This window comes from Amycolatopsis sp. NPDC005961, from assembly GCF_040629235.1.
Lineage (GTDB): Bacteria > Actinomycetota > Actinomycetes > Mycobacteriales > Pseudonocardiaceae > Amycolatopsis > Amycolatopsis camponoti.
On sequence record NZ_JBEXVF010000029.1, the window covers coordinates 57,672 to 103,162 of the forward strand.

30 protein-coding genes (1 of these 30 only partly in view) are annotated in these 45,491 nt (G+C 73.6%); 20 read left to right on the plus strand and 10 right to left on the minus strand.

Annotation, left to right across the window (positions count from 1 at the left end):
* From mug to ABZ342_RS25220, 4 genes are all read right to left on the minus strand, one after another.
* Positions 1–303, minus strand: partial view of a G/U mismatch-specific DNA glycosylase gene (mug, locus tag ABZ342_RS25205; RefSeq protein ID WP_360477463.1) — the 5' portion only. The gene continues 273 nt to the left of window position 1, outside the view; only the first 303 of its 576 coding nucleotides appear in the window; the start codon lies at positions 301–303; its stop codon lies beyond the left edge, outside the window.
* A 22-nt stretch (positions 304–325) separates the two neighbouring features.
* A complete protein-coding gene (locus ABZ342_RS25210; RefSeq protein WP_360477466.1) occupies positions 326–5,590 on the minus strand; it encodes an RHS repeat-associated core domain-containing protein in 5,265 nt (1,754 codons plus the stop codon).
* A 150-nt stretch (positions 5,591–5,740) separates the two neighbouring features.
* Entirely contained in the window at positions 5,741–6,424 is a 684-nt protein-coding gene (locus tag ABZ342_RS25215) for a GntR family transcriptional regulator (protein ID WP_360477469.1), read from the minus strand.
* Positions 6,425–6,469: 45 nt separating this feature from the next.
* Positions 6,470–7,327 carry an EamA family transporter gene (locus tag ABZ342_RS25220; protein WP_360477472.1) on the minus strand — a complete coding sequence of 286 codons (858 nt, stop codon included), beginning with the start codon at positions 7,325–7,327 and terminating at the stop codon, positions 6,470–6,472.
* Between the two features lie 67 nt (positions 7,328–7,394).
* Between ABZ342_RS25220 and ABZ342_RS25225 the strand changes: the two genes are divergently transcribed.
* Positions 7,395–8,285, plus strand: coding sequence for a LysR family transcriptional regulator (locus ABZ342_RS25225; RefSeq protein WP_155546965.1), 891 nt, complete (start codon positions 7,395–7,397; stop codon positions 8,283–8,285).
* Between the two features lie 60 nt (positions 8,286–8,345).
* Here ABZ342_RS25225 and ABZ342_RS25230 read toward each other — a convergent pair whose 3' ends face one another.
* Together ABZ342_RS25230 and ABZ342_RS25235 are read right to left on the minus strand one after the other, a co-directional pair.
* A complete protein-coding gene (locus tag ABZ342_RS25230; protein WP_360477476.1) occupies positions 8,346–9,014 on the minus strand; it encodes an RraA family protein in 669 nt (222 codons plus the stop codon).
* A 50-nt stretch (positions 9,015–9,064) separates the two neighbouring features.
* Positions 9,065–9,439 carry a zinc-binding dehydrogenase gene (locus ABZ342_RS25235; RefSeq protein ID WP_360477528.1) on the minus strand — a complete coding sequence of 125 codons (375 nt, stop codon included), beginning with the start codon at positions 9,437–9,439 and terminating at the stop codon, positions 9,065–9,067.
* Between ABZ342_RS25235 and ABZ342_RS25240 the strand changes: the two genes are divergently transcribed.
* The 3 genes from ABZ342_RS25240 (at position 9,349) to ABZ342_RS25250 (ending at position 13,121) form a co-directional block, all read left to right on the plus strand.
* Complete coding sequence (locus ABZ342_RS25240; RefSeq protein ID WP_360477479.1) at positions 9,349–9,675, plus strand: hypothetical protein; 327 nt, start codon at positions 9,349–9,351, stop codon at positions 9,673–9,675. The genes ABZ342_RS25235 and ABZ342_RS25240 overlap by 91 nt on opposite strands.
* A gap of 270 nt (positions 9,676–9,945) precedes the next feature.
* Positions 9,946–12,657 carry a BTAD domain-containing putative transcriptional regulator gene (locus ABZ342_RS25245; RefSeq protein WP_360477482.1) on the plus strand — a complete coding sequence of 904 codons (2,712 nt, stop codon included), beginning with the start codon at positions 9,946–9,948 and terminating at the stop codon, positions 12,655–12,657.
* Positions 12,654–13,121: a cupin domain-containing protein gene (locus ABZ342_RS25250; protein WP_155546994.1), complete on the plus strand. Its 468-nt coding sequence runs from the start codon at positions 12,654–12,656 to the stop codon at positions 13,119–13,121. The genes ABZ342_RS25245 and ABZ342_RS25250 overlap by 4 nt, the downstream gene beginning before the upstream one ends.
* Before the next feature lies 1 nt (position 13,122).
* On the opposite strand, the gene ABZ342_RS25255 is transcribed toward ABZ342_RS25250, so the two are convergent.
* Positions 13,123–15,402 (minus strand): non-ribosomal peptide synthetase, encoded by a 2,280-nt coding sequence (locus ABZ342_RS25255; RefSeq protein WP_360477485.1) that lies wholly within the window; start codon positions 15,400–15,402, stop codon positions 13,123–13,125.
* Positions 15,399–16,112, minus strand: coding sequence for an alpha/beta fold hydrolase (locus ABZ342_RS25260; RefSeq protein ID WP_360477531.1), 714 nt, complete (start codon positions 16,110–16,112; stop codon positions 15,399–15,401). Before ABZ342_RS25260 ends, ABZ342_RS25255 begins: the two co-directional genes overlap by 4 nt.
* A gap of 219 nt (positions 16,113–16,331) precedes the next feature.
* On the opposite strand from ABZ342_RS25260, the gene ABZ342_RS25265 reads away from it, so the two are divergent.
* The 3 genes from ABZ342_RS25265 (at position 16,332) to ABZ342_RS25275 (ending at position 20,053) form a co-directional block, all read left to right on the plus strand.
* Positions 16,332–17,732 (plus strand): lysine 2,3-aminomutase, encoded by a 1,401-nt coding sequence (locus tag ABZ342_RS25265; protein WP_360477488.1) that lies wholly within the window; start codon positions 16,332–16,334, stop codon positions 17,730–17,732.
* Positions 17,729–18,988, plus strand: coding sequence for a pyridoxal phosphate-dependent aminotransferase (locus ABZ342_RS25270; RefSeq protein ID WP_360477491.1), 1,260 nt, complete (start codon positions 17,729–17,731; stop codon positions 18,986–18,988). Before ABZ342_RS25265 ends, ABZ342_RS25270 begins: the two co-directional genes overlap by 4 nt.
* Before the next feature lie 339 nt (positions 18,989–19,327).
* Positions 19,328–20,053: a LuxR C-terminal-related transcriptional regulator gene (locus ABZ342_RS25275; RefSeq protein ID WP_155546997.1), complete on the plus strand. Its 726-nt coding sequence runs from the start codon at positions 19,328–19,330 to the stop codon at positions 20,051–20,053.
* Between the two features lie 34 nt (positions 20,054–20,087).
* On the opposite strand, the gene ABZ342_RS25280 is transcribed toward ABZ342_RS25275, so the two are convergent.
* Positions 20,088–20,882 carry an ABC transporter permease gene (locus ABZ342_RS25280; RefSeq protein ID WP_155546998.1) on the minus strand — a complete coding sequence of 265 codons (795 nt, stop codon included), beginning with the start codon at positions 20,880–20,882 and terminating at the stop codon, positions 20,088–20,090.
* Positions 20,879–21,814, minus strand: coding sequence for an ATP-binding cassette domain-containing protein (locus ABZ342_RS25285; protein ID WP_360477495.1), 936 nt, complete (start codon positions 21,812–21,814; stop codon positions 20,879–20,881). Before ABZ342_RS25285 ends, ABZ342_RS25280 begins: the two co-directional genes overlap by 4 nt.
* Positions 21,815–21,977: 163 nt before the next feature.
* Between ABZ342_RS25285 and sbnB the strand changes: the two genes are divergently transcribed.
* The 13 genes from sbnB to ABZ342_RS25350 form a co-directional block, all read left to right on the plus strand.
* Positions 21,978–23,024: a 2,3-diaminopropionate biosynthesis protein SbnB gene (sbnB, locus tag ABZ342_RS25290; RefSeq protein WP_360477498.1), complete on the plus strand. Its 1,047-nt coding sequence runs from the start codon at positions 21,978–21,980 to the stop codon at positions 23,022–23,024.
* A gap of 57 nt (positions 23,025–23,081) precedes the next feature.
* Positions 23,082–24,077: a 2,3-diaminopropionate biosynthesis protein SbnA gene (gene sbnA / locus ABZ342_RS25295; RefSeq protein ID WP_360477501.1), complete on the plus strand. Its 996-nt coding sequence runs from the start codon at positions 23,082–23,084 to the stop codon at positions 24,075–24,077.
* A 16-nt stretch (positions 24,078–24,093) separates the two neighbouring features.
* Positions 24,094–36,228 carry an amino acid adenylation domain-containing protein gene (locus ABZ342_RS25300; protein ID WP_360477504.1) on the plus strand — a complete coding sequence of 4,045 codons (12,135 nt, stop codon included), beginning with the start codon at positions 24,094–24,096 and terminating at the stop codon, positions 36,226–36,228.
* The gene (locus ABZ342_RS25305) at positions 36,225–36,434 is read left to right on the plus strand and encodes an MbtH family protein (RefSeq protein ID WP_155547003.1); all 210 of its coding nucleotides are present in this window, start codon (positions 36,225–36,227) and stop codon (positions 36,432–36,434) included. Before ABZ342_RS25300 ends, ABZ342_RS25305 begins: the two co-directional genes overlap by 4 nt.
* 31 nt (positions 36,435–36,465) lie before the next feature.
* Positions 36,466–36,720: a phosphopantetheine-binding protein gene (locus ABZ342_RS25310; RefSeq protein WP_155547004.1), complete on the plus strand. Its 255-nt coding sequence runs from the start codon at positions 36,466–36,468 to the stop codon at positions 36,718–36,720.
* The gene (locus tag ABZ342_RS25315; protein ID WP_360477510.1) at positions 36,717–37,955 is read left to right on the plus strand and encodes a beta-ketoacyl-[acyl-carrier-protein] synthase family protein; all 1,239 of its coding nucleotides are present in this window, start codon (positions 36,717–36,719) and stop codon (positions 37,953–37,955) included. Before ABZ342_RS25310 ends, ABZ342_RS25315 begins: the two co-directional genes overlap by 4 nt.
* Positions 37,956–37,970: 15 nt before the next feature.
* Positions 37,971–39,026, plus strand: a complete 1,056-nt coding sequence (locus ABZ342_RS25320; RefSeq protein WP_360477513.1) for a beta-ketoacyl synthase N-terminal-like domain-containing protein — start codon at positions 37,971–37,973, stop codon at positions 39,024–39,026.
* Positions 39,023–39,421, plus strand: a complete 399-nt coding sequence (locus ABZ342_RS25325; RefSeq protein ID WP_360477516.1) for a hypothetical protein — start codon at positions 39,023–39,025, stop codon at positions 39,419–39,421. The genes ABZ342_RS25320 and ABZ342_RS25325 overlap by 4 nt, the downstream gene beginning before the upstream one ends.
* Positions 39,418–39,906: a 3-hydroxyacyl-ACP dehydratase FabZ family protein gene (locus ABZ342_RS25330; protein ID WP_360477519.1), complete on the plus strand. Its 489-nt coding sequence runs from the start codon at positions 39,418–39,420 to the stop codon at positions 39,904–39,906. The genes ABZ342_RS25325 and ABZ342_RS25330 overlap by 4 nt, the downstream gene beginning before the upstream one ends.
* Entirely contained in the window at positions 39,903–40,658 is a 756-nt protein-coding gene (fabG, locus tag ABZ342_RS25335) for a 3-oxoacyl-[acyl-carrier-protein] reductase (protein ID WP_155547008.1), read from the plus strand. Before ABZ342_RS25330 ends, fabG begins: the two co-directional genes overlap by 4 nt.
* A gap of 18 nt (positions 40,659–40,676) precedes the next feature.
* A complete protein-coding gene (locus ABZ342_RS25340; protein ID WP_155547009.1) occupies positions 40,677–41,408 on the plus strand; it encodes a DsbA family protein in 732 nt (243 codons plus the stop codon).
* Between the two features lie 370 nt (positions 41,409–41,778).
* Positions 41,779–44,562 carry an AAA family ATPase gene (locus ABZ342_RS25345; protein WP_360477522.1) on the plus strand — a complete coding sequence of 928 codons (2,784 nt, stop codon included), beginning with the start codon at positions 41,779–41,781 and terminating at the stop codon, positions 44,560–44,562.
* 112 nt (positions 44,563–44,674) lie between these two features.
* The coding region (locus tag ABZ342_RS25350) for an ATP-binding protein (protein WP_360477525.1) at positions 44,675–45,491 on the plus strand (817 nt) is incomplete at its 3' end.

Sequence of the window (45,491 nt, forward strand, 5' to 3'; positions counted from 1 at the left end):
TTCGGCCAGGTCCCGGCCGCCCGCGACGAGCTCGTCGCGCGACAGCTGCGCGGCGCGGGCCGTCGGGCGGCGCACGATGCTGGTGATGCCCAGCCCCCAGCCCAGCAGGAGCCGTTCCTCCTCCGCGCGCAGCTGCCGGGGCGTGAACCCCGCGCGGTGCAGCGCGGGCCAGAACCGGTTGCCCGGCGTGTGGAAGCTGTGCCCGGCCGCCGCCGACGTCAAGCCGGGGTTGATGCCGACGAACACCACGCGCAGGTCTTCGTCGAGCACGTCCGGCAGGACGGCGGCGTCCGGAGCGGTCACCGGCCGGTGCCCGGCGCGGCGCTCACGGGGTGAGGTCCATCATGTCGTCGTCCTTGATGTTCTTGAGCGACGGCGGGTCGAGGTCGCCGCGCTCGAGGGCCGCCCAGTCTTCGGCGGTCGGGTTCTTGTAGAAGCCGCCGTAGCCCGGCCATTCGCCGGTGCGCGCCGCGTCGCGCGCGCCGTGCATCTCGGCCGCGTCCCACTTGTCGATCGGCTTGGTGGTCACGTGGTCGGTGCCGGGCACCGTGTGGCCGCCCGCCGGCGTGGCCGCGCCGGCCTGCGGGTTGTACCGCATGCCCTCGCCGCTGGAGTGCATGTCGTCGACCATCTTGTGGTACGAGTCGTCGGCGATGTCCAGCCGCTTCTGCTCGTCGTCGTAGGCCTTCCGGTCCGGGTGGTTCGGGTCGGCCTTGATGGCATCGCGCCGGTCCTGTTCGGCCTTCGCCGCGTCCGCGGTGTCCTTGTCGTACAGCGGGTGGTCCTCGTGGTGGACGTGGTTCTTGTCGTTCCCGTGGTAGACCTGGTCCGAGAAGCTGTGGGTGGCGTCGGTCCCGTCCACGTTCTTGTGGAAGCCCTGCTGGTGCCCGTAACCGAGCTGGTTGAGCTGGACCGCGGTGCTCGGGTCGTTGGCCTCGATGGCGTTGCGCTGCGCGTTCCGGTACGAGCCGAGGCGGTCGTTGTAACCGAGGCTGTCGTCGTCCTTCGTCTTGGGCGCGTCCCGGACGTCGCCCTTGGTGAAGCCGGATTCGTGGTTGGCGCCGCCCTTGCCCGTGCCCGGGTGGTACCGGTGGTTGGCGTAGTCCTCGTAGTACGCGTTGGCGTTGTTCTCCAGCGGTTTGCTGTCCTTGTCCTTGCGCGAGCCCTTGGCGGCGCCGTTGTCGGCCAGGATGTCGTAACCGGCGGCGTGCTCGGACTGGTGCGTCTTGTCCCCGTCGATCTTGTAGTCGTGCTTGTCGTCGAGGCGCTTGCGCTCGGCGTTCCGGTCGCCGTAGGTGCCCTCCGGGTACTTGCGCTTGCTCGTCGACGGCCCGGAGTTCCCCCGGGCGTAGGGGTGGGCCTGGGCCTTGGCGGCCGCGGCCGCACAGGGCGTGGTCCGCGTCGGGCCCAGGCCGAGCGGGTCGGTCATCGCGGTCGGGTTGCCGACGTAGGCCAGCGAGTCCGGCGACGGGGTCAGGCCCAGCGGGTCGTGGGTGAGGAACCGCCCGGTCTCGGGATCGTAGTAGCGGTACCGGTTGTAGTGCAGCCCGGTCTCGGGGTCGTGGTACTGGCCCGGGAACCGCAGCGGGGTGCTCGCCGTGCCACCGGCCGAGACCCGCGGGCCCCACAACGCCGTGTGCAGGTGACCGGCCAGGGCCCCGGTGTCGTCGACCAGCTCCGCGGGCGCCCCGACCAGGTCGGGGACGATCGCGTGGAACCGGTCCCCGCCGCCCGCGCCGAGGACGCGTTCGGTCTGCGTGAGCGCCAGCGGTGAGCCGGGCGCGTACTCCCACACCGTGGCGACCGGCGGCCGTCCCGGTCCACTGTGGACCTGCTCGGCCGGTACCTGCCCGTCCCAGGCGAACTCGACCTGCTCGGCGACTCCGCCGGTGGCGTCCAGGCGCTGCTTGGCGACCCGGCGGCCGAACGGGTCGTAGCGGTAGCGCCACACCGCGCCGTCCGGCGTGCGCACGCCGAGCAGCCGGTTTTCCGCGCTCCACTCGTAGGTCCAGCGCTGCCCGCCGCGCTCGCGCGCGACGACGCGGCCTTCCCCGTCGTGGCGGTAGGCGGTGGGGCCCGCGGCGGTGAGCAGGGTGCCGGTGTAGGTGCGGGGCCCGCCGGCCTGGGGCGCGCCGGACCAGCCGGCCCCGGTGACGGCGCCGGTCACGTCGTAGTCGTAGTTCTCCTGCCACCGCGGACCGCGCACGGCACGGACCCGTCCGGCGGCGTCGACGTCGAGGGTGCGCTGCCCGGAGATCAGGTCGGTGACGCCGGCGAGGTAGCCGTCGGGCAGGTAGCCGTATTCGCGCCGCTGCACGGTTTCCGCGCCGCGGAGCACCGTCTGCGCCGACAGCTGCCCGGTGGGCGTCCAGTCCTGGCGCAGCTCGGCCACCGGCCCGGCGCCGCCCTGCAGGCTGCGCACGGTTTCCCGGCCCGCGGCGTCGTAGCCGAACCGCAGCGTGCGCCCGGCGGTGGCCAGCACGGTCGGGCGGGCGGCGACGTCGTAGCCGACCACCGACTCCGCGCCCGAGGGCGTCCGGCGGCCGACGCGGCGGCCGAGCGCGTCGTACCGGGAGTGCACGACCCGGCCGTTGATCGACTCGGACAGCACGCGGCCGAGCGCGTCGTAGGTGAACCGGACCTCGGTGTGCGCGTTGGCCGCCGTGAGCATCCGGTCGGCCTCGTCGTAGGTGAACACGACGACCTCGTCGGCGCTGCTGCGCCGCACGACCCGGCCCACGCTGTCCCGTTCGAAGGTGATGGTCTGCCCGGCGCCGTTGGTGCGGCGCACCAGCCGCCCCGCGGCGTCGTAGCCGTAGCGCAGGACGCGCCCGTTGTAGTCGGTCTCGCCGATCTTCCGGCCCGCCGCGTCGTACTCGTAGCGCCAGACCAGGCCGCGCTCGTTGGTGACCGAGGTGAGCCGCAGTTCGGTGTCGTAGCCGTACTTCAGCGTGCCGCCGTCCGGCGCCCGCTCGCTGACCGGCACGTCGAACTGGGCGTACTCGATGCGGCTGACGCCGCCGCGCGCGTCCGTGCGCTCCTCGAAGCTGCCGCGCGCCGTCGACGCGAACCGCTCGACCGCGCCGTCGGCGTCGCGCGTCTGCACGGGGTTGCCGGCGGCGTCGCGGACCACGGTGCTGGTGTTGCCCGCCGGGTCGGTCTCGCTGGTGATGTTGCCGAGCGCGTCGTAGCCGTAGCGCCACACGGCGCCGTCCGGCTCGGTGACGAGCAGGGGGAGCCCGGCGGCGTTGGACTGGATCCGGGTGACTCCGCCGAGGGCGTCGGTCACCGAGTCCACGGTGCCGGTGAAGGGATCGTAGGTGTAAGAGGTCGCCGCGCCGGCCGGGTCGACGGTGCGGGCGAGGCTGCCGCGCCGGTCGTATTCGTACCGCCACACGCCGCCGTCCGGACCGGTGACCGCGATGGGCCGGTGCCGCTCGTCGTAGGCGTACACCACGCGGCCGCCGTCGGGCCGCGTCACCGCGACGAGGTTGCCGATCTCGTCGTAGTCCCAGCGCGTGACGTGGCCGAGCTCGTCGGTCTCGGCGACGACGCGCCCGAAGCGGTCCCGCTCGGCGCTGGTGCTGTTGCCCAGCGCGTCGGTCTGCCCGATCACCCGCATCCGCTCGTCCAGCCGGTAGCGGGTGACGGCGCCGAGCGAGTCGGTGACGGTCGTGACGCCGGGCTCGTAGGCCAGCGCGGTGTTCAGGTAGCCGCCGGTGCCCTGGGCGCGCACGCAGCGCCCCTGGGAGTCGTAGCCGTAGCCGTACCAGCGGCCGTTGACGTCGTCCCAGCGCGTCAGCCTGCCGTCGGCGTCGTAGGTGAACTTCTGCGGGGTGCCGACGGCGTCGACGAACTCGACCAGCCGGCGCGCGGAGTCGTAGCTGTATTCGGCCAGCGGGACCGGCGCACCCGCGGTGCGCAACGCCGTGACCAGGCCGTCAGCGCTGTCGATCTCGACGCGGTAGCCGCCGGAGTGCTCGATCGCCACCGGGACGCCGTCGCGGTGGCGCAGCACGATCCGGTTGCCCGCGCCGTCCACGACCGCGCGCAGCGGCAGCGTGGTTTCGCCGCGCGGGGCGGCGAAGTAGCGCATGCGGTCGGACTGCGGGTCGGCGACGATGAAGCCGTGGCGGACCCGGCGCAGCGCCAGGTACGGGCCGCTCTCCGGCACCACGGCCTCGACCCCGCGCGGGACCGGGTAGCGCAGCAGCGTGCCGTCGGACAGGGCCAGGTGCAGCCCGTCCGGCTCCACCTCGAGCCGCTCGTCCAGGGTCGAGGCCCACGTCGGGCCGAACAGCCGGCCCGCCCGGTAGGTCGACAGGTGCGTCCGCTCGATGACGAGCGGCAGCGCGCCGGGCAGCGAGACGTCCTCCTGCACCAGCATCACGGCGCCGGTCGCGACGTCGATCGGGTCGCCGCAGTCGGTCTTGTCCTTCGTCTGGGTGGTGTGCTCGTCGGGTTTGGCGTTGTTGTCCTTGATCCGGGACCCGTCGCCCTTGGGGTCGCCCTTCGGCGTGCTCGAGGGCGTGGTGTTCCCGTCCGGGCCCTTCGACGCCGGTGGGGGCGTGGGGTCGGGGCTCTTCGGCGTGTCGTCCGGGCCCTTCGACGCGGGGGGCGGGTCGGTCTTCGGCGGCGCGTCCGCACCCGACGAGTGGGTGCCGTCGCCATCGCCCTTGGCTCCCGACGGCGTGGTGTTCCCGTCGCCGCCCTTCGGCGTCGGCGGCGGGTCGGTCTTCGGCGGCGGCGCGTCCGGCCCGCCCTTGCCCTTGGGGCCGCCCAGGTCCTTGGGGTTGCCCTTGATGTCGGCGTGCTTGGGCGGCGGCGCGGCCTTGCCCGGCTTGATGTTCTTCAACGCCTTGGCCGCGTCGCCGAAGAGGTCGCCGGCGCGCTTGAGCAGCGGGACGAGTGCCTTCAACGCGGTGACCAGCCGCTTGACCAGGTCGGCGATCTTCGACGCGGTCTTCGCGACGGCGCCGATGACCTGCGGGACGACCCAGGTGAGGCCGATGCCGAGGGTGAAGATCACCTGCAGTGCCCAGCTGATGAGGTGCCCGATCAGCTCGGCGATGATGTCGCGCACCAGTGCCCGGACCGCGGCGACGACTTCACCGGCGGTCTTCACACCGCTGGAGGCGCCTTCGCAGCCTTTCTGCGCGGTTTCGAGCAAGGTGACGGTGTCTTGGGCGCGCTGGCGGTAGGTGTCGCCGGCGTTCCCGGTCCAGGACGCGGTGTCGGCCTTGACCATCGCGGCCAGGTCTTCCCCGACACTGCCCAGTTCGGTGGCGACGTTCTTCCACGTCTCGGATTGGGCGGCGATCTCGTCGGCGTTGCCGGTCAGGCCGTTGAGCGCTTCCTTCAAGGGGCCGACGTGCTCCATCAGCCAGGCGACCCCGGCGGCGAGGATCGCCCCGAACGGGTCCATGGCCATGGAGAGGGCGTCCAGGGCGGTGCCGACCGCGCCCATCGCCACCGAGGCCCAGTCACCGCTCTCGATCGCGGACTTCAGATCGGCCGCGGACTCCAGCAGGGAGATCCCCGAGTACGCCGTCGTCGAATCCTTCGTCTCCGCGACCAACGGGTTGCTCACGTGCCGACCGTCCCCTCCACCTGCTGCGTGCCCACGTCTGAAGTTAACAAGCGGTGTCCACGAGGTGCTCGCGAACCCCGGGGAATGCCTTTTCAACCAGCCGATCGTGCCCTCGGGCCGGCGACGTCACAGTGGCCAGGACCGGCTTCGTCAGCGGCCGAGCAGGCGGGCGCTTTCCTCGGCGCGCCGCAGCGCGGCCAGCAACGCGGCCCGGCCCGTGTGGTCGATGTCCTCGGTGAGCGCGCCGGCCGCGGCTTCCCCGCCCCGCTGGAGCTTCTCGACCAGGTCGCGGTGGACCGCGGCCAGGCGCGCGGCGTCGAAGTCCGGCCGGACGAAGGTGAGCAGCAGCCGGACCTCGTCCTCGCACCGCTCGTAGCCGTCCAGGAGGTGCCGGTTGCCCGCGGCCGCGACGATCGACCGGTGGATGGCGCTGTGCGCGCCGGTCAGCTCGCGCCACGGCGGGCTCGGTGCCTGCCGGGCCAGTGCCTCGAGCCGCTCCACCTCGGTCAGCACGGGGCCGAGGTCGGCGCCCGCGGCCAAGGCCATGCGCAGGGCGCCGAGCTCCAGGACCTTGCGGTAGTCGAAGACCTCGTCGATGCGCCGCCTGCTCAGGGGCGCGACGACCGCACCCCGGTGGCGCTCGTGGGTCACCAGGCCGCGTTCGACGAGCAACCGCAGCCCCGAACGGATCGTGTGCCGGCCGACGTCGAAGCGCTCCGCCAGGTCCTCTTCGCGGAACCGGGTGCCGACCGGGTGGACGCCGTCCAGCAGCTCGTCCCGCAGCGCCCTCGCGACCCGCTCCGGCGCGGTCTGCGCACCGGCCGGGTCGGTCACGGTTCCCCTCGCTTCACCGGCCGGACGATACAGGGAGAGATTGTGCTACAAAACGACCTGCCCGGCCGGCTGCCGCGCGCCGGTCCGCTCCGCGCCGACCCCGGCCGCCACGACGAACAGCACGCCGGCCGCCGCGCCGGGGTTCGGGACCTGGTGGAGCACGACGAACCCGATCGTCAGGGCGATGGCCGGTTCCAGGCTCATCAGCGTCCCGAACGCCGAGGTGTTCAGCCGTCGCAGCGCGAGCATCTCCAGGCTGAACGGGACCACCGGCAGCAGGATCGCGAGCCCGAGGCCGACGAGCAGCAGCTCCCCGGTCAGGTGCCCGAACACGTCGGGCCCGTAGGCGAGCGTCGCCACGATCCCGGCCACCGGCATCGACACGGCGAGCCCGCGCACGCCCGCCACCTCGTCGCCCACCCGTTGCGTCAGCAGGATGTACGCCGCCCAGCACACCGCGGACGCGAGTGCGTAGCCGACGCCGAGCAGGTCGGCGCCCCCTCGCCACGGTTCGGTCAGCAGGACGACGCCGAGCGCGGCGAGCACGGGCCACAGCCGCTTGCCGCCGCGGCCCCGCGTCACGGCGACGGTGAGCGGGCCGAGGAACTCCAGCGCGCTGGCCGTGCCGAGCGGCAGGCGGGCGACGGCCTCCATGAACAGCATGGTCATCCCCGCGGTGACCACGCCCAGCCCGCAGCAGGCCAGGAAGGTGGCCCGCCGGAACGACGACGGCCGGGGCCGGACGACGACGAGCAGCAGCACGCCGGCCCACGCCAGCCGCAGCCACGCCGCGCCCTCGGGACCGATGCGGTCGAACAGGCCGACGGACACGGCGAGCCCGAGCTGGACGCAGAGCATGGCGGCGACCGCGAAGGCCGCGCCGGTTCGGGTGGAGGAGAGCACGGACCCAGCAAACCGACCCAGACCGTTCGTGTCCACGTGCCAATCGTGGATGTACTGTTCACGAATCATGGACACTCGCCGGTTGCGGTTCCTCCTGGAGCTGTCCCGTCACGGCTCGATGCGCGCGGTGGCCGACGTGCTCGGCACCACGACGTCGACGGTCTCGCAGCAGATCGCCGTGCTGGCGAAGGAAACCGGTGCGCCGCTGCTCGAGCCGGACGGCCGCCGCGTGCGGCTCACCCCCGCCGGGCGGCGCCTGGCCGAGCACGCCGTGACGATCCTCGCCGCCGTGGAGGCCGCTCGCGCCGACCTCGACCCCGGCGCCGAACCGGCCGGCACGGTGCGCGTCGCCGGGTTCGCCACGGCCGTGCGGCGCTCCCTGCTCCCGGCGGCCACCGCGCTCGCCGACCACCACCCGCGGGTGGACCTGCGGATCAGCGAGTACGAACCGCACGAGGCCTTCGCCGCGCTGCTGGCCGACGACATCGACCTCGCCCTGACCTACGACTACGACCTCGCCCCGGCCGTCACGGACCCCGCGATCACCGTGAGTCCACTGTGGACGGCGCGGTGGGGCCTCGCCGTCCCGGCGGCCGACGCGGCCCGTGCGCGGGGCGAGAACACCGGCGCGGTCTTCGAGGCGTTCCGCGACCACGACTGGATCGTCAACTCCCGCAACAGCGCCGACGAGGACGTGATCCGCAGGCTGGCCTCGACAGCGCGCTTCACCCCGCGCATCACGCACCGCGCGGACAGCCTGGAGCTGGTCGAGGACCTCATCGCGACCGGCCCGGCACCCGCCGTCGGCCTGCTGCCGTCCGGCCGCGCCCTGCGCTCCGGGGTCGCGCTGCTCCCGCTGGCGGGCCCGGACGTGCGGCAGCGCGCCTTCGCGTGCACCCGTCGCGGGCGCGAGGTGTGGCCGCCGCTCGCGCTGGTTCTCGGGCTTCTGGCTCGCTGAACCGCGGCCGGATGGTCCGGCATCTGAAGGGATCCGGGTGCGTAGCGTCGGTGACCGCGGTCAGTCCTGACGCCGGGGCCGCAGCGCGGAGGGCTCGCCCCGTTCGAGCGCGGCGACGTGCTCGGCAAGGGTGAACGTGTCGCCGAGGGTTGCTCCGGCGTCGAGCCGTGCGATGACCGCGTTTTCGGCCTGCTTGATCGCGAGCGCTCCGTCGAGGAGATCGCCGATCCGGTCCGGGGCCACGACGATGAGACCTTCGCCGTCGGCGAGGACGAGGTCGCCGGGGTTCACCGTGACGCCGCCGCAGGTGACCGGCACCTGCAGTTCGCCGAGCTTCGCCGACGTTCCGGACAGCGGAGTCACGAAACGGCTGTACAGCGGGAGTTCGCAGCGGCCGACGTAGGCCATGTCCCGGTAGCCGCCGTCCACGACGATGCCGCCGAGGGACCGGGCCAGGGCGCTGCGGGCGAACAGCTCTCCGCCGAGGGCGATCTCGCGCGCGCCACCGTCGACGACGATCACGTCGCCGGCCGAGGCCGATTCGACGGCTTGGAGCACGCCGAGGAAGTCGTCGCGGCACCGGACCGTGAAGGCGGGCCCGAAGATCCGCGAGCGGGCGGACCGGGCGCGGATCGCGCTGTGCACCACCCTGGTCGTCTTGTCGACATCGCAGAGGGCGGTCGTGTCCACCGCGAGGAACTTCTGGGCGAGCTCGTCGTTCACCGGCATTTTCGCGATGCTACTGGCGATCACGCCTTGAGGTCCGCGCGCGGCTTCGCCTACCCGGGAAGGAGAACCGCCCGGCCGCCGACCTGTCCGGCTCGAAGCCGCGCGAAGGCTTCGACCGCCGCGCCGAGCGGGAACTGCTCCGTCTCCACCCGGACGCTGCCCGCTCGGGCCAGGGCGATCACCTCGCGCAGCTCGCGGCCGCTGCCCCAGAACGGGAGCGAGACCGACGCGCCCTGGGGGAGGGGACCCGGCTTGGTGACGGTGAGCTTCCCGCCGCCGCTGCCGACGATCGCCAGCACACCGCCGGGACGCAGGACTCCCGCGGCGAGGGACAATGTCGGGTCGCTGCCGACGAAGTCGAGCACCGCGTCGGCGCCGCCGGTTTCGCGCCGCAGGACGGTCGCGGTGTCGGTCCTCGTCAGCAGGGTCCGGTGGCCTCCGCCTGCGCAGCACGTACGAGCGCGGGTTCCGCGAGCTCATCGAGCGAGGGCTGGCGGAGGGCGTCTTCACGGTCCGGTCGGCGCGGCTCGCGTCGTACTCGATCCTCGACATGGGCATGGGGGTCGCGAACTGGTTCCACGACAGCGGCGAGTTCTCGGTCGATCAGCTGGCGTACCAGTACGGCGACTTGGCCCTGCGCATCGTCGGCCGGGCCGGCTAGGCGTCGCGGGGGAGCCGCCGAGAACGGGCGGTGGGCGGCTTCCTCACGCCGCCCGCCCGGAGGCCGAAGCACCCGCGGCGGTCCCGGTGGTGGGCGCGACCCCCAACGACGCGCCCGCCACCGGGTCGCCCCGGCATTCCCCCTCTTTCGCCGTGCCCCTAGGGTTCCCGATGCCGTCCTCGTTTCGTCCTCGCGCCGGCATCCACGGCTTCACCTGCGCGTTCCGGAGCCCGGCGGGGGGCGCTAGCCTGGGATACGAGGGGGGATGCGATGAGGTTCCGGATTCTCGGGACGCTGGAAGTGCGGGCGTACGGGGACCGGGTCACCCTCGCGAGCCCGCGCCAGCAGCGCGCGCTCGCCGCCCTGCTGCTCAACCCCAACTCCGTCGTGCCGGTCGAGCGCATGATCGACGCGCTCTGGGAAGACGAGCCGCCGGCGACGGCCGTGAAGCAGGTGCGCAACTGCGTTTCCGCTCTGCGGAGCCGGCTCGGCGAGACCGGCGGGATGATCGTCACCGACGGTCCCGGGTATCGCCTGCAGGCCGACGGCGACGACCTCGACTCGCTCCGGTTCCGCCGGCACGTCGCGGCCGCGCGGGGACTCGCCGGGCAGGCGAAGCTCGTCGACGCCGTCGAAGAGATCCGCGCCGCGCTCGCCCTCTGGCGCGGCCCCGCGCTCGACGGCCTGCGGACGACCACCCTGGCCGGCCGGGCCGCGGTGCTCGACGAGCAGCGCGCCGACGCCGTGGAGCTCTGTGCCGAATGGCGGCTGCGGCTCGGCGAAACGGGTGAGGTCGTCCGTGAGCTGACCGAGTTCTGCGGTGAGCACCCGATGCGCGAGCTGTCCCACCTGCTCCTGATGCGCGCTCTCGCGAAAGAAGGCCGCTACGCCGAGGCCTCGACGGTGTTCCACGGCCTGCGCCGGCGGCTGGCCGACGAGCTCGGCGTCGACCCGAACCCCGACCTGCGCCGGCTCCACGAGCAGATCCTCGCCGAGGCCACCCCGAGCGACCTCGACCCCGAGCCGGCGGAGCCGTCGCCGGAGCGTCACCACCTCGACCGCGCGGTCACCGAGCTGGCCGAAGCCGTCACGTGGCAGTGGCGCGCCGAAGCCGAGCTGCGGTCGCTGCACCGGCCGCAGCCGATCGTCCTGCGCTGGTCGGCGGTCGCGCGGCCGGGAAGGCCGGCGGCGCGCGGCGTCCTCGACGACATCGCCGAGACGTTCGCCGCGCTGCCCGTGCGGCAGCTGGTCGTGCTCGGCGACCCCGGCTCCGGCAAGTCGGTGCTCGCCCTGATGCTGACGCTGGAGCTGCTGCGCACCCGAGCCCCGGGCACCCCGGTCCCGGTCCTGCTTTCGCTGGCCTCCTGGGATCCGCGCCGCGAGCACCTCGACCGGTGGCTGGCGAACCGGCTCGCCGACAACCACCCGGCGCTGCTCAACGCCCGGGAGTACGGGCCCGGCGCACCCACCCGGCTCGTCCTCGGCGGCCACGTCGTCCCGGTCCTCGACGGCCTCGACGAGATGCCGACCGACCTGCGCGCCGCGGCGCTCGACGCACTGGACCAGACCATGGCGGTCGGCCGCTCGCTGGTGCTGACCTCCCGGTCGGCCGAGTACGAGCAGGTCACCCGCGAAGCCGGCCCGGTGCTGGGCGCCGCCACCGTGGTGCGGCTCGAACCCGTCGCCCGGCAGGAGGCGATCACCTACCTCTCCGCGCGGGGCAGCGATCGCTGGCTCCCCGTGGCCGAGCGGCTGCGCCGGGAGCCGGACACGGCCCTGGGCCAGGTGCTGCGGACGCCGTTGATGGTCGACCTCGCGCGGATCGGCTACGGCCGTCCGGGCGCGGATCCCGCGGAGCTGCTCGCGGCCGGAGACGCGGGAGCCCTCGAAGGGCAGCTGCTCGACTCGTTCGTCCCCAACGCCTACGCACAGGTGCCGCAGCCGCCGGGGCGGAACCCGAAGACCAGCCCGACCGGGCGGTACACGGCCGAGCAGGCGACCCGCTGGCTGGGCTTCCTGGCCCGGCACCTCGAGCGGGCGCGCAGCCGCGACCTGGCCTGGTGGCAGCTCTACCGGGCGGTGCCCGCCGGGACCCGGTCGGCGCTGATCGGCACGCTGATCGCGCTGTTCTTCGTCGTCACCGGCTGGGTGGACGACGGACCGGCGCTGGCCGCGATCTACGGCCTCTCGTTCGGCGGCGCCGGCTACCTGACCCACCGCTTCGGGCGCGCGCCCGAGCCGCTGCGCACCGAACTGCGCTTCGCCGGCGCCACCGGGAAGTTCGCCGGCCGCTTCGCGATCGGTGCCGTCGTGGGCGGCCTGCTCGGCCTGGGCTGGTCGCTGGCCGCCGGCCTGGTCGTGGTCCTGGCCGTCGTGTTCGGGTGCGTGTTCGCGGTGCACGTGTGGCTCGCGAAACCGGTCGACGCCAGCCGCGTGTCGAGCCCCGCGACGATCCTGCGCAACGAACGGACCGGGGCGATCGCGCTGTCCGTCTCGTTCCTGGTGTCGCTGGGGCTGTTCGACGGGATGGCGTTCGCGTTCACCGCGAACACGCGGTTCCTGCCGGTGCTGGACGGCCGGTACGACGTGGCGCTGGGCATCGCCGGCGGGGTGGCGGGCGCGGCGTTCGGGTGGTTCATGGCCCGCGGCGTCGCCGCCGTCTGCTACGGCCTCGCGGGCGTGATCGCCGGCGGCCAGGTGTTCCCACCGGCACCGAACTCCCTGCTGCCGATCGTGGTCGGGGTGTGCTTCGGCGGCGGCATCGGCCTGGCGGTCCTCGTGACGCGCGCGTGGGGCAACTACTTCGTCCACCACGTCTGGCTCGCCGCGACCGGCCGCCTTCCCTGGCGGCTCATGCACTTCCTCGACGACGCCCACCGCCGCGGCGTCCTCCGCCAGGCCGGCGGCGTCTACCAGTTCCGCCACGCCCGCGTCCAGGAGCGGCTGGCCGAGATCAGCCACGACGAGCAGGAGGTTCGATGACCGGCGAGGAGATCGTGCTGGGTCCGCTGCCGAAGGGGATCACGCCGGCGGGGGAAGGGAAGGTGTGGAACGTACTCGGCCACACCTACTCCCTCAAAGCGGCGAGCGAGTCGAGCTTCGCGTTCGAGACGCTCGACCCGCCCGGCACCGGCGTCCCGCCGCACGTGCACCCGACCCAGGACGAGCACATCCACATCCTCGAGGGCGTGTTCACCCTCTACCTCGACGGCGAGTGGACGACCGCCGGCCCCGGCGACACCGTGCGGATGCCGCGGGGCCTCCCGCACGCCTACTACAACCGCAGCGAAGGCATCACCCGCGGGCTGTTCTGGGTGAGCCCGGCCGGGCGGCTCGCGCAGCTCTTCGACAAGCTGCACGACCTCGAGGACCCGGCGGAGGTCGTCCGGCTGTCGGCGCTGCACGACGTCGACTTCCTGCCGCCCGGCGCGGTCGAAGGCGCCTGACCTACCCGGCCGCCGCGGGGGAGAGGCCCGCCAGGATCCCCGCCACCCCGCGGACCGTGCGGGTGCGGTAGAGGTCGGCCACCGCCAGGTCGCCGAGGCCGGCCTTGCGGATGCCGTCGACGATCGTGAAGGCCAGCAACGAGTTGCCGCCGGTGAGGAACAGGTCGTCGTCGAGGGCGATCGGGCGGCCGAGGGCACCCGCCCACAGCTCGCCGACCCGGAGCTGCAGCTCGGTCGCTTCGGCGGCGTCGGCGAGACCGAGGTCCGCCCCGGCGGCCCGGGGTTCCGGCAGGCGGGCCGGGTCGAGCTTCCCGTTGGCGTTCACCGGCAGGCCGGCCAGCTCGGTCAGCGTGTCCGGCACCAGGTATCCGGGCAGCTGCTCCCGGAGCCGCTTGTCCAAAAAGGACAAGTCCAGCCCGGTACCGGCCACGTAGGCGTCGAGCCGCTCGGAACCCGCGCCCGTGCCGCGCGAGCGCACGACGACGGCCGCCGCGCGGACGCCCGGCTCGGCCAGCAGCACCGCGCGGATCTCGCCGAGCTCGACGCGGTGGCCGCGGATCTTGACCTGGTCGTCGAGCCGGCCCAGGTACTCCAGCTCGCCGTCGGGCAGCACGCGGCCGCGGTCGCCGGTGCGGTACCAGCGCGCGCCGGGCTCGCCGAGGAACCGGGCCGCGGTCAGCTCGGGCCGCCGGTGGTAGCCGTCGACGATGCCGGCGCCGCCGAGCAGGATTTCGCCCGGCACCCCCGGGGGCACGCGGCGGCCCCGGTCGTCGACCACGTCGACCCGCCAGCCGGGCACGGCGCGCCCGACCGAACGGCTGCCCGCCGCGGCGGCCTCGCGCGTCACCGGGTGCCACGTGCACGCGACCGTCGTCTCGGTGATCCCGTACATGTTGATCACGCGGCACCGCCGCTCCGGGTACCGCCCGAACCACTTGAGCATCAGCTCCATGTCGAGCGGCTCGCCGCTGAAGATGAGCCAGCGCACGGAAAGCCGCTCGGCGCGGTCGGCGTCGACCGCCGCCAGCTGCGTGAACACCGACGGGGTCTGGTTGAGCACGGTGACGGCCTGCGCGGACAGCAGGTCGTGCAGGGCCCGCGCGTCGCGGGCGGTCTCCGCGGGCACGATGACCAGCCGGCCGCCGGTGGTCAGGCAGCCGAAGATCTCCCACACCGAGAAGTCCCAGGAGTAGGTGTGGAACAACGCCCAGCTGTCGGCGCGGCCGAAGCCGAACCCGAACACCCGGGTCGCGTCGAGCAGGCTGCAGATCTGCCGGTGCGCCACCACCACGCCCTTCGGCTTCCCGGTGGAGCCCGAGGTGTAGATCAGGTACGCGCCGTCGTTCGCGGTCCCGGCCGTCAGGAACGGCTCCGTCCGGTCCGTCCACACGCCGTCGTCGACGACGAGCGTGGGCGTCCCCAGTTCGAGCGGGGAGTCCGCGAGGACGAGCGACACCTCGGCGTCTTCGGCGATCTGCCGCAGCCGGGCGGGCGGGTTCTCCGGGGCCAGCGGGACGTAGGCGGCGCCCGTCTTCAGCACGGCGAACATCGCGGCGATCAGCAGGGGCGACCGGGCGAAGCTCAGGCCGACCCGGCTGCCCGGGCCGCAGCCGCGGGCGGCGAGCCGGGCGGCGAGGACGTCGGCCGCGTGGCCCAGTTCCCGGTAGGACACCGAGCGGTCCCCGGCCGTGACGGCCGTCGCGTGCGGGTGCGCCAGTACCTGGCGCTGGATCAGCTCGTGGAGCGTGTGTTCGCCGTCGAGCCAGTCCGGGACGGCTTCGCCGGGCAGCACCGGCTCGGGGTGCTCGCCGGTGGTCAGGTCGGCGGTGCCGATCGCGGCGCCGGGCGTCCGGGCGAACAGGTCCAGCAGGACGCCCACGCCGTGCAGCAGCCAGCGCGCCGCGGTCTCGTGGACGTGCTCGCGGCGGAAGCGGCAACGCAGGCGCCGCGGATCGGCCGGGTCGAGGTCGAGCACCAGCGGGAAGTCCCCGCCGGCGACGTCGATCGCGACCGGCGCCGGCCCGTCGTCGGCCGCGGCGCCGACGAAGAGCTGCGCGCGGTAACGGGAAGCGGGCAGGTCCTCGTCCACCGGGAGGATCCAGGTCCGCGGCCGGCCGGCGTCCGGAAGGGCGATCCGCGGGGTTTCGCCGGAGAACCGGGCCAGCACCGCGGCGGTGGCGGCGGCGAGTGTCCGCACGTCCGTGGCACTCCCCACGGGGAGGGTCGCACTGACTTCGGCGGGTCCGGATCCGGCCGGGCCGAAGGACATCCAGTCGCTCATCGCGCTCCTTCCCGTGCCGTGACGGCGAACCGCGTCGCGAGCAGATCCAGCAGCGCGCCCGGGTCCGGCAGGAAGTACATGTGCTCGCCGGGCAGTTCGGCGACGTCGAAGCTCTCGCTGGTGACCCGCTCCCAGCCGGCCAGGTCGGCGCGGGACACGAGGGGGTCGTCCGCGCCGCGGACCGCGAGCACCGGTACCGGCAGGCGGGTGCCGGCGGGGGCCAGGTACGCCTCGCGGGCCAGCAGGTCCGCGCGCAGCGGCGGCAGCAGGATCTCCCGCAGCTCGGGCTGCGCGAGCGCGGGGTGGGCGTAGCCGATCAGCCGCTCGACGGCGGCGACGAACTCCTCGCCCTCCAGCCCGCGCAGGCTGAGATCCAGTGGGGTCACCGGATCCGGCGCGCCGCTGACGACCAGCCCGGCCACCCGGAACTCGCCCGACGCCGTGATCGCGCGGGCCGTCTCGAACGCGACGGCGGCGCCCGAGCTGTGGCCGAACAGGACGATCTCCTCGCCGATCGCGGCGGTGCGCCGGATCTGCCCGAGCGCGTGCGCGGCCGCGGCGGCGACGTCCTCGTGCGGCGGGAGGCCGAACTGCTCCTCGCGGCCGGCCAGCTGCACCGGCCGGATCTCGATTTCCGCGTCGCCGGGCGGCGTCCAGGAACGGTAGACGCTCGCGCCGGCACCGGCGAAGGGACAGCAGTAGAACTTCATGCTCACCAGACCATCCTCGTACGGGGCAGCGATGCGTTTTCCGACGTTAGTGCGCACCCCGGTGGCACCTTGCCAGTGTCAGCCCCGAATTTCGCGGGACGAGCATTCTGCCAGGACGCCGACTTCTAACCTGGCCGCAGTAAACAGAATGCCCAGCAAAAGGATTGCGCCGTTTTTCCGCTGCCGTGGCCGAGTTTCGAAGGAAAGGGAATTGTCGACGTGAAGCTGCTGGAACAGCCGGCCCCGGTGGGCACCAGGTTCGAAGCGTACGGACCGAGCAAGCTCGACGAAATCCTGAAGAGGTTCCCCGTCCCGGAAGGGCTCGCGGAGACCATCCGGCTCTTCTCCCTCGTGCTGCCGTTCCGCGTGAACGAGTACGTCCTGACCGAGCTGATCGACTGGGCGAACGTCCCGGCGGACCCGATCTTCCAGCTGGTCTTCCCCCAGGACGGGATGCTGCCGAAGGAAGACGAGCGCGACCTGGCCCGCGCGGCCACCGGGCCCGGCCGGCGCGCCGAGCTGCCCGCGGTGGTGCGGCGGATCCGGCAGCGCCTCAACCCGCACCCGTCGGGCCAGCTGGAGCTCAACGTGCCCACGCTGGACGGCGACGAGCTGGGCGGGCTGCAGCACAAGTACCGCCACACGGTGCTCTACTTCCCCCAGCAGGGCCAGACCTGCCACACCTACTGCACGTACTGCTTCCGCTGGGCGCAGTTCGTGGGGGAGAAGGACCTGCGGTTCGCGGTGAAGGAGGCCGACCGGCTGGTCGAGTACCTGCGGGCCCACCCGGAGGTCACCGACGTGCTGGTCACCGGCGGCGACCCGATGGTGATGTCCGCCGAGCGGCTGCGGGTGCACCTCGAGCCACTGCTGGCGATCCCCACGGTCCGCACGATCCGGATCGGCACCAAGTCCGTCGCCTACTGGCCGCAGCGCTTCGTGACCGACGCCGACGCGGACGCCGTGCTGCGGCTCTACGAGGACGTCGTCGCCTCCGGGCGCACGCTCTCGGTGATGGCGCACTACAGCCACGAGCGCGAGCTGGCCACGGACGTCTCCCGCCAGGCGGTCGAGCGGATCCTGGCCACCGGCGCGCGGGTGTACTGCCAGTCGCCGCTGATCGCGCACGTCAACGACGACGCCGACGCGCTGGCCGAGCTCTGGAGCACCGAGCTGGCCCTGGGCGCGGTGCCGTACTACATGTTCGTCGCCCGGGACACCGGCCCGCACGACTACTTCAAGGTCCCGCTCGCCCGCGCCCACGAGCTGTTTTCCGCGGCCTACGGCCGGCTGCCCGGGCTCGCCCGCACGATCCGGGGGCCGGTGATGTCGGCGACGCCGGGCAAGGTCGTCGTCGACGGCACGGTCGAGCTCGGCGGGGAACGCCTGTTCCAGCTGCGGTTCCTCCAGGCCCGGCGGCCGGGATTGACCGGGCGGCCGTTCTTCGCCCGCCACACCCCGGACGCCGCCTGGCTCGACGAGCTGGAGCTGCTCCCGGATACGCCGCGGGACATCGCGGAGGCGGTCCGGTCTCAGCACCTGGTGGGGGGCGGGGGTTCGGCGAGTCCGCTCCCGGTGGACCTCGGGCTGGTCGCGGACACCCGAGGAGGCGTTCGATGACCGCGGCGCACGCTGTCTCGCCCAATCTCGCGCTGGACGAGGCCGTCAACCGCCGGCATGCGGCCGGGCAGCCGCTGATCCACCTCGGGTTCGGCGAGTCCCGGCTGCCCCTGCCGGACTTCCTGGCCGAGCGGCTGCTCGCCGGAGCGCGGCGGACCGCCTACGGGCCGGTCGCCGGTGCGGAGGACAGCCGCGCGGCCGCGGCGGGCTACTTCACGCGCCGGGGCCTGCTGACCGAAGCGGAACAGATCGTGCTGGCCCCCGGCAGCAAGCCGCTACTGCTCGCGCTGATGGCCGCGATCGACGGCGCGGTCGTCCTGTCGCAGCCCTGCTGGGTGACCTACGCCCCGCAGGCGCGGCTGTTCGGCCGTCCGGTGCTCGAGGTGCCCATCCCGGCCGGGTGCGGCGGCGTGCCCGACCCCGAGCTGCTGCCCGGCGCGCTGCGGGCGTTCCGCGCGGCCGGCGGGCGCCCCCGGATGCTGCTGCTGACGCTCCCGGACAACCCCACCGGCACCCACGCCCCACCGGACGTCGTGCGGCGGCTGTGCGAGATCGCCGAGGCCGAAGACCTGCTGATCGTCTCCGACGAGATCTACCGCGACATCCTGCACGACCCGGCGGACCCGTACGCGAGCCCGGCCGAGTTCGCCCCGGAGCGCACGGTGGTGACGTCCGGGCTCAGCAAGAGCCTCGCGCTCGGCGGCTGGCGGATCGGCTTCGCCCGGTTCCCGGCCACCGCCGAAGGCCGGGAGCTGCGCTCGACCGTGCTGGGGCTGGCCAGCGAGATCTGGTCCACCCTGGCCGGCCCGATGCAGGAGGTCGCGTGCCTCGCGCTGGCCGAGCCGCCCGAGGTGACCGCCCACCTGCGGGCCAGCACGCGGCTGCACGGCGCCGTGGCGGACGCGGTGCACCGGATCGTCACCCAGGCGGGCGCCGTCTGCCGGCCGCCCACGGGCGGTTTCTACGTGTACCCGGACTTCGAGCCGGTGCGGGACGTGCTGGCCGCGAAGGGGATCACCGGGTCGGCGTCGCTGCAGGAGCACCTGATCGACCGGCTGGGGGTCGCGGTGCTGGGCGGCGAGCACCTCGGCGACGATCCCGGCGCGCTGCGGTTCCGCGCCGCGACGAGCATGCTGTACGGCGCCGACGACGCCGAGCGCTGGGCCGCGCTGCGGTCGCCGTCGCCGCTCACGCTGCCGCACATCGCCGAGACCCTCGAGTCGCTGCGTGCGGCGTTCACCCGCTTGACCAGCTGAATCTCATAACGAACCCGTCAAGGCCATCTTAGGGGCGTCGTCAGCCCTTAAGATGGCCTTAACGTAGGTAAAAGGGATTGTGTCTTCCGTCGATGACCGGTCTTGTCAACCGCCGGACGGGAATCGAGGAGAACATCTAAACTCGCCGACCGTACCGTTCGGTGGGTGCGGTCACCGTACGGTCACCCGCAGTGCCACAGGATTAGGTCGCACTCACCCGTTCGTGTTGACGCTGATGACCGCCCGTTCCTAGGGTGAGTCCTGACGGTGGTGCGGCCGGTACCCGGCCCCGAAGCCACCGGATCCCGCAGCGCCCGACGACGAACCGGTGGTTTTCCCATGCCCGAAATCCAGGTCCACGACTCGGTGACCGACTCCCGTTTCTCCCCCGACCGCGAAAAGGAAATCGGGGGCGAATACCAAAGAATGTTCTCGTCCTTCTTGGAGAATTCGGACGTCTCTTCGGTGATCCTCGACGACCGGCTCCGGGTGGTCGCGGCGAACCGGGAGCTGCTGGCCCTGTTCGGCCGGAGCGCGGCCGAGGTCTGCCGCGCGGATCTACCCGGCCTGCTGCACCCGTTCGTCTCCGAGCGCGTGCAACGCCGCCTCACGCGGCTGGTGCGGGAGGGGGAGCGTGGGTTCCGCGAGCGGTTCACCCCGCTGGTGCCCGCGGCGGGCGCACTGCCGGTGACCCTGATCGCCGCGGCCCTGCCCGGACGGCGCCCGGCCGCGGCGGCGGCGCTCCTGCTGTTCCTGCCGGACCGCGTCCAGCGCCGGGGAATCGACCCGGCCGGCCGCCACCGCGCGATGAGCGAGATCGAGACGCAGATCCTGCAGGGCGTCGCGGCCGGCGCGAGCACGGCGGAACTGGCCCGCCGGCTGTACCTGTCCCGGCAGGGTGTGGAGTACCACATCCACCGGATGATGCGGTTCCTCAAGGTGAAGAACCGGACGGAGCTGGTGTCCCGTGCCTATGTCGCGGGGTTGCTGGCTCCGGATGTGTGGCCGCCGCAGGTACTGCCGGGTTTGGCGGCCGCGGGTCAGGCCGTGGCGTCGGCGCGGTAGGGCGGCGTCAAGGGCCGGGCAACCCGGCCGGTGGTCAGGCCGCCGTGCCCGCCCGGTAGATCCGCGTCCCGGCGGGAATCGCCACCGCCAGTATCGCCGCCAGTACCACGAGCGCGATCAGCGTCGCGTTCCGCTGGGGGAAGCCCGCCCCCGCGGTCACCAGATCCGGGTTGCCCCACAGGCGGCGGCACGCGGCCACCACCGAGCTGACCGGGTTCCACGCGGACACCGTCGCGAGCCAGCCCGGCAGGCCGCGCAGCGGGACGAACGCGTTCGACACGAACGAACCGACCACCATGACCAACGCGGCGATCGCGCTGATCGCCTCGGCACCGCTCGTCGTGAGCCCGATCAGCGCGCCGAGCCAGAGCATCGCGTACGCGAACAACAGCAACAGCCCGAAGCCGGCCAGGCCGGGCAGCAGTCCACTGTGGATGCGCCAGCCGATGGTGTACGCGATCGCCGTCGTGGCCCCGATTCCGGCTGCCGCCAGCGCGAGGTCCGAGAGCGTGTGGCCGAGCAGCACCGCCGAGCGGGGGATCGGCAGCGAACGGAAGCGGTCGGCGAGCCCGCCGGCCAGGTCGTCGGCGATGCCGAGGCCGCTGGTGGCCACCAGGGTCAGGCCCACCTGCGCGGCGACCCCGGCGGTCAGGTAGTCCACGTACGGCGCGCCGCCGGGCAGGGTGATCGAGCCGTCGAAGAGGAAGCCGAGCACCAGCACCAGGCTGATCGGCATGAGCAGGACGCCGACGATCTTGGCCGGCGACCGGACCGTCGCGCGCAACCGGCGTCCGGTCAAGGCCGCGACGTCGCTGAGGAGCGTGTTCATACCGCCTCCGAAGTACGAGTGAGAGCGAAGAAGACGTCGTCGAGCGACGGGCGGCGCAACGCGAACTCCTGCACGGCGATCCCGTTCGCGTGGAGTTTTCCCGCCACCGCGGCGATTCCCGCCGTTCCGTCGGGGACGGGCGCGCTCAGCTTGCCGTCGGCGACCTCGACGGATCCGGCGACCGAAGCGAGGATTTCCCGGGCTTCACCCGTGCGCGAAGGATCGGTGACGGAGACCTCCAGCCATTCGCCGCCGACGTCGCGCTTGAGCTGCTCCGGGCTGCCCTCGGCGACGACCTTCCCGGCGTCGATGACGACGACGCGGTCGGCCAGCTTGTCGGCTTCTTCGAGGTACTGCGTGGTGAGCAGCACCGTGGTGCCGGCCGCCGCCTGCTCGCGGATCGCCGCCCAGAGCACGGCCCGGCTGGTCGGGTCCAGCCCGGTCGTCGGCTCGTCGAGGAAGACGACCGGCGGGCGGGAGATCAGGCAGCTCGCGAGGTCGAGCCGGCGCCGCATGCCGCCGGAGTACGTCCGGACCTGCCGGTCGCCGGCGTCGGTGAGGTCGAACTGCGCCAGCAGCTCGCGGGCGCGGGACTTCGCGGCCGAGCGTCCGATGTGGAGCAACGTGCCCAGCAGCACCAGGTTCTCCCGGCCGGTCAGCCGGTCGTCGACGGCGGCGTACTGCCCGGTCAGCCCGATCCGGGTGCGCACCTCGGCCTGCTGCCGCACCACGTCGAGCCCGGCGACGAACGCCCGGCCGGAGTCCGGGACGAGCAGGGTGGAGAGGATCCGCACGGTGGTGGTCTTGCCCGCCCCGTTGCGCCCCAGCACGCCCAGCACCGTGCCCGCCGGCACGTGCAGATCCACCCCGCGCAACGCCTGATGACTGCCGTACCGTTTGGTCAGACCTTCGGTTTCGATTGCTGCGGTCACTCCTCGGCCTTTCTCTTCCGGCGACGGCGCGGGCCCCATTCCAGCAGTGCGCCCGTTTGCCGCCCGCCAGCAGTGGTGGCGGATTGCCAGTGGCGGCGCGGCTAGCGTCATTCCGGCAAGCCACCCCAGTGCCCGGGAACCGGGTGAGAATCGGAGGGAAGAAATGCCGGAGCGGAACGAAATTCCTCCATTCGCGGTCATTTCCGGCCGGCAGGTGTCGAACGTACTGGCCGGCAACGAGAAGAAGGTCGTCGACCTCGTCGAGGCGGCCTACCGGCAGCACGGCGCCGGGAACACGGTCAACCCGCCGTCCTACTTCCTGCGGTTCCCGGACCGCCCGGACTCCCGCATCATCGCGCTGCCTGCCTCGCTCGGCGGGGATGACGGGGTGGACGGTCTCAAGTGGATTTCCAGCTTCCCCGGCAACGTGAAGAACGGGATCCCGCGGGCGTCGGCGGTGCTGATCCTCAACGACCCGGCCACCGGATACCCGCTGGCGTGCCTGGAAAGCTCCATCATCAGCGCCGCGCGCACGGCCGCTTCGGCCGCGCTCGCCGCGGCGGTGCTGAGCACGGTCCGCGGCCGCCCGCGCCGCGTCGGGTTCGTCGGGACCGGCCTGATCGCCCGCTTCGTCCACACCTACCTGCAGGCGACCGGCTGGGAGTTCGACGAGATCGGCGTCCACGACCTGCACGCCGAATCGGCTGACGGGTTCCGCGACTACCTCGAAGGTACCGGCACCACCGCGCGGGTCACCGGCCACCGCGACGCCGAGAGCCTGATCCGCGCCAGCGACCTGGTCGTGTTCGCCACGGTCGCCGCCGAACCGTACGTCACCGACGTCGACTGGTTCGCCCACGACCCGCTGGTGCTCAACATCTCGCTGCGCGACATCGCCCCGGAGATCGTGCTGGTCTCCACCAACGTCGTCGACGACGTCGACCACTGCCTCAAGGCGAACACGTCGCCGCATCTGGCCGAGCAGCTGACCGGGGACCGGGGTTTCCTGTCCGGCACGCTGTTCGACGTGCTGACCGGCCGCCTCGAACCGCGGGCCGGCCGGCCGCTGATCTTCTCGCCGTTCGGCCTCGGGGTCCTCGACCTCGCCGTGGCGAAGTACGTGTACGACGAAACCGCCGCGGCGGGCGAGCTCCCGGTGGTCGACGGCTTCTTCCACGAGCTGGACCGGCACCGGCCCCCGGCCCGCTGACCCGGACCGCGGCGAACCCGCCCGGCCGATTCTCTCCCGCACGAATAGGGGTTGTGCGTGCCCATCATCTCGGCTCCGCAGGAATACAACGAAGAAAACCTGTACGTGGATCTCCGGCCGGCCTTCGGGCAGGCCCTGTACCTCAAGTGCGAGGCGTTCAACTTCGCCGGCTCGGTGAAGCTGAAGGCGGCGCTGGAGATGATCACGAGCGCGGAGCGGCGAGGCCTGCTCACGCCCGGTTCGACGCTGGTGGAATCCTCCTCGGGCAACCTCGGCGTCGCGCTGAGCATGATCGCCGCCGACCGCGGCTACGGCTTCGTCTGCGTGACCGACGCGCGCTGCAACGAGGCGACCCGCCGGATGATGGAAGCCTTCGGCGCCCGGGTGCACGTCGTCACCGAGCCGATCCCGGACGGCGGGTTCCTCGGCGCGCGCATCGCCCACGTGCGGATGCTGTGCGCGCAGAACGGGTTCGTGTGGCTGAACCAGTACGCGAACCGGGACAACTGGATGGCGCACTACCTCACCACCGCGCCCGCCATCGCCCGGCAGTTCCCCGGCATCGACGTGCTGTTCGTCGGCGCGGGGACCACCGGGACGCTGATGGGGTGCGCCCGGTACTTCCGCACCGCCCGGCGGGCGCCGCGGATCGTGGCCGTGGACGTCGAAGGGTCGGTGACCTTCGGCCGGGCCCCCGCGCGCCGGCTGATCCCGGGGCTGGGCACCAGTGTCCGCCCGGGCATCCTGAACGAGTCCTTTGTGGACGAAGTCGTGCACGTGTCCGAGCCGGACGCGGTGCGCCGCTGCCGGGAGCTGGCCGGGCGGGGCTTCCTGTTCGGCGGGTCCACCGGCACGGTCATCGCGGGCGCGCTGGCCTGGCTCGACGCGAACACCGGGACCTCGCCGGTCACGGCGGTCGCCATCGCGCCGGACTTCGGGGAGCGCTACCTCGCCACCGTCTACGACGACGCGTGGGTGCGCGAATCCTACTGGCCCGCATACGAACCGGCGTACGAAGACGGCCGGCTGTCCGAACTGAACGCCGCGCACTGACCGGGAGAACGTCAGCATGTCGCAGAACGCATCCGGAGCCGCCCTGCCGCTGTCGGCCGCGCAGCTCGAAGTCTGGTACGCCCAGCAGCTCGACCCGGGCAACCCGATCTGGAACATCGCCGAGTACTACGAGATCGACGGCCCGCTGCGCGAGGACGTCTTCACCGACGCGGTGCGCCGCGCGGTGACCGAGGCGGAGTGCCTGCGGGTCCGGTTCCACGCCGAGGGCGACACCGTGCGCCAGGTCGTCGAGCCGCTGACCGGGTCGCCGTTGGCGGTGCTGGACTTCGCGGCCGAGCCGGACGCGCTGGAGTGGATGCGGGCCGACGTGCGCCGGCCGGTGGACCCGGCCGACCCGGACGCGGCGTTGTACGCGATGGCCCTGCTCCGGCTGGGCGAGGAGAAGCACTACTTCTACACGCGGGCCCACCACGTCCTGTGGGACGGGTTCAGCGAAGCGGTGTTCGCCCGGCGCGTCGCCGTGCTCTACACCGCGCTCGTGGAAGGCGGCGACCCGGCCGAAGGCGCGTTCGAGCCGCTTTCGGTCCTGCTCGCCGACGAACAGTCCTATCTGGACTCGAAGCAGGCCGAGCGCGACCGTGAGTTCTGGGCCGGCCGGTTCCCGGAGACCCCCGAGCTGACCACCGTGGCGAGCCGTCCGGTGGTCCCCGCGGACGGCTTCCTCCGCCGCGGCGCGACGCTGGACGCGACCGCCGCCGCGGCCCTGCGCGCACTGGCGTGGGAAGACCGGGCGGCGTGGCCGACGTTCGTGATCGCCGCGATGGGCGCGTACCTGCAGCGGCTGACCGGCGGCCCGGAGGTCGTCCTCTCGCTGCCGGTGACCGCCCGCACCACCGACACGACCCGCGCGATCCCCGGCATGCGCGCCAACGTGCTGCCGCTGCCCCTGGCCATCCGCCCGGCGATGACCCGCGGCGAGCTACTCGGCCACGTCGGCAAGGAGGTCCGCCGGACGCTCAAGCACCAGCGCCACCGCGGCCGCGAGGTGCGCGGGCTGATCGGCCTGTCGCCGACCGACACCCGGCCGTTCGGGCCGGAGCTGAACGTCGCGTCCTTCGTGGAGCAGCTGCGGTTCGGCCCGTGCCCCGGCCGCACGCACAACCTGTCCACCGCGCCGAACGACGACCTCTCCATCACCGTCTACGACACCGAAGACGGCGAGCTCGGCGTCCTCTTCGACGGCAACCCGAAGCTGTACACCGAAGCCGACCTCGACCGGCTCGCCCACCGGTTCCTCGGCTACCTCCGCGACCTGGGCGGCTGGCCGGCCGACCGGCCCCTCGGCGGGATCGACGTGCTCGACCCGGCCGAGCGCGAGCTGCTGGCCCGGTGGACCGGCACCAGCGGCGCACCGGAATTCACCGGCGTCGTCGAGCGGGTCGACGCGATCGCCGCCGCCCGGCCCGACGCGGTCGCGGTGGTCGACGACGCCGGTGAGACCACCTACGCCGACCTGGGCGGCCGCGCGGCCGCCATCGCCCGGCAGCTGCGGGACCGCGGGCTGGCGAAGGGCGACCGCGTCGGCATCCTCGACGGGCCCGGCTCCGGGTTCATCGCGGCGATGCTCGGCGTCTGGGCGGCGGGCGGCGCCTACGTCCCCCTCGACACGCGCGCCCCGGCCGCGCGCACGGCCCAGCTGATCGCCGAAAGCGGGGCCACGGCGGTGATCGCGGCGCCCGGGCACCGGGAGGCCGCCGCCGCGCTCGGCGTGGACCCGGTCGTGCCCGGAGGCGCCGTCGCCGGTCGCCTGCTCGACGCGGCGGTGCCCACCGAGGCCGACGACCTCGCCTACGTCCTGTTCACCTCCGGCTCCACCGGCACGCCCAAGGGCGCGATGGTCACCCACGGCGGGCTGGTCAACCACCTCCAGGCCAAGGTCGACGACCTCGGCCTGCGCGGCGACGACGTCGTGGTGCAGAACGCGCCGCTGTCGTTCGACATCTCGATCTGGCAGATGATCTGCGCCCTGGTCCTCGGCGGGCGTGTGCGGGTGGTCGGCCGGGAGGTCGCCGGCGACCCGGCGGCGCTGTTCGGCGTCACCGCACGCGAGAGCGTGACGATCCTCGAGGTCGTGCCCTCGCTGCTGCGGGCCGCGCTCGACTCCTGGGACGACGGTGCCCCGGTCCCGGCCCTGCCGGAGCTGCGCGAGCTGGTCGTGACCGGCGAGCCGCTGCCCCCGGACCTGTGCCGCCGCTGGTTCTCGCGGTTCGCCGGGATCCCGATGGTCAACGCCTACGGGCCGACCGAGTGCGCCGACGACGTCACGCACGCGGTGCTCACCGCCGGCAGCCCGCTCGACGGACCCCTCGTCCCGATCGGGCACGCCGTGCGCAACACCCGGCTCTACGTGCTCGGCGACGGCCTGCGCCCGGTCCCGCCCGGCGTCCCGGGAGAGCTGTACGTCGCCGGGCACGGCGTCGGCCGCGGCTACCTGGCCGACCCCGGCCGCACCGCCACGACGTTCCTGCCGGACCCGTTCCAGCCCGGCTCGGGCGCGCGGATGTACCGCACCGGTGACGTCGTGCGCCACCGGGAAGACGGGCAGCTGGAATTCCTCCGCCGCCGCGACCGCCAGGTCAAGATCCGCGGGCACCGCATCGAGATCGGCGAGGTCGAGGTCGCGCTGCGCGGGCTGCCCGGCGTCACCGACGCCGTGGTTGTCGTGGACACCGACCCGGCCGGCCAGAAGCGCCTGGTCGGCTACGTCGTCGGCGACGGCGATCCCGAGCGGTGGCGAGCCGCGACGGCCGAGCGGCTGCCCGGTCACCTCGTACCGTCGGTCTTCGAAGCGCTGCCGGCGCTCCCGCTCACCCCGAACGGCAAGGTCGACCTCAAGGCGCTGCCCGAGCCCCGCGTGGACACCGGCGCCGACGTCCGCGCCCCGCGGACCGCGAACGAGGAACTGGTGACCGCGGCGTTCGCCGAGGTCCTCGACGTGGCGCGGGTCGGCGTCGACGACAGCTTCTTCGACCTCGGCGGGCACTCCCTGCTGGGCACCCGGCTGATCGGGAAGCTGCGCCGCGCCACCGGGATCGAGCTTTCCCTCAAGGACCTCTTCGGCGCGCCGAAGGCCGCGGACCTCGCGGCGCTGCTCGACGGCCCGCTCCGGCCCCGGCCGCCGCTCGAGCGCGCGGAGCGGCCGGCGCGCGTCCCGCTTTCGCCCGCCCAGCAACGGTTGTGGTTCCTCGACCGGCTCGAAGGACCGAGCGGCACCTACAACGTGCCCGCCGTGACGCGGCTGTCCGGCGAGCTGGACCGCGACGCCCTCGAGCTGGCGATCGGGGACCTCGTCGCGCGCCACGAAACCCTGCGGACGGTCTTCCCCGACGACGGCGGCGAACCGCGTCAGGTGGTGCTCGCCCCCGAGGCCGCCCGGCCGCGGCTGGACGTCGTCGAGACCACCGAGGACGACCTGCCCGACGACCTCGCCGAGGCCGGCGCGCACGTCTTCGACCTGGCCACCGAGATCCCGGTCTGCCCGACGCTGTTCGAGCTGGAGGAACGGGAGCACGTCCTGCTGGTCGTGGTGCACCACATCGCCGCCGACGGCTGGTCGGCGGCGCCGCTGGCCCGCGACCTGAGCGCCGCCTACAACGCCCGGACGCGCGGGCAGGCCCCGGACTGGACCCCGCTGGAGGTCCAGTACGCCGACTACACCCTGTGGCAGGAGGAGCTCCTCGGCGCCGACGACGACCCGGGCAGCCTCGCCCACGAGCAGATCGAGTACTGGCGGGCCGAGCTCGTCGGGCTGAGCACCGACCTCAACCTCCCGCTCGACCGGCCGCGGCCGGAGAACCGGACCCCGAAGGGCGACACGCTCCACTTCCCGCTCGACGCCGGCCTGCACGCGGGCGTCGCCGAGCTGGCCAGGACGGCCGGGGCCACGCCGTTCATGGTCGTGCAGGCCGCGCTCGCGACGCTGCTGTCCCGGATCGGCGGCAGCACGGACATCGCGCTCGTCAGTCCGGTCGCCGGGCGCACCGAGCCGGTGCTCGACCCGCTGGTCGGGCTGTTCCTCAACACCGTGCTGCTGCGGACCGACCTGTCCGGGGACCCGAGCTTCCGCGCGCTGGTGGCCCGGGTGCGCGAGACCGACCTCGCCGCCTACGCGCACCAGGACGTCCCGTTCGAGCGGCTGATGGAGACCGTCCGGCCGGCCCGCTCCGGCGGCGCGAAGACGATGTTCGAGGTCATCCTGACCTTCCAGAACAACGAGCGGCCCGAGGTCGCGATGGACGGGCTGGCCGGCGACTTCGCGCTGGCCACGAACGGCACCGCGAAGTTCGACCTGTCGTTCGACTTCGTCGAGGACTTCGGCGCCGACGGCACCCCGGCCGGGATGACCCTCGGCCTGGAGTACAGCACCGACCTCTTCTTCGAAGACACCGTCCGCCTGCTCGGCGAGCGCTTCCTGGCCGTGCTCGCTTCGGCCGTCGCCGATCCCGGGCAGCCGCTGTCCACTGTGGACCTGCTGGCCGCGGGGGAGCGCGAGACGCTGCTCGGGGACTGGAGCAAGCGCGCGGCCGGGGTGCCGGAGCTGCTGGCCGGAGTGCCGGTCGCCGTTCCCGCCCGGCCGCGCGTCTACCTGCTGGACGACCACCTGCGCCTCGTCCCGCCCGGTGTGCCCGGGTGGTGGTACGTCGCGTCGAGCCGGCCGCTGACGACCACCGTCACCGGCCCGCTCGCCACGACCCTGGTGCCCAGCCCGTTCGGCAAGCCCGGCACGCGGATGGCCGCGACCGGCCGTCGCGGCCGGTGGAGCCGCTACGGCGAGCCTGAGGTGCTCGAACCGGCCCAGTCGGAGACGCGCGCGCCCGAGGTCGTCGGCCCGCGTTCGCAGGAGCCGCGCAACCCGGCCGAAGAGACGCTGTGCCGGCTCTTCGCCGAGGTGCTCGGCCGCGAGAGCGTCGGCATCGACGACAACTTCTTCGAGTGCGGCGGGCATTCACTGCTCGTCACCAAGCTGGTCGGCCGGATCGAGGCCGTCCTGCACGCCGGGCTGACCATCCGCGAGGTCTTCGAGAACCAGACCCCCGCTCAGCTCGCGGCCCGCCTCGGCGACACGAGCACCCGCCCGGCGCTGACCGCGGGCCCGCGTCCCGGCCGCGTGCCGCTGTCGTTCTCGCAGCAGCGGCTGTGGTTCCTCAACCAGTTCGAGGGGCCCGGTGCCACCTACAACATCCCGATCGCCCTGCGCCTGAGCGGGAAGCTCGACGTCGACGCGATGCGGGCCGCGCTGCGGGACCTCGTCGAGCGGCACGAGGTGCTGCGCACGGTGTACCCGCAGGTCGACGGCGAAGGCGTGCAGCTCGTGCTGGCCGCGACCGAAGCGGAGCCGGACCTGCCGGTCGTCACCACCGGTCCCGACCGGCTGGACGAGGTGCTGCGCGAGGCCGCGCGCACCGCGTTCGACGTGACGCGGGACGTGCCGCTGCGGCCGACGCTGTTCGCCGTCGCCCCGGACGAGCACGTGCTCCTGCTGGTGCTGCACCACATCGCCGGCGACGGCTGGTCGGCCGCCCCGCTGGCGCGCGACCTCGCGCGGGCCTACGCCCGCCGGCTCGACGGCCTGGCCCCGGACTGGGCGGCGCTGCCGGTGCAGTACGCGGACTACGCGCTGTGGCAGCGTGACCTGCTGGGCGACGCCGGTGACCCGGAAAGCCTGCAGGCGCGCCAGCTCGCGTACTGGAGCGAAGCGCTCGACGGCCTGCCCGGCGAGCTGCCGCTGCCGGTCGACCGGCAGCGCCCGGCGACCTCGACCTACCGCGGCGACATCGTCCCCTTCACCCTCGACGCGGACCTGCACGCCCGGCTCGACCGGCTGGCCGCGGAGACGGGCTCGACGGTGTTCATGGTGCTGCAGGCCGCCGTGGCCGCGGTGCTCGGCAAGTACGGCGCGGGCGACGACATCCCGCTCGGCACGCTGGTCGCGGGCCGGACCGACGCGGCGCTGGCCGACCTCGCCGGGTTCTTCGTCAACACGCTCGTGCTGCGCGTCGACCTGGCCGGCGACCCGGCGTTCCGGGAGCTGCTGGGCCGGGTCCGGGAGACCGACCTCGCCGGGTACGGCCACCAGGACGTGCCGTTCGAACGGCTCGTCGAGGTGCTCAACCCGCCGCGCGTGCGGGCCCGCCACCCGCTGTTCCAGGTCGCGATCACGTTGCACAGCAACGAAACCCCGCGCGTCGAGCTGCCCGGCCTGACGCTGGGCGGCGAGCTGGTCCCGACCGGCACCGCGGACCTCGACCTGCACTTCGAGTTCGCCGAAGAGCGGACCGACGGCAACGCCTGCGCCGGCGTCGTCTCGCTGATCAAGTACAGCACCGACCTCTTCGACCGGGAGACGGTGGAACGGCTGGCCGACGGGCTCGTGCGGTTCCTCGACCGCGCGCTCGCCGGGCCGGAGCTGCCGCTCAGCCAGGTCGGGGTGCTCAGCCCGGCCGAGGAACACCGGCTGCTCGTCGAGTGGAACGACACCGAGCGCCCGCTCGGCATGACCGACGTCGTGGCCCGGGTGCGCGAGTTCGCCGGGCGCTTCCCGGAGCGGATCGCGGTCGGCGACGAGCACGGCGAAACGACGTACGCGGACCTCGTCCGCCGGGCCAACGCCGTCACCACCCGGCTGCGGAACGCCGGGGCCGCGACCGGTTCGCTGGTCGCGCTGCTGGCCGAGCCGGGCGCCGGGTACGTCGCGGCGGTGCTCGGGGTTCTCGGCGCCGGCTGCGCCTACCTGCCGCTGGACGCCGCCGCGCCGGTCGTCCGGAACGCCGGCCTGCTGACCGAAAGCGCGCCGGTCGTCCTGCTGGCGGATCCGTCCCACGGGGTGCTCGCCGCCGAACTGGCCGGGGACGTCCCGGTCCTGACGCTCGACGGCGAGACCGCCGACGGCGCGCCGTCGCTGTCCGGCGACGAACTCGACCTGGCGTACGTGCTGTACACGTCCGGGTCGACCGGCCGGCCCAAGGGCGCCATGGTGGCGCGCCGCGGCATGGCCAACCACCTGCTCGCGAAAGTCGAGGACCTCGACCTCGGCGAGCGGGACGTGGTGGTGCACAACGCGCCGGTCACCTTCGACATCTCGGTGTGGCAGATGCTCGCGCCGCTCGTCGCGGGCGGGCGGGTCCAGGTGACCGGACGTGAGTCGGCACGCGATTCCCGTGCCCTGTTCGCGACGGTGGCCGAGCACGGCGTCACCGTCCTGGAGATCGTGCCCTCCCTGCTGGCCGCCACCCTCGATGCCTGGGAGATCGAGGGTGGCGCGCCGGCCCTGCCGGACCTGCGCCTGCTCGTCGTGACCGGGGAGGCGCTGCCGCCGCGATCCTGCGAGCGCTGGCTCGCCCGGTTCCCGGACGTCCCGCTGGTCAACGCCTACGGGCCCACCGAGTGCTCGGACGACGTCACGCACGCGGTGCTCACGACCGCACCGGAGGGAACGCGGACGCCGATCGGCTCGCCGCTGCGCAACACCGCGCTCTACGTCCTCGACGACCACCTGCGGCCCGTCCCGGCCGGGGTGCCGGGGGAGCTGTACGTCGGCGGGACCGGCGTCGGCCGCGGTTACCTGGCCGACCCCGGCCGCACCGCCGCGACCTTCGTGCCGGACCCGTTCCGGCCGGGTGCGGGGGAGCGGATGTACCGCACCGGCGACCTCGTCGTGCTGCGCGCCGACGACCGGCTGGAGTTCCTGCACCGCCGCGACGACCAGGTCAAGATCCGCGGCAACCGCATCGAGCTGGGCGAGATCGAGGCCGCGCTGCGGGCGCAGCCCGAGATTCGCGACGCGGTCGTGCAGCCGCACGGCGACGAGCTGGCCGCCTACGTCGTGCTCCACAGCGCGCTCCCCGAAGACGAGTTGCGCGGACGGCTCGCCCGCGCCGTGCCCGGCTACATGGTGCCGGGGGCGTACGTCCGGCTGGAGACGCTGCCGCTGACCCCGAACGGCAAGGTCGACCGCAAGGCGCTGGTGCCGCCGAGCACCGGCGCGGCGGAACCCGGCCGAGCCCCGGAAACCGAGCGCGAACGACGGCTGCAGGCCCTCTTCGCCGAGGTCTTGCGCCGGGAAGTCGGCGTGACGGACGACTTCTTCGCCCACGGCGGGCATTCGCTGCTGGCCACGCGGCTGGCCAGCCGGATCCGGACCGAGCTGGACGCCGAGGTGTCCGTCCAGGACCTCTTCGACCACCCGACGGTCGCCGGGCTCGCCGGCCGGCTGGACCGGGCACGGACCCGGGCCGCGCTGGTGGCCCGGCCGCGCCCCGGCGTGCTCCCGCTGTCGTTCGCGCAGCAGCGGCTGTGGTTCCTGAGCCGGTTCGAGGAGCAGAGCGCGGCGTACACGCTGTCCGTCGCGGTGAAGCTCACGGGACGCGTCGACACCGAGGCGCTCGCCGCCGCTTTCGACGACGTCGTCGCGCGGCACGAGAGCCTGCGGACGATCTTCCCCGACCACGACGGCGTGCCGCACCAGGAGATCGTCGAGGCGACGGGGTTGTGCACCGCCGCCGAGGTCACCGCGGGCGAGCTGGACGACGCCGTGCGCGCCGCCACCCGCGGCGGGTTCGACCTGGCCGTGGAGCCGCCGGTACGGGCCACCCTGCTCAGCACCGGCGAGCGGGCGCACGTGCTGGTCGTCGTCGTGCACCACATCGCCGCCGACGGCTGGTCGTTCGGGCCGCTGACCCGCGACCTCTCCCACGCCTACGCCGAACGGCAGGCCGGGCGGGTGCCGGAGTGGGCGCCGCTGCCCGTGCAGTACGCGGACTTCGCCCTGTGGCAACGGGATCTCCTCGGTGCCGAGGACGACCCGGACAGCCTCGCCGCGCGGCAGCTGGACCACTGGCGCACCGCACTGGCCGGGCTCCCGGACCAGCTGGAGCTGCCCACCGACCACCCCCGGCCCGCCGTGGCCGACGGGCGCGGCGACCGCGTGTACTTCGAGCTGGACCCCGACCTGCGGGCCGGCCTCGAACGGCTCGCCGCCGACGCCGGGGTCAGCGTGTTCATGGTGCTGCAGGCCGGGCTCGCCACGCTGCTCGCGAAACTGGGCGCGGGCGAGGACATCCCGCTGGGCACCCCGGTCGCCGGGCGCACCGACGACGCGCTGGACGACTTGGTCGGCGTCTTCCTCAACACCCTCGTGCTGCGCACCGACCTCGCCGGCGACCCGACCGTCACCGAGCTGCTCGCCCGGATCCGCGCGACCGACCTGGCCGCCTACGCCCACCAGGACCTGCCGTTCGAGCGGCTGGTCGACGTGCTCAACCCGGCCCGCTCGCAGGCCAGGACGCCGCTCTTCGGTGTGCTGCTGGTGCTGCACAACAACGCCGGGGCGAGCCTCGAACTGTCCGAAGTGGACGCCGAGGTGCTGCCGGAGGGCACCGGAACCGCGCGCTACGACCTGTCGTTCGAGTTCACCGAGCACGACGGCGGGTTCGGCGGGTTCGTCGAATACCGCACCGAGCTGTTCGAAGCCGCGACCGTGACGCGGATGGCGCAGCGCCTGAGCACCGTGCTGCGGGCGATGGCGACGGACCCGGGAAAGCGGCTGGGCGCGATCGACGTGCTCGACGCCGGGGAACGCGAGCGGATCCTGGTGGCCCGCAACGACACCACGCGCGAGCTGTCCCGGACGGCCCTGTCCGACCGGCTGCGCCAGACCGCCCAGCGGGCCTGGGACACGGTCGCGCTGGTCGCCGGCGGCACCGAACTCACCTACGGCGAGCTGGACGCCCGGGCGAACGGGCTGGCTCGGCGGCTCCTCGCGCACGGTGCCGGTCCGGAGTCGGTGGTGGCGCTGGTCCTGCCGCGCTCGGCGGACCTGGTCGTCGCGCTGCTCGCGGTGCTGCGGACCGGGGCCGCGTACCTGCCGATCGACCCCGGCTACCCGGCCGAGCGGGTCGCCTTCATGCTCGAAGACGCGGCTCCGGCGGTGGTCGTCACCACCCCGGGCACCGAGACGGGCAGCGCACCGCGAGTGCTGCTCGACGACGCCGTTCCGGCGGAGTCCTACCCCACTCCGCCGGACGGCGTCGTCACCCGGCCGGACGACGCCGCGTACATCCTGTACACGTCGGGGTCCACCGGCCGCCCCAAGGGCGTCGTCGTCCCCGCCGGCGCGCTGGCGAACCTGCTGGACGACATGGTGACCCGCACCGGGATCACCGCGGCGGACCGCTTCCTGGCCGTCACCACGCCCGGGTTCGACATCGCCAACCTGGAGATCCTGGTGCCGCTGCTCGCCGGGGCGCGGCTGGTCGTCGCGGCCCGCGACGACGTCGGCGACCCGGCGGCGCTCGGCGCGCTGATCGTCCACACGGGAGCGACGATCATGCAGGCGACGCCGACGTTGTGGCAGGAGCTGGCCGAGACCGCGCCGGGCGCACTGAGCGGGCTGCGGGCGCTGATCGGCGGCGAGGCGGTCAGCCGGGCGCTGGCCGACCGGCTGGACGAGGTCACCGCGGGCGTCACCAACGTCTACGGCCCCACCGAGACGACGATCTGGTCGACCGCGGCGGACCTGACCGCCGCGCGCGGCCGCCCGGGCGCGCCGACCATCGGCGTGCCGCTGGCCAACACGCGGGTCTACGTGCTCGACGCCGGGCTGCGGCCGGTGCCGGACGGCGTCCCCGGCGAGCTGTACATCGCCGGCGCCGGGCTCGCCCGGGGCTACCTGAACCGCCCTGGCCTCACCGCGCAGCGGTTCGTCGCCGACCCGTTCGGCGCGCCGGGCACGCGGATGTACCGCACCGGCGACCTCGTGCGCTGGGGCACCGACGGGCAGCTCGACTACGTCGGCCGGACCGACCATCAGGTGAAGCTCCGCGGGTTCCGCATCGAGCTCGGCGAGATCGAGACCGCGCTCCTGGCCGTGCCGGGGGTCGGCCGGGCCACGGTGCTCGTGCGTGAGGACGTGCCGGGCGACCGGCGGCTGGCCGCGTACGTCGTCGGCGAAGGCATCGAACCGGCGGACGTGCGCGCCCGGCTGGGCCGGACGCTGCCGGACTACATGGTCCCCGCCGCGGTCGTCGTCCTGGAGCGGTTCCCGTCGACCGCCAACGGGAAGCTCGACCGCGCGGCGCTGCCCGCGCCGTCGGTCGCGGCCACCGCGGGCCACGACCGGCTGCGGACCCCGGCCGAAGACCTGCTGTGCACGGCGTTCGCCGAGGCCCTCGGCGTACCGGAGGTCGGCCTGCACGACGACTTCTTCGCCATGGGCGGCCATTCGCTGCTGGCGACGCGGCTGCTGAGCCGGGTGCGCGAGCGCGTGACCGGCGGCCTCGGCATCCGGGACCTGTTCGACCACCCGACGCCCGCGCGCCTGGCCCGGCGGATCGAGGCCGGCGCCGGCGGGACGTCCTTCGACGTCCTGCTCCCGCTGCGCCGGGAAGGCACCCGGGAGCCGCTGTTCTGCGTCCACCCGGCCGGCTGCGTCAGCTGGTCCTACCACGGGCTCGCCGCGCACCTGGCCGACCGGCCGCTGCACGGCCTGCAGGCCCGCGGGATCGTGGACGACGCCGCCCTGCCCGCCGACGTCGGCGCGATGGCGGCCGACTACCTGGCGGAGATCCGGCGGGTCCGGCCGCACGGTCCCTACCACCTGCTGGGCTGGTCGTTCGGCGGCGTGGTCGCGCACGAGATCGCCTGCCTGCTGCAGGACGCGGGCGAGGAGGTCGCGCTGCTGGTGAGCCTGGACAGCGCGCCGGGCAGCGACGATCCCCTGCCGGACGACGAGGAGCTGGCGGCGATCGTGCTGCGGTTCTTCGGCTACGACGGCGACGAGGAACCCGCGCGCGGCCCCGACTTCGCCGGCCTGCGTGAGCTGTTCGCGCGGGAAGCCAACCCGCTCGGCGAACTGACCGCGGAGCAGCTGAAGCGGTGCTTCGCCGCCTGGCGCAACAACCTGAAGCTGCAGGCGGAGTTCGTGCCGCGCACCTACCGCGGCACCCTGCTGCACTTCGCCGCGGCGGCCGAGGCGGACAACCGCACCGCCGCGGCCTGGACGTCCCATGTGGACGGTGCCATCACCGTGACCGGCCTCGACGCCGGGCACGACGCCATGACCGGAGCCGAGCCGCTGCGGCGGGTCGGCGAGGCGATCGAAAAGTACCTCGCGAACGAAAGGAGCGATCGGTGACCAACCCCTTCGACGACGAGACGGGCACCTTCCACGTGGTCGTCAACGCCGAAGGCCAGCACGCCCTCTGGCCCGTTTTCGCCGACCTGCCCGAAGGGTGGGACCGCGTGCACGGCCCGGAGACCCGCGCGGCCTGCCTCGCCTACGTCGAGGAGAACTGGCGGGACCTGCGTCCGCGCAGCCTCGCCGCCAAGCACGCCGAATGACCCCCGCACCGCGAACGAAGGAAGAACGAAGATGACCAGTACCGAAACCTCCACGCGCACCGCCCGGATCAAGGAGATCGTCTGCGACGTCCTGGAGATCGACGAGGACGAGATGACCCCGACCAGCCTCTTCATCGACGACCACGGCGCCGACTCACTGCTGGCGATCGAGATCCTCGCGTTGCTGGAGAAGGAGTTCAAGGTGACCATCGAGCAGGCCGAGCTGCCGCGGATGGTGAACCTGACCGCCGTGCACGAAGTGGTCGCAGAGAGCGCGGGCTGGTGACCGGCCACCGGGTGGTGCTCACCGGGCTCGGCGCGCTGTCGAGCATCGGCCTCGGCGCCACCGAGTTCGCGGCCGGCCTGCGGGCCGGGCGCAGCGGCGCCCGGGACATCACCGGCTTCGACACCACCGGGTTCGAGCACTCCCGCGGCTGCGAGGTGCGCGGGTTCGAACCCGGCGACTGGATCCGGAACCTGCCGGTCGAGTCGCTGGGCCGGGCCACCCGGTTCGCAGTGGCGGCGGCCCGGATGGCCCTGGACGACGCCGGCCTGGCGCCCGAGGACCTCCGGTCCCGGCGCGGGATGGTCGCGGTCGGCACCACCGACGGCGAGTCGAACGAGCTGGACGAGCTCGCCGCGGCGGGGATCGCGGGCGGGCCGGAGTCGCTGACGCCGCAGCAGGTCCGGAGGGTGCCGCCGAGCCGGCTCTCCACGGCGATCGCCCGGGAGCTGGAGCTGGGCGACGTCGAGGCGACCACCATCGCCACGGCGTGCTCGGCGGGCAACTACGCGCTCGGCTACGGCTTCGACGCGGTCAAGGCGGGCGAAGCGGAGTTCGCGCTGTGCGGCGGCGCGGACGCCATCTGCCGCAAGACCTTCGCCGGGTTCTACCGGCTGGGCACGATCGCGCCGGACAACTGCCGCCCGTTCGACATCGGCCGCAAGGGCATCCTCACCGGCGAGGGGGCCGGCGTGCTCCTGCTGGAGACGCTGGACTCCGCGCTCGCCCGCGGCGCCCGGATCCACGCCGAGGTGCTCGGGTACGGCCTGAACTGCGACGCCTACCACCAGGTGGCGCCCAACCAGGACGGCGTCGCGCAGTGCATGCGGCTGGCCCTCGAGGACGCCGGGCTCGACCCGGCCCAGGTCGACCTCGTCTCCGCGCACGGCACGGGCACGAAGGCCAACGACGTCACCGAATGCGGCGCCATCCACGACGTCTTCGGCGCCGACCCCCCGCGCACGGTGTCGCTGAAGTCCATGCTCGGCCACACCATGGGGGCGGCCAGCGCGCTCGCCGCGATCGCGGGTGCGCTGGCGATCCGCGAAGGCTTCGTGTTCCCGACCATCAACCACGTCGAGACCGACCCGGAGTGCGCGGTCGACTGCGTGCCCAACCACGCCGTCGACGCCGAGATCGACGTCGTCCAGAACAACGGGATGGCGTTCGGCGGCAACAACGCGAGCGTCGTCCTCGGCCGCTACCCGGCACTGGCCGGGTCCGGCCGCGCAGCCTAGTGAGGGAGTGAGCAGATGAGCGCAACGGCGACCGGCGCGGTGATCACCGCGTGGTCCGCGGTGTCGCCCTTCGGGATCGACCGCAAGCATTTCCTGGACGGGCTGCGCACCGGCGAGCCCGCCCGGCACACCGAGCCGGCCGAGGGCGGCGTGCCCGGCGAACGCGGCCACGCCGTCCCGGACTTCGACGTCCGGGAAGTGCTGGGCCGCAAGGGAACCCGCGCGATGGACCGGGTGACGGCACTGGCGGTCACCGCGGTGGGGCAGGTCTTCGACGCCGGGGCCGCGCCCGGCGGCACCGGGCTAGTGCTTGCCACGAGCGGGAGCACGCAGAGCATGATGGACTTCACGAGGTCGTCGCTGCTCGGGGACAAGCCCTACCACGTCGACCCGGCCCGCATGCCCAACACGGTGATGAACTGCGCCGCGGGCCGCTGCGCGATCTGGTACGGCCTCAACGGGCCGAACGTCACCCTGGCCAGCGGCCGCGTTTCGGGCCTGTCCGCGTTCCGCTACGCGACCCGGCTGATCGCCCGCGGGCGAGCGGACACGGTGCTGGTCGGTGGGGCCGAGGAGTGCTCCGGCGACCGGTCGTGGCTCGACTTCCACAGCCGCGACGGCGAACCGGCGCCCCGGCCGCTCGGCGAGGGTGCCTGCATGGTGCTGCTGGAGCGGGCCGGGTCCGCGGCCGCGGACCGGCCGCGGGTCCTCGCGATCACCTCCCGGGTCTTCGCGGCCGACGACTTGCGCCCGGCCTTGCGCGACTGCGTGCTCGCGGCCTTGGACGAAGCCGGCGTCGCCCCGGCGGCGGTGGACGTGGTCGTGCCCTCCGGGGCGGGCGGCCGGACCGGCGCGCAGGAGAGCGAAGTCCTGGACGCGGTGTTCGGCGCGGGCCGGCGGCTCGACGTCGGCGCGCTGATCGGGGACACCGGTGCCGCCTCGGCGTGCTTCGGGGTGGCGGCCGCGCTCGGCGAGGCCGAGACGGGCGCGCGGGTCGCGGTGGTGACCTCGGCCGACGCCGACGGTTCCGTCGCCTGCGGTGTCTTCCGGCTGGCGGGGGACGAGCGTTGACCGGCTCGGCGAGCCCGGTCCGGGGGACGGTGGAGGTGCTGGAGAGCGGCGCGCACGCGGACGGCGGCTGGCGCTCGAAGGCCCGGTTCGGGGTCCGCGAGATCGAACCGGTCTTCGCGGGCCACTACCCGGGACTCCCGCTGTTCCCCGGCGTCTGCCTGGTCGAGTGCGTGCACCAAGGCGCGGTCGCCGCCCGGCCGCCGGGCACCGGGGACCTGCGGCTGGCGGAACTGGGGTCCGCCCGGTTCGTCTCCGCCGTCGTCCCGGGTGACGTGCTCGAGCTGGCGCTGGACTGGAAGCGGGAGGACGGCGGCTGGCGCGTCTCGGCGAAGATCGGCACCGCGCGGGGCCGGGCGGCGACCGTCCGGCTGCACTACGCGGAGGACGCGGCGTGATCGGCGGCGCGGGCGTGCGGGAGCTGCTGCCGCACCGGTACCCGATCCTGCTGGTGGACCGGGTCGTCGAGCTGGAACCGGGGGAGCGGGTGGTCACGGTCAAGGCCGTGACCGCGAACGAGCCGTGGTACGCGACCCTCGGCGAGGACGTCACCGAGGACCAGCTCGCCTACCCGGACGTGCTGCTCGTCGAGTCCTTCGCGCAGTCGGCCGGGGTGCTCGGCGTCACCGGCGGCGCTTCCGGCGCCGGGCGGGTGACGCTGATCGGCGCGGTCGCCGGCGTCCGGTTCCACGGCAAGGTGTTCCCCGGCGACCTGGTGGAGCACCGGCTGCACGTGGTCCGCGTGTTCGACGACAGCGCGATCGTCGCCGGCGAAAGCACGGCGGGCGGGCGCCCGGTGCTCAGCGTGGAGCGCATGACGCTGGCGTTCCGGCCCGAGGCGGACCTGGACACGATCGAGGACAACGGGACGGGAGAGGGATGAGCGAGGAAACGGACGCCGCCCCGCGGGTGGCCCTGGTCAGCGGCGGGTCGCGCGGGATCGGCGCGGCCGTGGTCCGGCGGCTGGCCGAGGACGGCTGGGACGTCGGGTTCTGCTACCGCTCCGACGAACGGGCGGCGACCGAGGTGGAGAAGCTGGCCGGCGAGTCCGGCGTACGCGCCCTGGGGGTGCGCGTCGACGTCGGCAGGCCGGCCGAGGTGCGGGACTGGGTGGACCGCGTCGAGGGCGAGCTGGGCCCGGTCGGGGTGGTGGTCACCTCGGCCGGGATCACCCGCGACCAGCCCCTCGCCCTGATGACCGACGACCAGTGGAACGACGTCGTCCACACGAATCTCGACGGCGTTTACCACGTCTGCCGCCCGGCGGTCTTCGCGATGATGAAACGGCGCGCGGGCTGCGTCGTGAACCTGTCGTCGGTTTCCGGGGTGTACGGGAACGCGACGCAGACGAACTATTCGGCGAGCAAGGCCGGGATCATCGGGTTCACCAAGGCGCTGGCCAAGGAGGTCGGCCGGTACGGCATCCGGGCCAACGCCGTGGCGCCGGGGATCATCGACACCGAGATGACGCGGGTGATGACGGAGTCCGCCCGCGAGAAGATGCTGAAGGCCATTCCGCTGCGGCGGTTCGGAACGGCGGACGAGGTGGCCGACCTGGTTTCCTTCCTCGCTTCGCCGCGTGCGGCCTACGTCACCGGTTCCGTTTTCCAGATCGACGGCGGAATCACCGTCTGAGTGCGAAGGAGTCCGTTCATGGCGCGCAGGAACGCGCAACCGCGGTGGTATTTCTCCCTGCGGAGCCCGTATTCGTGGTTCTGTTACCGGGAACTGCTGGAAACCGAGCCGGCGGTGCTGCACGCCGCGGAGTGGATCCCGGTCTGGGAACCGGATCCGCTCTCGGAGCGGATGCTCGCCGAGCGCGGGATCGAGCTGCCGGTGGTGCCGATGTCCCGGGCCAAGAACTTCTACATCCTGCAGGACACCCGGCGGCTCGCGAAGGAACGGGGCCTGCCGATGATCTGGCCGGTCGACCGGGCACCGGTGTGGGAGGTCGCGCACCTGGCCTACCTCGCGGCGACCGACGAGGGCATGGGGCGTCCGTTCCTCGACCGCGTCTGCGCGGCGCGCTGGGAACGCGGGGAAGACATCTCCGACCCGGCGGTGATCGGCGCGATCGCCGCGGGGCTCGGGCTCGACCCGGCCCGCTGCGCCGGGGCGGCCGGCGACGAGCGGTTGCGGGAGCGGGGGATCGACGTCCTCGCCCGGGTGGCCGACGACGGCGTCTTCGGCGTGCCGATGTTCGTCCTGGGCCGCGAGAAGTTCTGGGGCACCGACCGGCTCGGGCGGTTCCTCGACGCGTGGCGGGCCCGCACCGCCACCACACCCGCCACCACAACCGCGGAATCGGGCTCGGATGAGCGGCGGGAATTCGCCGAACTGGCCCGGGCCGTCTCGGATGGTGGACACGCGGGCGGCTGCGGATAGCCGAAAGTTGATACGGTGAGCCGAAAGTTGATAACCGGACAAAAGCCGGTGCACCGTTCAGCGGTATACGTGCGGGTGGGGCTGGTTTACCGGTCGGGTGACCGGAAAGTGAAAGGCGAAAGAATTTCAAATACATTTCCTGCCCGTCCGGGACATGCTTCTTGCCCGTGATTACCCGGCTTCCCCTGAATCGCCCGTGCAGCCCCTTGTCCGCATGACGGCCGTGTGATTTCTTGGACCTCGATCACGGACTGTCGCAGCGGACCCACCCAGCGGAGCGATCTCCGTCGTCCGGGTGGGCTCGCCGAGCGGAAACGGTAGGTGGCCCTTGTCTTCCCGGACCCCGTTCCCCCCACCGCCGGCCAGGCTGGTGGGGCGTCGGCGAGAGCTCGCCCGTTTCACCGCGAGCAGGCGGCGGGCCGAGGACGGTGACGGCCACGCGCTGCTCGTGCGCGGCCCGGCGGGGATCGGCAAGACCAGCCTCCTCGCCGCGGCGCTGCGCGACGCGGCGGCGGACCTGCCGGAGCCGGGCCGGATCCTGACCGCCGCGGCGGCGCGGAAGGACGCGAACACCGCCTATGGTGTCGTGCGGGACCTGTTCGCGCCCTTGGCGCCGGAGGAGTCCTTGCTGCGGGGCAGCGCCCGGTTCGCCCGGCACGCGCTGAGCACGGACGCGGCGGCGCCGGCGCCCGCCGTGAGCTCCTTCGCCGTGCAGCACGGGCTGTACTGGCTGGCCGCGTCGCTCGCGACCCCGGGACCACTCGTCCTGGTCGTCGACGACGTCCAGTGGTGCGACGAAAGTTCACTGCGCTGGCTGGAGTACCTGGTGCGCCGGGCCGGGGACCTCCCGCTGCTCGTGGTGCTGGCGCAGCGGAGCGGGACGGCGGCCGACGGCACCCTCGCCGAGATCGCGGGGGCGCACGACACGCGGACGCTCGACCTCGGCCCGCTGCCGCTCGACGCGGTGGCCGAGCTGATCCCGGAACCCCTGGCCACGCCGGACGGCCTGTTCGCCCGCACGTGCCTCGCCGAGACCGGCGGGAATCCGTTGCTGCTGCGGCGGATGCTCGGCGAGCTCTCCCGCGCACAGGCAGGCGACGAGCCGGTGTCACTGTCTTCGGTCGCCGGTTCGGGCCGCGCCGTCCTGGCGACCTCGACCCTCGACCGGCTCTCGGCGCCCACCCGCGCCGTCGCCATGGCCGTCGCGGTGCTCGGGAACGACGAACCGGACCTGCTCGCGAAGCTCGCGGAAGTACCCGGCGCCGTCGTGTCGGCGGCCCTGGAGACGTTGCAGGCGCACGAAATCCTGCTCGACGGCACCCGGGAGTTCGTGCACGAACTGGTCCGGGCCGCGATCCTCGACGCCGGGGGCGCCGGCGAGCCCGCGCGGTGGCGCCGGCGGGCCGCCCGGCTGCTCAGCGACGCGGGCCGGCCGGCCGAGGAGGTGGCGGGGCACCTGCTCCTGCTGCCGGAGCTCGACGAGGAGTGGATGGCCGGCATCATGCGGGAGGCGGCGAAGAGCGCCACCGGCCGCGGCGCGCCCGGCACCGCCGCGCGGTACCTGAAGCGGGCACTGGCCTTCCACCCGCACGACGTCGGCCTGCTGCTGGAGCTGGCGGCCGCGCTGGCGCCGGCGGAACCGTTCGCGGCGTTCGAGCTGCTGGAGCGGGCGCGGGTGCTGGCCACGGACGTGCGGGAGCGGGCGCGGATCGCCGTCCGGCTCGGCATGGTCGCCCTGGCCGTCCAGCGCGCGCCGGAGGCGGTGACCGTGCTGCGCGACGTCGCCGGCGAGCTGGACGCCCGGCTCGGCGAACCGCGGTCCGTGGCCGACGCGGGACTGCGCACGCTCGTCGAGTCGATGGCGCTGATCACCGGGCTCGACGAGAAGGGCACGGTGCCCGCCGCGCTCGCCCGCGTCCGCGAGCAGCCCACGCCGGCCGGCGACGATCCGGCCGAGTGCCAGCTGCTCGGGATGCGGGCGGCGGCGCGGGCGCTGGAAGGCGATTCGGCGGCGACGGCGGCCGCGGAGGCGACCCGGGCGCTGCGCGTCGACCCGGCCGGGCTGGGTGGCTGGGCGGCGCTGGGTGCGGGGCTGGCGCTTCAACTCGCCGACGAGCTGAAACCCGCGCAGGACGCGCTGGGCCGGCTGATCGAGCACGCGAGCGGCGCCGGGGACGCGTGGACGTACTGCCTCGCGCAGTGCACGCGCGCGATGTTCTGGCACTGGGCGGGCGACCTGACCGAGGCCGGGGCGGACGCGCAGGTCAGCTTCGACCTGGCCCACCAGGAGTCCTGGGGCGAGACGACCACGATGCCGCGGATCGCGCTGGCGACGGTGCTGGTCCCGCGCGGCGACGCGGCCCGCGCCGAGGAACTGCTCGACGGCATCACCCGGCCCCGCCTCGACCGGTTCGCACTGGAGTACCACTGGTACCTGATGGCGCGGGCCCAGGCGCGCGCGGCCCTCGGTGATACGGACGGTGCGCTGCGGCACTTGCGTACGTGCGGCGAGAGCCTGGCCGGCGCGGGGATGGCGAACCCGGTCTTCGCGCCGTGGTGGCTGGAAGGCGCGTGCCTGCTGGCCGACCTGGGTCGCCTCGCGGAGGGCCGGGAACTGGCCGAGCACGGCCAGTCGCTGGCCGCGCGGTGGGGAACGCCTCGGGCGGTGGGCATGGGCTTGCTGGCGGCCGGCGTGACGACGGACGGCGACCGGGGAGTCGAGCTGCTCACCGAGGCGGCGCGAATCTTCGAGGGCGGCCCGGGCCTGCGCGAGCACCAGCGCGCGGAGTACTCGCTGGGCCGGGCCTTGCTGGCCCGCGACGACCGCCGGGGCGCGCGGGAGCACCTGCGCCGCGCGGCCGACGGCTGCACCCGCACGGGCGACCGGCACCTGCTCGACGCGGCCCGCACGGCCCTCCTCGCGGCGGGCGGCCGCCCGGGCCCCCAGGGAGGATCGGCCCTGGACACGCTGACCGGCAGCGAGCGCCGAGTGGCCGAACTGGCCGCCGGCGGTGACGGCAACCGCGCGATAGCGGAGGCGCTGTTCGTCACGGTGCGCACGGTGGAGATGCACTTGACGAGCGTGTACAAGAAGCTGAACGTGGGCGGCCGCGCCGATTTGGCCGCGGAGCTGAACCGGCGGGACGCCCGATGAGGGACGGCGTAAGAGGTTTCGCGGTAGCGACAGCGGAAGCCGCGTCGGCGGGCGGCGGGGGTGCTGCGGCCGCGATCCGCGCCGCCGGTCGCCGGGAGAACCTCTGTCCGAAGTGGACTCGAACACGGCAGGCCGCGGGATGACCGTGCTCGCCGGGACCTCCGGGACCGCACTGCTCGCCGAGCGGGTCAGCGAAACCGCGCTGCTCACCGGCCTGCTCACCGACCTCGAACAAGGCCACTCCGGGATCGCCGTCGTCACCGGCCTTCCCGGCACCGGCCGCACCAGCCTGCTTTCGCTGCTCGCCACACGAGGAGCCGGCCGGCCGATCCAGGTACTCAGCGCTCGTGGCTCGCTGACCGAGTCCGCGCTGCGGTTCGGCGTCGTCTCGCAGCTGGCCTCCGCGTTGCCCGATCGGGTGCTCGGGCGTGCCCTCGGTAAGCTGCTCGCCGCCGGGGCTCCCGGTGATCCCGGCTCTCCCGAGCTGTGGCACCCCTTCGTCGAGGCCGCCCGCCGCCGGCCCGTGCTGCTCCTGCTCGATGACGCCCACCTGATGGACGACAGCTCCAAAGCCTGGCTCGGCGCGCTGCTCCGGCGGCTGTGGCAGGTGCCGCTGCTGGTCGTCATCACGGGGGCGGGCGTCGTCCTGCCGTTCTTCGACCAGGAGACCGCCGAACCGTGGCAGCTGTCCGGGCTCAACTGGCACGCCACCCACGTCGTCCGGCTGCGCCCGCTGAGCCGGTCCGGGGTCGCCGAGGTCGTCCGCGCCCACGGGGCCGGGCCCGGTGGCGAAGACTTCGTCACCGAGCTGCACGCCGCCACCGGCGGCAACCCCGCACTGGTCCGCGCGGTGCTCGACCACGCCGAGCTGGCCGAATGGCTGGACGTCGCCGCGAAGCGCAACATCGTGCTGACGTTCGGCGGCGGGG

What these genes read in the sequence shown, in the direction of transcription:
- ABZ342_RS25225 (WP_155546965.1), top strand. Translation starts at nt 7,395, where the DNA reads ATGGACACTCGCCGGTTGCGGTTCCTCCTGGAGCTGTCCCGTCACGGC.
- ABZ342_RS25230 (WP_360477476.1), bottom strand. Translation starts at nt 9,014, where the DNA reads ATGCCGGTGAACGACGAGCTCGCCCAGAAGTTCCTCGCGGTGGACACG.
- ABZ342_RS25240 (WP_360477479.1), top strand. Translation starts at nt 9,349, where the DNA reads ATGTCGGGTCGCTGCCGACGAAGTCGAGCACCGCGTCGGCGCCGCCGG.
- ABZ342_RS25245 (WP_360477482.1), top strand. Translation starts at nt 9,946, where the DNA reads ATGAGGTTCCGGATTCTCGGGACGCTGGAAGTGCGGGCGTACGGGGAC.
- ABZ342_RS25250 (WP_155546994.1), top strand. Translation starts at nt 12,654, where the DNA reads ATGACCGGCGAGGAGATCGTGCTGGGTCCGCTGCCGAAGGGGATCACG.
- ABZ342_RS25255 (WP_360477485.1), bottom strand. Translation starts at nt 15,402, where the DNA reads ATGAGCGACTGGATGTCCTTCGGCCCGGCCGGATCCGGACCCGCCGAA.
- ABZ342_RS25260 (WP_360477531.1), bottom strand. Translation starts at nt 16,112, where the DNA reads ATGAAGTTCTACTGCTGTCCCTTCGCCGGTGCCGGCGCGAGCGTCTAC.
- ABZ342_RS25270 (WP_360477491.1), top strand. Translation starts at nt 17,729, where the DNA reads ATGACCGCGGCGCACGCTGTCTCGCCCAATCTCGCGCTGGACGAGGCC.
- ABZ342_RS25275 (WP_155546997.1), top strand. Translation starts at nt 19,328, where the DNA reads ATGCCCGAAATCCAGGTCCACGACTCGGTGACCGACTCCCGTTTCTCC.
- ABZ342_RS25280 (WP_155546998.1), bottom strand. Translation starts at nt 20,882, where the DNA reads ATGAACACGCTCCTCAGCGACGTCGCGGCCTTGACCGGACGCCGGTTG.
- sbnB (WP_360477498.1), top strand. Translation starts at nt 21,978, where the DNA reads ATGCCGGAGCGGAACGAAATTCCTCCATTCGCGGTCATTTCCGGCCGG.
- ABZ342_RS25300 (WP_360477504.1), top strand. Translation starts at nt 24,094, where the DNA reads ATGTCGCAGAACGCATCCGGAGCCGCCCTGCCGCTGTCGGCCGCGCAG.
- ABZ342_RS25310 (WP_155547004.1), top strand. Translation starts at nt 36,466, where the DNA reads ATGACCAGTACCGAAACCTCCACGCGCACCGCCCGGATCAAGGAGATC.
- ABZ342_RS25320 (WP_360477513.1), top strand. Translation starts at nt 37,971, where the DNA reads ATGAGCGCAACGGCGACCGGCGCGGTGATCACCGCGTGGTCCGCGGTG.
- fabG (WP_155547008.1), top strand. Translation starts at nt 39,903, where the DNA reads ATGAGCGAGGAAACGGACGCCGCCCCGCGGGTGGCCCTGGTCAGCGGC.
- ABZ342_RS25340 (WP_155547009.1), top strand. Translation starts at nt 40,677, where the DNA reads ATGGCGCGCAGGAACGCGCAACCGCGGTGGTATTTCTCCCTGCGGAGC.